Raw genomic sequence first — 56,615 nt, forward strand, 5'->3', positions numbered from 1 at the left:
CTGGTCTAAATATCGATAAAGAAAAAAGGCCGTCTGAAAATTTTCAGACGGCCTTTCATCTAACTTACATTATTTAGCCAGTTCGGCACGCAGTTTGTGGGTTACGTTCATCATCACTTGGAGTTGTTCCAGAGTTTCTTTCCAGCCACGTGTTTTCAGGCCGCAGTCTGGGTTAACCCACAGACGTTCAACCGGTACAACCTCGATGGCTTTGCGCAACAGATGCTCAACTTCAGCTTCTGTCGGTACGCGTGGGCTGTGGATGTCGTAAACGCCCGGGCCGATGTCGTTCGGGTATTTGAATTCGCCGAACGCGGTCAAGAGTTCCATGTCGGAACGTGAAGTCTCGATGGTGATGACGTCGGCGTCCATAGCTGCGATGGCAGGCAGGATGTCGTTGAACTCGGAGTAGCACATATGAGTGTGGATTTGTGTGCTGTCTTCGCAACCGGTAGAGGACAGGCGGAAGGATTCGCCTGCCCAGTTCAGGTAGGCATCCCAATCGGCGCGTTTCAAAGGCAGACCTTCGCGGATGGCAGGTTCGTCGATTTGGATGACTTTGATGCCTGCTTTTTCCAGATCCAATACTTCGTCGTTCAAAGCCAGTGCGATTTGTTTGCACACAGTAGAGCGAGGAATATCGTTGCGGACGAAAGACCATTGCAGAATGGTTACAGGGCCGGTCAACATGCCTTTCATCGGGCGTTTGGTCAGGCTTTGTGCGTAAGTAGACCAAGCCACGGTCATGGCTTCAGGACGGCTTACGTCACCGAAGATGATAGGTGGTTTAACGCAGCGTGAGCCGTAGCTTTGTACCCAGCCGTATTGGGTGAATGCAAAACCGCTCAACAGTTCGCCGAAGTATTCAACCATGTCGTTACGCTCAGCTTCGCCGTGTACCAGTACGTCCAAGTCCAGTTTTTCTTGCTCTTCAACCACCAAGGCGATTTCTTTTTTCATCGCGGCTTCGTAATCGGCGGCAGACAGTTCGCCTTTTTTGAAGGCTGCGCGTGCTTGGCGGATTTCGGTAGTTTGTGGGAAAGAACCGATGTTGGTAGTCGGCAGCAGAGGCAAGTTCAACCATGCTTGTTGCGCTTTGATACGGTCGGCAAATGGAGATTTGCGTTGGTCTGCGTTGGCAGGCAAATCGGCCAGGCGTTTGGCAACGTCTGCACGGTGGATTTCGCTGCTGTTGGCACGGGAGTCGGCAGCAGCTTGGCTGGCAGCCAGTTCTTCGGCAACAGAATCACGACCTTCGTTCAATGCAGCTTTCAGAACGCGCAATTCTTGGGTTTTTTGCAGGGTAAATGCCAACCAAGAGTACAGGTCAGGTTTGTTAGCTTTCAGTTTTTCTTCAACTGACAAGTCAAATGGAGTGTGCAGCAGAGAGCAAGAGCTGGAGATCCACAAACGGTCGCCCAGTTTGGCTTGCAGAGGCTCAACAGTTTCCAAAACTTTGTTCAGGTTAGCGCGCCAAATGTTGCGGCCGTCGATAACGCCGGCAGACAGAACTTTGTCGTAGTCAGCAAATGCGTCCAGCTGTTCAGGAGCGCGTACCAAGTCGATGTGCAGGCCGTCAACAGGCAGGGATTTCAGCAAAGCAGCGTGTTCGGCAACAGAACCGAAGTAAGTGCTCAACAGGATTTTGGCGCTTACTTTGCTCAAAGTAGCGTAAACGTCTTTGTATGCTTCTACCCATTCTTTAGGCAGGTCAACAGCCAATGCAGGCTCGTCGATTTGAATCCACTCGGCACCGGCTTCAACCAAAGCAGTCAGGATTTCAACGTAAACAGGCAACAGTTTAGGCAACAGGCTCAGACGGTCGAATTCAACAGCGCCTTTTTCTTTACCAACCCACAGGAAAGTCAACGGACCCACAACGGTCGGTTTGGCTTTCAGGCCCAAAGCTTGGGCTTCTTGCAGTTGTTGAACGTAGTGTTTGGCGTTGGCTTTGAATTCGGTATCGGCGTGGAATTCAGGCACCAAGTAGTGGTAGTTGGTGTCGAACCATTTGGTCATTTCGATAGCGAATTGGTCTTTGTTACCACGGGCCAGTTGGAAGAATTGTTCCAAAGACAGATTTTGGCTGTCGAAGCCGAAACGGGCAGGGATGGCACCGGTGGCAACTTGCAGGTCGAGGATGTGGTCGTAGAAAGTGAAATCGCCTGCAGCAACGAAATCAGCGTTGGCAGCAGCTTGGTGTTTCCAGTTTTTCTCGCGCAAGTCTTTAGCAACAGCCAGCAATTCTTGCTCGCTGATTTCTTTGCGCCAGTATTTTTCTTGTGCGAATTTCAATTCGCGGAAGGCACCGACGCGCGGGAAGCCTGAAAAATGCAATGTTGTCATGTTAACTCTCCTAGTTGGAATTTTTAATCAGGCCGGTATGGCCTGAATGTTCGATATTGTAAATCAGAATGGGGAGGCCGTCTGTTTTATTAACGGGGACGTACACCCAAAATATGGCAGATGGCGTAAGTCAGTTCGCTGCGGTTGAGGGTGTAGAAGTGGAAGTCTTTGACACCTTCGCGAGAGAGGACTTTGACCATGTCGATGGCGATGCTGGCGGCAACAAGGTTGCGCGTGCCTTGGTCGTCATCCAAACCTTCGTACATTTTAGACAGCCAGCTTGGGATTTTGACGTTGGTCACTTGGGCCATTTTGGCCAATTGTTTGAAATTGGTTACAGGCAGGATACCGGGAACGATTTCAACGTCGATGCCCATCATCACGCAACGGTCGCGGAAGCGCAGATAGCTTTCTACGTCGAAGAAGAATTGGGTGATAACGTGGTTTGCACCCGCATCGATTTTGCGTTTCAGATTGATCAAGTCCGCTTGGGCAGATTTGGCTTCCGGGTGCACCTCAGGATAGGCCGCTACGGAAATATCGAAGTCGGCAACGGAGCGCAACAGTTTGACCAAATCTTCGGCATAGAAAGGTTTTTTCTCGTAGCCGGGCGGCTCGTCGCCACGCAGGGCAACGATGCGGCGGATACCGCTGTCCCAATAGTCTTTGGCAATTTGACGCAACTCGTCAGGGTTGGCATCGATACCGGTCAAGTGAGGGGCGGCTTCAAGGCCGGTTTCTTGTTTGATGCGTTTAACAATGCCGTGTGTGCGGTCGCGTTCGCCTGAGTTTGCACCGTAAGTTACGGAAACAAATTTCGGGTGCAAGGTTTGCAGGCGATGGATGGAATCCCATAACATGGTTTCCATTTGTTCGTTTTTCGGCGGGAAAAATTCGAATGAAACGTTGATGTCGCCTTTCAAATCGGAAAGGCTGTGATTTAATGCGTTAATTTCTCTAGCGTGATTCATGCTTATGCACCTTCTGCATATCTTTTATTTGTTGTCAGACTGCATAATAAATTTGAGGTCAGTATGAGTCAATTTCGAAATTTTCCGAAATTGTATGAATAGATTTAATAAAGACCTCAGGCTGTCTGAAAAAACAGCCTAAGGTCTTGTTTGATAGGAAGGGGAAGAAAGCTTATTCTGCTTCATCTATCCATGCTTGTTGTACGGCTTCGAGAATGCGCTCGCCGCAACGCGCCGGATCATCGTCAAATTCAGGCAAAGCCATAATCAGATCACGCAATTGGGTAAAGCGTACGGTTTTCGGATCGATGCTGTCGCCGTGTAAGTCGTAGAGTTCTTCGGCGATGCGTTGGGTATCTGTCCATTTCATGATGTGTTCCTTTATTTGGTCTTTAGGCTGTTGGTGAACATTTTAATCAAGAAGTAGGCGGACTGCCAGAATGTTTTACTGTAGATGCGGATATAAATAATGCGGGTATTTTTTAACAAAATAGCATATTTGCGTTAAAATACAGCACGGCACTTAAAAACTACGGCACATTCGCTTTGAATTTGCCGTTTTATATATTTTATTCCGTTTTTAATGATGGTTTGCGCATGAATAATTTACATTATCCCAATGCAACCAAATCATCTGGAACGGCTCTTAATACGAAATCCATCACGTAAAAATAAAAGGAAAAATGATGAATAACGCACTCAACGCCAAATTGTCCAAACTGATTTACGCGCTTGCTTCAGATGATTCAGAGTATCTGGCCAAAGCAGACGCATTTGACCGTTTGCTGTTGTTGGTTCGCGAATTTTATCGGATGCTGGACGAAACAGAAGGTTTGAAGCAGCTGGTGTTTCGTCTGTATTACGGCAAGCATTATGGTTTGATTAAACTGGATGCCGCTTCACCCAATGACGATGCAGGCGCGTTGAGGCTGAAACGTTGGATGGTTTATTCGCGTATCGCAGAGCGTATCGAAAATTGCGGCAAGCATTTGTCGGTCGTGCTTGAAGATGCGGTGTTGGAAAATGGCGCGGACAAATCTCATTATATAGATGAAGCCAATGTCATTATCGAGCGTTTCGGTTTGGTAAGAGATGAGGCTGCACTTTCGGCCATCGAGGCAGAGGAAGCGTTGAAAACAGAGCAAGAGTTACAGGCGACAAGCGAGCCTCAAAAATCTGCTCCTAAGCATAACGGCAATCTGCATCAAATCAGAATGCAAGAAAAAATCGAAAATTACTCCGCCACGCAGAAAGTGGCCGCTATGCAGATTTCCCGTATGCGTTTTATTTTTCCTCATATCAAATAATTTGCTGCATAACCAAAAGGCCGTCTGAAAACCATGAATTTGTGGTTTCAGACGGCCTTTTTCATTAAGCCTTGTTCTAGTGGTCTTCACGCGCGTGGTTGATCGTATATTTTGGGATTTCCACCACCAAATCTTCGTCGGCAACGACTGCCTGACAGCTCAAACGTGAATCAGCTTCCAAGCCCCATGCTTGGTCGAGCAGGTCTTCTTCCAATTCGGTCGGTTCTTCCAGGCTGTCAAAACCTTTGCGGATAATCACGTGGCAGGTTGTGCAGGCGCATGATTTTTCGCAGGCATGATCGACTTCGATATCGTGGTCGAGCAGTACGTCAAGGACGGTTTGGCCTTCTGGTGCATCTTCGATAACCGCGCCTTCGGGGCATAATGTCGCGTGCGGGAGTACGGTAATTTTTGGCATTTTTATTGTCTCGGTTGTTTAAGAGTGGTTGTGGTTCAAAGTGGTTTCAGACGGCCTTGGATATTCAATATTCAGGCCGTCTGAAAAATGGGTTTATAACATGATGCCTTTACTTTTTAGGTTTTCCAAGCATTCATCTAAATAAGCATCATCGTGTTCGGGGTAAATCGGAGAATCGGCGGCTTCGGTATCATGTGCGGCATAAGGGGCAACCACTTTGCCGCGATACAGCGGGTCTTTCCATAAAACGTCAGGCTTGTAGCCGCGCTTTTCCATCTCTTTCATAATCAACGTGTGATACAGATAGAGTTTGTAGGGCGAATGGGTAAAAACGTAATTAACCGTCGCATGCGGCTTGCCCCAGCCTGCCCCGCGTAAAGCGGCGCATTCGCGATGCTGCCCCAAAAGCTGGGCGCGGGGGAGTAGGGGGATAAGGGTTTGATGCCAGAGTCTCATAAAAGAAATCGTTTCGGTTTTTGGATATTAGATAGACGACCTTTGTATCTTTCGAGGCCGTCTGAAACTGTTTAGGCATCAAATATTATCAACGCTTTGACCTGTCAGCGCACGTTGGATGTTGCGGTTCATGCGCTTGGCGGCGAAGTTATCGGTGCTGTGGCTGAGTTTGGCGACGGCGGAGCGGATGTCTTCGGCTTTGCCGTTTTTCAGACGACCTTGCAAGTCGGCAATGTCTTGTTGAATCTGTTGCAATTCTTCGGCTTCCAATAAGTCGCTATCCAATTCAAGGGCGGCATTGACGGCGTCGGTCAGGCTTTCGGCTTCGACTACGGCTTCGGCGCGTGCGCGTGCGGCCATGTCTTCTGCGGCGTTGCTCATGCTGTCTTTGAGCATTTGGGTGATGGTGCTGTCGTCCAAGCCGTAGGAAGGTTTGACTTCGATTTGCGCCTGTACGCCGGTGCTTTGTTCTTGTGCTGAAACGGACAGCAATCCGTCGGCATCAACTTGGAAGGTCACGCGGATACGCGCTGCGCCTGCGGCCATGGGCGGAATGCCGCGCAGGGTAAATTTGGCAAGGCTGCGGCAGTCGGAAACGAGTTCGCGCTCGCCTTGTACGACGTGTATCGTCATGGCGGTTTGACCGTCTTTGAAAGTGGTGAAGTCCTGCGCGCGTGCGGTAGGAATGGTGGAGTTGCGCGGGATAATTTTTTCGGCTAGACCACCGTAGGTTTCCAAACCGAGCGACAAAGGGGTAACGTCCAGCAGCAGCCATTCGCCGTCGGTTTTGTTGCCTGCAAGGACGTTTGCCTGTATGGCGGCACCGAGTGCGACCACTTCGTCAGGATTGAGGTTATTCAGCGGAGTTTGACCAAAGAATGTGGCAACTGCTTGTTGAACGTGCAACATACGGGTAGAGCCACCAACCATAATTACGCCTTTGACATCTGCCTTGGTTACGCCGGCATCTTTCAAAGCCTGTTTGACGGGCTCGATGGTTTTTTGTACTAGATTTTGGGTCAGGTTGTGAAACTCTTGGCGGGTAATGACGGTATGAACTTTATGGCCGTCTGAAAGTGTGGTTTCGATGACGGCTTCGGTTTGAGTGGTCAGTTTTTCTTTGGCAGTACGGACAAGGGAAAGCAGAAGTTGGCTGTCTTGTTCATTGAGTTTGGAGAGGTCGTTTTGTTCAAGCAAGTAGCAGAACAAACGATGATCAAAGTCGTCGCCGCCCAATGCGCTGTTGCCGCCGATGGCTTTCACTTCAAACAGGCCTTTGGTCAGTTGCAATACGGATACGTCGAATGTGCCGCCACCCAAGTCATAAACGACAAACGTGCCTTCTGAGGCGTTGTCCAGTCCGTAGGCGATTGCGGCGGCGGTCGGTTCGTTAAGGAGGCGCAAGACATTCAAACCTGCTAAGCGCGCGGCATCTTTGGTGGCTTGACGTTGGGCATCATCAAAATAAGCGGGAACGGTAATGACGGCACCAACCAAATCACCGCCCAATGTTTCTTCAGCACGAGATTTGAGGGCTTTGAGGATTTCTGCCGATACTTCGATAGGCGTTTTCGCACCTTGACGGGTGTTTAACTCGACCACGCGCTCATTGGGCGTGAACCGGTAGGGCAGGTATTGCGCCTCTTGTGCAAGGTCGGTAAGGGTGCGGCCGATCAGGCGTTTGGCGGAGCTGACTGTATTTAGCGGATCGGTTTTTTGGGCAGAAAGGGCGTTTTTGCCGACTTCAACTTCACCATCTAAATAACGGACAACCGAAGGCAGGGTGGCACGGCCGTCTGAATCGGGCAGGCAGACTGCGCTGCCGCTGCGGACTGTGGCAACCAAGCTATTGGTTGTGCCTAAATCAATGCCTACGGCGAGGCGGTGTTGATGGGGGGCGGCGGACATGCCGGGTTCTGAAATCTGCAAAAGAGCCATGATTGTGTGCCTTCTGATGCTGTATTTATTAGGATGGGGCAGATTTTAGCAGATTTTTGGCAGATAGTTGAGTGGTTTGCTAGGAAATAACCATAAGGCCTAATGTTGTTTTTTAATTGAAAAGAAAGTGGATTTTGAATTTAGACTTGTATTTTTTAAGAAATGCGGATAAAATTCAGCCTCTTTGCCTTGCCTTTTACTTCGCATGGTGAAAGGCTGTTTTTAATCATCCATAAGGAGATAACATGCGTCATTACGAGATCGTGTTTATCGTTCATCCTGATCAAAGCGAGCAAGTGCCTGCTATGGTTGAGCGTTACAAAACCATGATTACTGAAGCCAGCGGTAAAATCCACCGTTTGGAAGACTGGGGCCGTCGTCAATTGGCTTACCCAATCAACAAAATCCACAAAGCACACTATGTTTTGATGAATATCGAAACTACTCCTGAAGTGGTTGAAGAGCTGGAAACTGCTTTCCGCTTCAATGATGCCGTACTGCGTCACCTGACCATCAAAACAAAACACGCTGTAACTGAAGCTTCCCCAATGCTGGGCGGCGAAAAAGCAAAAAACTTGCTGAACGGTGCAGCTGAAGAAGTTGCAGCAGCCGAATAAGATTGAACAATCTGATTAAGCTTACCGCCCGTATCTTGCAGGTCCAGCCTTTGAGATATACGCCGGCAGGGGTTCCTGTTTTAGATGTTGTGTTGCAACATGAGTCTTGGCAGGAAGAAAACGGACAGAAATGTCTGGTCAAATTTGAAATCCCTGCGCGGATTTTAGGTAAGCAGGCTGAGGAATGGCAGTATCGGCAAGATGCTATCATCGAATCGGAAGGTTTTTTGGCGCAACGCAGCCAACGCTTCCCCAAGCCGGTACTACGCATACAGAACATTAAAGAATATAAAGGTTAAACGACAATGGCTCGTCAATCATTCAAACGTAGAAAATTCTGCCGCTTTACGGCTGAAAAAATCCAAGAAGTTGATTACAAACAAGTTGATTTGTTGAAAGACTTCATCTCTGAAAACGGCAAAATCATCCCTGCCCGCATTACTGGTACTAAAGCACACTACCAACGTCAGTTGGCTACTGCTGTGAAACGTGCCCGTTTCCTGGCTCTGTTGCCTTACACCGATCAACACAAATAATTTTGGAGTTTAAATCATGCAAATTATTCTGTTAGAAAAAATCGGCGGTCTGGGTAACTTGGGTGACATCGTTACCGTTAAAAACGGTTACGCACGCAACTTCCTGATCCCTGCCGGTAAAGCAAAACGTGCAACCGAAGCTAACATGAAAGAATTCGAAGCACGCCGCGCTGAATTGGAAGCCAAACAAGCTGAAATCTTGGCTGATGCTAAAGCACGTCAAGAAAAACTGGAAGGCCAAACCATTACTGTTGCTCAAAAAGCCGGTGTTGATGGTCGTCTGTTCGGTTCTGTTACCAATGCCGACATCGCTGAAGCGATTGTTGCTGCCGGTATCCAAGCTGCTAAAGCAAACGTACGTCTGCCTAACGGTCCTTTGAAAGCTGTTGGCGAATACGAAGTGGAAGTGGCTCTGCATACTGATGCTGTTGCTAAAATTACCGTTGCTGTTGTTGCAGCCGCTGAGTAATTGATTCATTCAAGGCCGTCTGAAAATCAAGGGTTTCCTTGGATTTCAGACGGCCTTGTCTATGTGCTTGAGCCGAAGCAAATCAGTGCCGAGTTGTTTATATTTTTGGCTGATTAAAAAGTATGGCAGTTGGCATAGAAAGATGATGTGTTGGACGAATATTCTTTTGTATTCGGATTTATCATAGTATTTTAATAAAGAGATTATTTATGAATAAAATCAAAATCTTTGGGATGGGTCTGGCTGCTTTGGCTCTGGCTTCATGTAGTACCCCGCAAAAGCCTGCTGTTGATACGGCAAAACCGGTTGAGCCTGTTTCTTCTGCAAAACGCCCTGTATTTGATGCTGCGGCTGAATCTGTTGCCAGCAGCGGTTTCAATGAGAACGTCAATGTTCAGCAGTTTATCCAATATGAAGTGAAAAACCGCCGTTTCAGTGCGCAAGAATTGCGCAATTTCTTTAATGGCGTGGTGTATAAAGGCAACATTATTACCATTATGTACCGCCCAAGCACTTCGCGTCCTTGGTATGAATTCCGCACCGGTAACTCTGGTGCGGTCAAATTTAATGGTGGTAGACAATTCTATGCGGCAAACCGTGCCGTAATCGATGATGTGGCACGCAAATACGGCGTACCTGCCGAATTGATTGTGGCGATTCTCGGTATCGAAACCAATTACGGCAAAAATACGGGCAGCTTCCGCGTTGCCGATGCCTTGAGTACATTGGCCTTTGATTATCCACGCCGTGCCGAGTTCTTCCAAAACGAGTTGAGCGAACTTTTGCAGATGGCAAAAGAAGAAAAAGAAAATGTCTTTGACTTCAAAGGCAGCTATGCCGGTGCAATGGGTATGCCGCAATTTATGCCTTCAAGCTACCGTAAATGGGCGGTAGACTATGATGGTGATGGTCATCGCGATATTTGGAATAATGTCGGCGATGTGGCAGCTTCTGTCGCCAATTATATGAAACAGCATGGCTGGCAGACAGGCGGCAAGATGGTTGTGCCGGTAAGTCTGACGATTACTCCGCACTTGCAGGCGATTATCGATGAGAAAACAGCTTTGACACGCACTGTCGCAGATTTCAAAGCCTTGGGTGTCGTGCCTCAAGCTGCTGTTGCGGATAATGAAAAGGCTGTATTGTATGCTTTGGAAACCAGCCCGGGCGTATTTGAATACTATTTGGGCCTGAATAACTTCTACACAGTATGGCAATACAACCACAGCCGCATGTATGTAACAGCGGTGCGCGATATTGCAAATGCAATCAATAACAATGGCCTGTAAGCCATAAGAAAACCACCCTTTGGGGTGGTTTTTAAGTATTTATGACTTTGCAGAACATTTTAAGCCATCAGTCTGATTTTCATGGCGTAACGTTTTTTGCTGTGCCCTGAAACAAACTGTCCGCCTCGTGGAGGGGATAAAAATGCATTGCCTTCTGCGGTTGGCTCTGCACAAGTATATTGGCCGTTTCGATCGCTCCAGAGGGCATACACAGGCAGATTGTGGGTGCGGATATCCAGTTTCAAGCCGTCAAATGCAACGTGTGCATCTTGATTGGAGGAAACAAATTCGGTATGGGAGATATAGTCGACATCGTATGGCGCACCGTTGAAATCAAATTGTGTGCCGGCGGCGGTAAAGTAGGGGTGGAATCCTGGGGATGTGCGGACGGGCGATTCGCCGTAATTGCAGACGGTTAGGATGGCGATGGCTTCATTTTCGTGAGGCAGACTGTAATCGAGCAACCATTCGACGTGTTCATAGCCTTTTTCTGTGCTGATTAATTTCAAGCCGATATCCGATTCATTTTGATGGCGGATTTCCCAGTCTGAAGTTCTGCCGAAACCATGTTGGGCCAGATGATTTTTGCTGTCCGGTCCGAATTGGGGCAAGCAGACATGCATGCCGCTGCGTAATTTTGTGTCATTGGCGACTTGAACGATGGTTTTCGGAAACAAGATCTCCCGCCCTTTTAAAATCAGGGAATCAATATATCCGCCCATTGTGTTGACTTGTATGGTGGCTGATTGGTTGCGTAGTATGATTTCAGACATAATGATTTTAGCTTTAACTTGGTTATTATTTGTGTAGCATTCTAACATTGCGATGACATGCTGTCGCTGCCAGCTTGATAGAAAATCCTTAATAAAAATCAAAAAAATGCTAGAATATATGCCATTTTCTGAGGCCGTCTGAAGAGCGGATAATTCTTTTCAGACGGCCTTCCTATTTATTTCCCGTAGAGAAACAACATGGCTTATCAAGTTCTTGCACGAAAATGGCGTCCGAAAACCTTTGCCGATTTGGTCGGTCAGGAACACGTCGTCAAAGCCCTGCGCAACGCGCTGGACGAAGGCCGTCTGCACCATGCCTATCTGCTGACAGGGACGCGCGGTGTGGGCAAGACCACGATTGCCAGGATTTTGGCCAAGAGCTTGAACTGCGAAAATGCCGTGCATGGCGAACCATGCGGTCAGTGTGAAAGCTGTACGCAAATCGACAGCGGCCGTTATGTGGATTTATTGGAAATTGACGCAGCATCGAATACCGGTATCGACAATATCCGTGAAGTGTTGGAAAACGCACAATATGCGCCTACTGCGGGTAAATACAAAGTCTATATCATCGACGAAGTGCATATGCTTTCCAAAAGCGCGTTCAATGCCATGCTGAAGACTTTGGAAGAGCCGCCTGAGCACGTTAAATTTATTTTGGCGACCACCGATCCGCACAAAGTCCCCATTACCGTATTGAGCCGTTGTCTGCAGTTTGTTTTGCGCAACATGACAACCCAGCAGGTTGCCGAGCATTTGGCACATGTCTTGGATCGTGAAAACGTTCCTTATCAGCCGCAGGCTTTGCAGCTTTTAGGACGTGCCGCCGCCGGCTCGATGCGCGATGCGTTGAGCCTTTTGGATCAGGCGATTGCCATGGGGTCGGGTAAAGTGGCCGAACAAGATGTCCGCCAAATGATCGGAGCGGTCGATAAACAATACTTGTTTGAATTGCTTGAAGGAATCATCAATCAAAACGGTGAGGCCTTGCTGGAAAAAGCTCAGGAAATGTCTGCCAGAGCGATTGGTTTTGACAGCGCATTGGCAGAATTGGCCATGCTGTTGCAACGTTTGGCTTTGATTCAAACCATTCCTTCCGCCTTAGCGAATGACGACCCTGAACGTGAAACTTTGCTGCGATTAAGTCAGGCTTTTAGTGGCGAGCAGATTCAGCTTTATTATCAATGTGCTATTCATGGCAAACAGGATTTGCCGCTGGCTCCGGACGAGTATGCCGGTTTTGTTATGACGCTTTTGCGCATGCTTGCATTTGCGCCGTTGGCCGCTTCGGGTTGTGATACGCAAAGTCAGATTGAACACACGGATTTGCATTCCGATCATCAGAAAGCTGAGGCCGAAAAAAAGCCTTTTCAGCTGCCGAAATCTGAGCCGATAGCAGCACCGGCGGTTGAGAAAGAAGCTGTTCTAAGCAAACAGGATACCGTTGAAAGGCCGTCTGAAGAAACTATTCAGTCTGCTCAACAACAGGCGGATGTACCACCTTGGGAGGAAATGCCGAGCCAAGTATCGGACGAAACGCCTCAAACAAAAACGGCGCAGATACAAGAAACTGCGGAGACATTGCCTGTTGCAAAAGTTCAGACGGCCCCTGAGCCGGAAGAATATCCGCACATGAATGAGGAAATTCCACCTCCGTATTTTGATGAAGCATATACATATGAAGATTCACACGGTGCTGATGTGATGGAAGTACCGCAGCCGGTTGAGTCTGCTGAGACTGAAGAAGAGGAGGGGGATGAAGAAGAGCTTCAGTTCGCTCCTTTGCCTGAGTTTAAAACTGAGAATTGGCACAGCATTATCGAACGCTTCGCCCGTAAATTAGGCGCGGCGCAGATGTTGGCACAAAATGCGGCATGGACAAGTTATGATGCGGAAGCAGGTTTAATCATGCTGTCGTTGACGGATGAGGCCAAAGCGACTGCCAATAAAGAGCGACTGGATAAAATCTGCCAGACGTTGAGCGAGGCATACCATCTTGGCAATTTAAGGCTGCAAACCGAGCCTTGGCAGGATGATAAAGGCTGGGAAACGCCGGTTATGCGCCGCAAACGTATTCAAGAAGAAGGGCGGCAGCAGGCGCAAGATTTGCTGGAAGCGGATACAACGGCGCAGAAAATCTTGCAAACCTTTGAAGCACAATGGCTGCCGGATTCTTTAGAGTTGGCAGGACATTCTTAAAATACTGATATACAAGGCCGTCTGAAAGGCAATAGCGTTTTCAGACGGCATGAGTGAAACCCATTTATTCAAACCCATAGGAGTAAAATATGTTCGGAAAAGCCGGATTAGGCGGCCTGATGAAACAGGCTCAACAAATGCAGGAAAACATGAAAAAGGCACAAGCCAAGCTGGCTGAAACCGAAGTTGAAGGCGAAGCAGGCAATGGTTTGGTGAAAGTTGTGATGACGTGTTCGCACGTTGTCCGCAAACTTGAAATCAGCCCTGATTTGATTCAAGAGGCCGCTGACGACAAAGAAATGTTGGAAGATTTGGTATTGGCTGCTATCAATGCCGCTTCTGAAAAAGCCGAAGAAACGACCAATAAAACCATGGGTGCATTCACCCAAGGCTTGCCTGCTGGTATGGGCGACTTCTTCCGCTAAACTCGCGCCGTAAAGCAAACAAAGGTCGTCTGAAACACCAAAAATCAGTTTCAGACGGCCTTCGTATTATCTGTTTTGCAGATTGAAATCAACATATCGGCAGTTATTCCGCCGCAGGCATATTGAGTGTTTATTGTATTCAAATCCGCTCAACCAATATTATAGTGGATTAACTTTAAACCAGTACGGCGTTGCCTCGCCTTGCCGTACTGGTTTAAAGTTAATCCACTATAAAAACCAACCGATACACCAAACAAAATGAAACCGTCCCTTTCTATCCGCTCACTTCTTTTAAGTTGTATATTCGCCGCAACAAGCACAAACAGCTTTGCCGCCGCAACCATCATTACTTCTCCGGACAAGCAGTTCAGCGTTAGAAAAGTCTGCAAACACAAAACCCAGGAATGCTCTTTCTTTGCAGGCAAAAAAGCCATCGAAAAAAATCTTCCCGAAGATAGGACAAGCTATGAATGGCTTGGCAATACCTTCGCATTAAGAACCAGCTTTGGGTCGTATGATTCCTACACTACTTTCGCCGACCGTACACACAAGCCCCATACACTTTCCTCCGTCATCGCCACCGACAGCAAAACGCAATGCGCCGTGACCGCAGATAATAAAGGTGTGTCGTTCTACTCGCTGTTCCGCGACAAACCCGTCAAATTCATTGCTGCAAACGATAAAAAATTCAGCTTCTCTCAAGATGTTGCCTCGTTGGAATCCGTCGTCGAAGCAGAGTTCAAAGGCAAGAAAGTCCACATGACTTATATGAACAAAGCCGAACGCAATGTCTCGGTCGTTTTAGACAATCCGTGTGTGAAATGATGTGTCAAGTTTGATGGACAAGGTCGTCTGAAAAGATATAGTGGATTAACTTTAAACCAGTACGGCGTTGCCTCGCCTTAGCTCAAAGAGAACGATTCTCTAAGGTGCTGAAGCACCAAGTGAATCGGTTCCGTACTATCTGTACTATCTGTACTATCTGTACTATCTGTACTATCTGTACTGTCTGTACTGTCTGTACTGTCTGTACTGTCTGTACTGTCTGTACTGTCTGTACTGTCTGTACTGTCTGTACTGTCTGTACTATCTGTACTGTCTGCGGCTTCGTCGCCTTGTCCTGATTTAAATTTAATCCACTATACCGCTTATTCAAAAGCAAAACAGCCCAAAACCTGATTGACAAAAGGTTTCGGGCTGTTTGCGCCTGTTCGCCAAACGAAGCGGGTAGGGCGCAAGGCGTGCCAGTTTGGCAGATAGAGGCCTTTGCAAAGGTCTCATGAGGATGCAGGGCTTTCTTTGGGAAAGAACAATCGTTCCTTATTGATGTAAAAAAGCCTGAACAGAAGTTCAGGCTTTTTAAATTTGGCTCCCCGACCTGGGCTCGAACCAGGGACCTGCGGATTAACAGTCCGTCGCTCTACCGACTGAGCTATCGGGGAATGGGGCGTATTATAATGGCTGGAAAAAATGTGTCAATCAATATTTTTAAGAAAATGGTGCAAAATATTTCAAATGTTTGAATGTTAAAAACATTTTGTAATCAAGTTTCACATGCTTTCCAGCCGTTTCAGACGGCCTTTAGTATTTGGCGTTAACCAATTTGCCATTTTGGAACACTTGCTGCTGCATTACCGTACCGTTGTAGGCGTAAGTGGTTAATGAGCCGTTGCTTGGCGTGGCGCGGAACTGCATCAGTTGGTTGCGGCTGAGGATGTAGGGGTCTGTGCGTTTTTGGCTGTTGTCGCTGTAAAAGTCTTGGACAACGTATTCATTGTTGCGTTTGCTGATCAGTTGGCGATGGAAGCCGCCTTTGACTGCGCTGTTGCTGGGTGTGCCGTGCGCATCAAAATAGGTCACGATTTGTTCTTCTGTGATGCGGATGCTGTCCGAATCCGTATCTTTGGTGGTTTTGGTTTTGTCCAAGCCGACAGGGATGTTGATGGATGTGCCCAAGCCGACGTGGCGGCCGATGCTGGTGCCGACGCCTAAGCCGACGGAAACGCCGGGCGTGCCGACTGTACATGCGCTGAGTGAAGCAGCCAAAAGGGCAGGTAAGAGAACTTTTTTCATAATGTGTATCCTTGTAATAAGAAATGTTTGTAATGTGGGAAGTATAGTATTTTTGCGGTGTGGCTGGTGTTAGTATTGGTAAAAGGGCGCAATGCCGTCTGAAAAACAAGATAGAAACGAATATATCATTCTGGTGTAGAATGTGCCGAAATAATGATTTAATAAGAATGTGAATGAATAATGAAAACTTTGAAATTTACGAAGATGCACGGCTTGGGCAATGATTTTATGGTGGTCAATGCCATCAATCAGGACTTTGATCCGTTGGCTGCGCCGCTTGCCCAATGGGCGGACCGTTATCGCGGCGTGGGTTTTGATCAGTTTTTGGTAGTGGAGAAGCCTTCTTCTGATGCGGTCGATTTTCGGTACCGCATTTTCAATGCCGATGGTCGGGAAGTAGAGCAGTGCGGCAATGGTGCGCGTTGTTTTGCGCGTTTTGTCGCGGATAAGGGTTTGACGGATAAAACGGAAATCTTGGTCGAAACGGCAAAAGGGATTATTGTGCCGAAGCTGTTGGATAACGGTTTGGTTACCGTCAATATGGGTAAACCGCGTTTCATGCCGTCTGAAATTCCGTTTGTGCCTGCACATGGTGAAAATAAAGATGCCTTGACACATATTGTCTTGGTCGGTTTGGAATCTGTACCGGTAAGCTGCGTGAATATGGGTAATCCGCATGCGGTGATTTTGGTGGATGATGTTGAGACTGCACCGGTAGAGCATTGGGGCGGCGCTATTGAATCGCACGAGCAGTTCCCTGAACGAGTCAATGTCGGTTTTGTGCAGGTTGAAGATGAATTGTCAGTCCGCCTGCGCGTGTTTGAACGGGGAGTGGGGGAAACTCAGGCTTGCGGCACTGGAGCGTGTGCGGCCGTGGTGGCCGGCGTGCGCAATGGCTTGCTGAAAGAGGGTGCGCCTGTGCGTGTTACTCTGCCTGGCGGCGAATTGTTTATCAGTTGGGAAGAAGGTGGCGATGTGCAAATGACCGGCCCTGCTGAAACCGTTTTTGAAGGCGAGTTGCAGTATTCATGATGGTTTCTTTGGATTTTTGGTTTGCCATCGCGTATGCTGTGGTATCGTTGGCATTTATTTTTCGCGCGCAGCGGTTTCAATGGCTTTGGGCTGCGGTGTTGTTGTGGCTGGGGATTTCGGCACTGGGCGCGCGCTTGCTGCCCGGAATGTGGGGCTTTACGCATACAGGCCCTTTGTTCATCCCTCATTTTTATCTGACAATCTCCAGTATTTTCTTCTTTATTGATGACTGCAGTAAAACGGAAGACAAAAAGTTTTGGTCGGCAGGCGAATATGCCGGTTTGACCTTATTTGCGGTTTCCAATGTCGTCATGACTTTGGCTTTTGTTTTCTTGGCAGGCGTGGTTTATTTCATCTTGCCATTGGCAGGTGCGGTTTTTGCATGGGCGGCCTTGTTGAAAATTTATGCCTTGAAACCGATTTATTGGTTTGTTTTGCAGGGCGTGTTGATGCTGGTGTTTTATCTGCACCGCGTGGTCGTGTGCAAGCAGTCGGCGGCTTTGTTTAGTACGACTCAGCTGCAAATGGGTTGGCTGGTTGCGGTTATCATGCAGGCTGTGGTTGCCATGGCTTTGATTTTTGAACGGGGCGGATATTAATTTATCCAAACTAAAAGTTATAATGAAAGAAATTTTCGATATTGGTTTTTCAGACGGCCTGAGTTTAATATGCAGGCTATATCACATCTAAATCTGGAGCAGGAAATGAAAATTGCAAATAATATTACCGAGCTGATCGGCAACACCCCTTTGGTGAAATTGAACCGTCTGACCGAGGGTTTGAAAGCGCAAATCGCCGTTAAACTTGAATTTTTCAATCCGGGCAGCAGCGTGAAAGACCGTATTGCCGAAGCCATGATTGAAGCGGCGGAGCAAGCCGGTAAAATCAATAAAGATACCGTTATCGTTGAGGCGACCAGTGGCAATACCGGTATCGGTTTGGCAATGGTATGTGCGGCCCGCGGTTATAAATTGGCGATTACTATGCCTGAAAGCATGAGTAAAGAACGCAAAATGCTGCTGCGTGCATTCGGTGCAGAGCTGATTTTGACACCGGCTGCCGAAGGTATGGCAGGCGCTATCGCTAAAGCCCAGTCTTTGGTGGACGAACATCCAGATACTTACTTTATGCCGCGCCAATTTGATAACGAGGCTAATCCTGAAGTTCACCGCAAAACTACTGCCGAAGAAATTTGGCGTGATACAGACGGCCAAGTTGATATTTTCGTGGCCGGTGTGGGTACTGGCGGCACGATTACCGGCGTGGGCGAAGTATTGAAAAAACACAAACCCGAAGTTCAAATCGTGGCTGTCGAGCCTGAAGCTTCCCCGGTATTGAGTGGTGGCGAAAAAGGCCCGCATCCGATTCAAGGTTTGGGCGCAGGCTTTATCCCCAGCGTTTTGAATACGACTATTTACGACAGCATTGTCAAAGCACCTAACGAAGCAGCGTTTGAAACTGCGCGCGCTATGGCTGAGAAAGAGGGCATTCTGGTAGGTATTTCTTCCGGTGCCGCAGTATGGAGCGCATTGCAACTGGCTAAAAAACCTGAAAACGAAGGCAAGCTGATTGTTGTCTTGTTGCCGTCGTATGGCGAACGCTATCTTTCTACGCCTCTGTTTGCCGATTTGGCATAATATAGGATTGTTGTTAAAGGGCCGTTTTCAGACGGCCTTTTTTACGTATGGGCTTGAGATATAGTATGAAATCTGTTGTAATTCAGTTAATGAGCTTTGAATACCGTTATTCAAAAGTTGGTTTCTTCAACGAATCATGCTTATAATGCGCATTATGAAAAAATATATTCTTCCTATCCTTGCTGTGGCGGTACTTGCCGGTTGTGAATCGATTTATGTTCCAACATTGAAAGAAGTGCCAGTTCGACCAACCAACGTCAAGAAACCTAAGGCTGATTCACAAGTTTCAGCTACCAGTTATCATTTGGCTCCTTCGCATTGGGCAGATGTTTCCAAGATTCATGATGAAGCACGTCGCTTGAGTACCCAAGTGAGCCAAGGTAGTCTGACCAAAGTTCAGGCTGCCCAATATTTGAACCGCTTCCGTATCCAACAAGTGGGACGCAACTCCGTCGATGACAGTATGTACGAAGTTTATCTGCGTTCTGCCGTTGACAGCCAACGTGGTGAAATTACTACCGAGCAATCCAAACAGTACATTCAAGGTGCTTTGCGTGGTTGGCAGCAACGTTGGAAAAACATGGATACCAAGCCAAGCAATCCTGCGTTTACCAACTTCCTGATGGAAGTTATGGGTATGCAGCCTTTGAAATAAAAAAGTCATAAACCGAGAAGGCCGTCTGAATATTCAGACGGCCTTCTTCTCATATTTATATATGTGTAGTCGAATTGTATCCAATTAAGAACCAAACAGCTTGTCAGCCGCTTGACGGGCTTTTTCTTGAATATCTTTGGTCAGATAGTTTTTCATCTGAGAATAAACCAATGCAATGACGGCAATGTCGTCACTGAAACCAAATGGAATCAGCAGGTCGGGAATGCTGTCGATGGGGCTGAGAAAATAAACCAGTGCACCGACAATAATCATTTTGGCCCGGTTGGGCGTGTGTTCGGATTCCCAAAGGTAATAAAGTGCATAAAGCTGTCGGACGACAGGTTTGCCCAGGCGGCCGGCAAAGCGTCCGAGTTTTTTCATAAAGCCGGATGTGTCCAAGTTTCGACGGCGGAAGGAGGGGATATAGTCTTCCGGATCGGGTGTGTTTTGATGAGGGGAATGTGTCATGATGCAGCTTCCTTATAAGGTATGGAAACATTGTTGGTGTTGTGCTGTATTTTAGTCCATCTAGAGATGGATGAAATGTCTTTGAATGTATAACTATGTAAGAGTAGTGATGATAATGCAATGGTAATAAGTTAAGAATGGCTTATGCCGCAGCAATCAAATCACTACTGCTTACCCACAAAAATAAATCGATTATATGGAGTAATCATGAATAAGAGAATAAAAATATGTCCCGCTTGTCAACAAGGCTATCTCTACCATTCAAAACCTAAATATCTTCATGATGAAATTATTCTGTGTGATGAATGCGATGCAGTATGGCTCAAAGGAGTGAATATATTTTATGGAGAATATGAAAAAGATTTTTATTCTTATGTTCCTTTCATGGAATCCCAAGGTATAACGGATGAATGTATCTGGGAAGGAGAGCTGTTCGATCATCCATATTATGAAGATGAAAACTCAAATGATATGGATTGATAGAAACTTTATATAGTGGATTAAATTTAAATCAGGACAAGGCGACGAAGCCGCAGACAGTACAGATAGTACGGAACCGATTCACTTGGTGCTTCAGAACCTTAGAGAATCGTTCTCTTTGAGCTAAGGCGAGGCAACGCCGTACTGGTTTAAAGTTAATCCACTATATCTTTTCAGACGGCCTTGTCCATCAAATTTGGCACATTATCTCACACACGGATTGTCTAAAACGACCGAGACATTGCGTTCGGCTTTGTTCATATACGTCATATGGACTTTCTTGCCTTTGAACTCTGCTTCAACGACAGATTCCTTTGTAAAGATTAGGTATCAAGAGTGAGAATTTATCTCACAATAGATACAATTCTCAAATAATAATGATGTTATCGTAAGTGCTTTGATGGGGAGATGGCTTAATTGCAGGAAAGTAACAAAAAAGGCTAGCCACGCAAAAAAAAATCTAAGAATGATTGTTTGATTTTATTAGTCTTTTGGTAAAAATCATTAGAGCATTCATAAATTGCACTGTTCAAAATGAGATAAAACAGGTAAATTATGGTTTATGTAGCTTATTGTAGTGCTGAGCTATAGGTTTTGAGTTGATAATAAATCTAGAGGAACTGACCATGTCCGCCAAATCACGCCCGGTATTTTTGGAAATTCCGAATATCCGATTGCCCATACCGGGGATTGTATCTATTCTTCACCGTATCAGCGGCGTCGGCTTGTTTGTGATGCTGCCTGTTCTCTTGTATTTCTTCTCTGGAACGCTGGATCGCGAAGCGTCGTTTGAAGCATATCGTTCTGCTATCTCCAATCCGTTTGTGAAGCTGATCCTTATCGGTCTGTTGTGGGCATATCTGCACCACTTTTTCGCCGGTATCCGCTTTCTGTTTTTGGATGTACACAAAGGCTTGGAATTAAATACTGCCCGTGCTACTGCTAAAGTTGTATTTGCTTCTGCTTTGATTCTGACTGTCGTTTTGGGAGCTTTGTTATGGTAGAACGTAAATTGACAGGTGCGCATTACGGTTTGCGCGATTGGGCAATGCAACGTGCAACTGCGGTCATCATGTTGGTGTATACCGTGGTTCTTTTGGTTGTTTTGTTTACGTTGCCTAAAGAATATTCGGCATGGCAGGCATTTTTTGATCAGACTTGGGTGAAAGTATTTACCCAAGTGAGCTTCTTGGCCGTATTCCTGCATGCATGGGTAGGTATCCGCGATTTGTGGATGGACTACATTAAGCCTTTCGGCCTGCGTTTGTTTTTACAAGTTGCCACCATCGTTTGGTTGGTAGGCTGCTTGGTGTATTCAGTTAAAGTAATTTGGGGGTAAATATGGGTTTTCCTGTTCGCAAGTTTGATGCCGTGATTGTTGGCGGTGGTGGTGCAGGTTTACGCGCAGCCCTCCAATTGTCTAAATCCGGCCTGAATTGTGCTGTTTTGTCTAAAGTGTTTCCAACCCGTTCTCATACTGTAGCAGCTCAAGGCGGTATTTCTGCTTCATTGGGTAATGTGCAGGAAGACCGTTGGGATTGGCACATGTACGATACCGTGAAAGGTTCCGACTGGTTGGGTGATCAAGATGCGATTGAATTTATGTGTCGCGCAGCGCCTGAAGCCGTAATTGAGTTGGAACACATGGGTATGCCTTTCGACCGTGTGGAAAGCGGTAAAATCTACCAACGTCCTTTCGGCGGGCACACTGCCGAACACGGTAAACGTGCGGTAGAGCGTGCATGTGCGGTTGCTGACCGTACCGGTCATGCGATGTTGCATACTTTGTACCAACAAAACGTCCGTGCCAATACACAATTCTTTGTGGAATGGACGGCGCAAGATTTGATTCGTGATGAAAACGGCGACGTAGTCGGTGTAACCGCCATGGAAATGGAAACCGGCGAAGTTTATATTTTCCATGCTAAAGCTGTGATGTTTGCTACCGGTGGCGGTGGTCGTATTTATGCTTCTTCTACCAATGCTTATATGAATACCGGTGACGGTTTGGGTATTTGTGCCCGTGCGGGTATTCCGTTGGAAGACATGGAATTCTGGCAATTCCACCCGACTGGTGTAGCCGGTGCCGGTGTATTGATTACCGAGGGTGTACGCGGTGAGGGCGGTATTCTGCTGAATGCCGACGGCGAACGCTTTATGGAACGTTACGCTCCGACTGTAAAAGACTTGGCTTCCCGTGACGTGGTTTCCCGTGCGATGGCGATGGAAATTTACGAAGGTCGCGGTTGTGGTAAAAACAAAGACCACGTTTTGCTGAAAATCGACCATATCGGCGCAGAAAAAATTATGGAAAAACTGCCGGGTATCCGCGAGATTTCCATTCAGTTTGCCGGTATCGACCCGATTAAAGACCCGATTCCTGTTGTGCCGACTACCCACTACATGATGGGCGGTATTCCGACTAACTACCATGGCGAAGTTGTCGTTCCGCAAGGTGAAGATTACGAAGTACCTGTAAAAGGTCTGTATGCGGCAGGTGAGTGCGCTTGTGCTTCCGTACACGGTGCGAACCGCTTGGGTACTAACTCCCTGTTGGACTTGGTGGTATTCGGTAAAGCTGCCGGCGACAGCATGATTAAATTCATCAAAGAGCAAAGCGACTGGAAACCTCTGCCTGCTAATGCTGGTGAATTGACCCGCCAGCGTATCGAGCGTTTGGACAACCAAACCGATGGTGAAAACGTTGATGCATTGCGTCGCGAACTGCAACGCTCCGTACAACTGCACGCCGGTGTGTTCCGTACTGATGAGATTCTGAGCAAAGGCGTTCGAGAAATCATGGCGATTGCCGAGCGCGTGAAACGTACTGAAATCAAAGACAAGAGCAAAGTGTGGAATACCGCGCGTATCGAAGCTTTGGAATTGGATAATTTGATTGAAGTAGCGAAAGCGACTTTGGTGTCTGCCGAAGCGCGTAAAGAATCGCGCGGTGCACACGCTTCAGACGACCATCCTGAGCGCGATGACGAAAACTGGATGAAACATACCCTGTATCATTCAGATACCAATACTTTGTCTTACAAACCGGTACATACCAAGCCTTTGAGCGTGGAATACATCAAACCGGCTAAGCGCGTTTATTGATGAGTTTTCAGACGGCCTTTACCTTAAAGTCCGTCTGAAACCTAACCATACCCACATTGAACTGCTTGAATTCATAATACAAAATCATTGGGCAGTTTATGAGAAAAGGAACACTTCTCATGGAAAAAATGAGTTTTGAAATTTACCGTTACAACCCGGACGTTGATGCCAAACCTTATATGCAACGTTACGAGTTGGAATTGGAACCAACCGACGTTAAGCTTTTGGATGCTTTGGTGCGCCTGAAAGCGCAAGACGATACATTGTCTTTCCGCCGTTCTTGCCGTGAAGGTATTTGCGGTTCTGACGGTATGAACATCAACGGCAAAAACGGCTTGGCATGTCTGACTGATCTGCGCGGCCTGAAACAGCCGGTTAAAATCCGTCCTCTGCCAGGCCTACCTGTTATCCGCGACCTGATTGTGGATATGACCCAATTCTTCAAACAATATCACTCCATTAAACCTTACGTTGTCAATGATAATCCTATCGATGCGGACAAAGAGCGTCTGCAAACTCAGGAAGAGCGTAAAGAGTTGGACGGTTTGTACGAATGTATTTTGTGCGCCTGCTGTTCGACTGCCTGCCCGTCATTCTGGTGGAACCCTGATAAATTTGTTGGTCCGTCTGGCTTGCTGAATGCTTACCGTTTCATTGCGGATAGCCGTGATACTATTACTAACGAGCGTTTGGATAATCTGAACGACCCATACCGTTTGTTCCGTTGCCACACTATTATGAACTGCGTAGACGTATGTCCTAAACACTTGAATCCGACCCGAGCTATCGGTAAGATTAAAGAGATTATGTTGAAACGAGCCGTTTAAGAAATGATGGTTTTTGACGATATTGCCAAACGGAAAATCCGTTTTCAAACCCGCCGGGGATTGTTGGAATTAGACTTAATCTTCGGCAGGTTTATGGAAAAAGAATTCGAGCACCTGAGTGATCAGGAGTTGTCCGAATTTTCCGAAATCCTCGAATTTCAAGACCAAGAGTTGCTTGCCTTGATTAACGGACATTCGGCGACGGACAAGAAACACCTGATTCCCATGCTTGAAAAAATCAGACAGGCATGACGTATTATAGAGCTTGTTTGCGATGCTAATCCGAACAAGCTCTTTCCATACGGAGGCCGTCTGAAAAAAAGGACCGTGCCGCTTGGGCGGCAACGAAAGCCCCAACTTACAAAGGAGTTTAAGAATGTCTAAATCAGTCAAGCTCACCACCCCGAATCAAGAGACCTTGGAACTGCCAGTATTGGAAGCAAGTATCGGCCATGATGTGGTTGATATCCGTACTTTGACTAAAAATACAGGTCTGTTTTCCTTCGACCCCGGATTCGTGTCAACTGCAAGTTGTGAATCCAAAATCACTTATATTGATGGCGATGAAGGTCTGTTGTATTACCGTGGTTATCCTATCGAGCAGCTGGCAGAAAAATCCGATTATTTGGAAGTTTGCTATCTGTTGATTTACGGCGAACTGCCTACCCCTGAACAGAAAAAAGAATTTGATGCCACAGTCAGTCGCCATACTATGCTGCATGAGCAGTTGACTTGGTTCTTCCGCGGTTTCCGTCGCGATGCGCACCCGATGGCGATGATGGTTGGCGTGGTTGGCGCTTTGTCTGCTTTCTACCAAGACAGCTTGGATATTGCCAATCCAGAGCACCGCAAAATTGCGATTTACCGCTTAATCTCCAAAATTCCGACAATTGCGGCAATGTGTTACCGTTATTCCAACGGTCTGCCGTTCAATTATCCAAAAAATAACCTTTCCTATGCTGAAAACTTCTTGCACATGATGTTTGCGACACCATGTGAAGAATACAAACCTAATCCAGTATTGGCTCGCGCGCTCGACCGCATCTTTATCTTGCATGCCGACCACGAGCAAAACGCTTCTACTTCGACTGTGCGTTTGGCCGGCTCTTCGGGCGCAAACCCATTTGCCTGTATCGCTGCCGGTATCGCCTGTCTGTGGGGTGCTTCACACGGCGGTGCAAACGAAGCTGTGTTGAAGATGCTGGATGAAATCGGCGATGTATCTAATGTTGCCGCATACATGGAAGGTGTGAAACAACGCAAATACCGCCTGATGGGCTTCGGTCACCGCGTATACCGCAATATGGACCCACGAGCCAACATCATGCGTGAAACCTGTTATGAAGTCTTGAAAGAATTAGGCTTGGAAGACAGTCCTAAATTCAAGCTGGCGATGGAATTGGAACAAATTGCACTGAAAGATCCATTCTTTGTTGAACGCAAGCTGTATCCAAACGTCGATTTCTACTCCGGTATCGTCTTGTCCGCATTGGGCATTCCAACTGAAATGTTTACCGTTATCTTCGCATTGTCGCGCAGTGTAGGTTGGATTTCTCATTGGCATGAAATGATTAGCGATCCGGCACTGAAAATCGGTCGCCCACGTCAACTGTATACCGGTGCAGAGCGTCGCGATTACGTTCCGGTAGATAAACGTTAATAGACAATATATTAATATATTGTTGAAAAGTCGTTTGAAAAAATCGAATTGCCGTTTTCAATGAGATTGGTCGTAATTAATTAAGTTGATAGCAGGTAATTTGATTTGAAATAGGGTAGAATAAAGTGTCATTTCAGACGGCCTGAATTCCGTTCGGAGAACACGGGATTCTACCCTTTGTTTATATTTTAAAGAAAAGAGCTCACGCCATGATGGACGAAAAACTCAATTTCTCTTATCTGTTTGGTTCTAATGCGCCATACATCGAGGAGTTGTATGAAAAGTTTCTGGATAATCCGGAATCTGTCGATGAAAAATGGAAACAGTACTTTACCGATTTGAGTAAACAGCCGGGCGCAGTCGCTGTCGATGTTGCCCATACACCGATTCGTGAATCATTTGCCACTTTGGCTAAAAAGAAAATTGCCGCAGCCGTCGCAGGCGGTGTGGATGAGGCAATGATGAAAAAGCAAGTCAGCGTTTTGCGACTGATTTCTGCCTATCGTATCCAAGGCGTGGGTGCAGCCCAACTTGATCCGCTCAAACGTATTCCTCCTCAAAATATCGAAGCTCTCGATCCTAAATTCCACGGTCTGTCAGATGCCGATATGGCGCTTCAGTTCAATATGGGCGAGGGCGATTTTTCCGGTCAGAGCAAACTGCCTCTTTCCCAAATCATCAGCAACCTCAAACAAACCTACTGCGGCCATATCGCGGTAGAGTACATCTACATCCCAAATACCGAAGAGCGTCGCTGGGTTCGCAATTATTTTGAAAGTGTACTGTCTACGCCAAGCTACAACGTTGAACAAAAACGCCGTATCTTGAAAGAAATGACTGCTGCCGAAACTCTGGAACGCTACCTGCATACCAAATATGTCGGCCAAAAACGCTTTGGTGTAGAAGGCGGCGAAAGTGCGATTGCCGGTTTGAACTACCTGATTCAAAATGCCGGTAAAGACGGCGTGGAAGAAGTCATCATCGGTATGGCACACCGTGGCCGTCTGAATGTTTTAGTGAATATTTTGGGCAAAAAACCCAGCGATTTGTTCGCTGAGTTTGAAGGCCGTGCCGAAATCAAATTGCCTAGTGGCGACGTGAAATACCACATGGGCTTCAGCTCCGACATTGCTACGCCACATGGCCCGATGCACGTTTCTTTGGCATTCAACCCGTCACACTTGGAAATCGTTAACCCAGTAGTGGAAGGTTCTGCGCGCGCCAAACAAAAACGTTTGGGCGAAAACGGCCGCGATAAAGTCTTGCCGGTATTGATTCATGGTGACTCTGCATTTATCGGTTTGGGTGTTAACCAAGCAACATTCAACCTGTCTAAAACACGCGGTTATACCACCGGCGGTACTGTTCACATCGTGATCAACAACCAAATCGGCTTTACGACTTCCGATACCCGCGATACCCGTTCAACCGTACACTGTACCGATATCGCGAAAATGGTTTCCGCTCCGGTTATCCATGTGAACGGCGATGATCCTGAACGCGTTTGCTTTGCCATCCAAGCTGCCTTGGATTACCGCAAAAAATTCCATAAAGACATCGTGGTCGACGTTGTCTGCTACCGTAAATGGGGCCACAACGAGGGCGATGATCCGACCTTGACCCAACCGATGATGTACAAAAAAGTATCGCAACACCCAGGTGCGCGTGCTTTGTACACCGAGCAACTGATTGCCGAAGGCGTGGTAACTCAAGCTGAGGCCGATGGTTACATCCAAGCCTATCGTGATGCTTTGGACAAAGGCGAACATGTTGAACAAACAACTTTAAGCAACTTCCAACGCACTCAAATCGACTGGAGCAAATACCAAGGCAAAGATTGGCGCGAACACATCGAAACTGGTTTGCCAGCCGCGGATATTGAGCGCCTTACCGAGAAGTTTACCGCCGTACCGGAAGGCTTTGCCCTGCATCCGACTGCAAAACGTGTGATTGAAGCGCGTAAAGCCATGGCATCTGGCAAACAAGCCATCGACTGGGGTATGGCCGAAACCTTGGCATATGCAAGCCTGCTGACTAAAGGTCATGGCGTGCGTATCTCCGGTGAGGACTCCGGCCGCGGTACATTCTCACACCGTCATGCAGTATTGCACGATCAAAAACGCGAAAAATGGGACGACGGTACTTATGTTCCTCTGCGCCATATGGGCGAAGGCATGGGCGAGTTCCTGGTTATCGACTCCATTTTGAACGAAGAGGCCGTGATGGCGTTCGAGTACGGCTTTGCCTGTTCCGCACCTGACAAACTGACCATTTGGGAAGCTCAATTCGGTGACTTCGCCAACGGCGCGCAAGTAACTATTGACCAATTCCTGTCTTCAGGTGAAACCAAATGGGGTCGTTTGTGCGGCCTGACCACCATCCTGCCGCACGGCTACGACGGTCAAGGCCCTGAGCACTCTTCTGCACGCGTAGAACGTTGGTTGCAACTGTGTTCCGAGAACAATATGCAAGTCATCATGCCGTCTGAAGCGTCGCAAATGTTCCACCTCTTGCAACGTCAAGTCTTGGGTTCATACCGCAAACCGCTGGTGATTTTCATGTCCAAACGCCTGTTGCGCTTCAAAGGTGCAATGAGCCCGCTGGAAAACTTCACCGAAGGTTCGACTTTCCGTCCGGTTATCGGCGATACCGCAGAACGTGCAAGCAATGACAGCGTGAAACGCGTGGTATTGTGTGCCGGTCAGGTTTACTATGACTTGGAAGCAGGCCGTGCCGAGCGTAAACTGGAAGATGATGTCGCTATCGTCCGCGTTGAGCAGCTGTATCCGTTCCCATACGAGGAGGTTAAAGCTGAACTGGTGAAATATCCGAACGCAAAATTTGTGGTTTGGGCACAAGAAGAGCCGAAAAACCAAGGCGCGTTCTACCAAATCCGCCACCGCATCGAAGACGTTATCAGCGAAGAGCAAAAACTGTCTTATGCCGGTCGTCCAAGCAGTGCATCGCCTGCAGTGGGCTACTCAAGCAAACACATTGCTCAATTGAAACAATTGGTTGAAGACGCTTTGGCATTGTAAACCAAGTAGCATTCCGTCTGAGTCTGCTCAGGCGGAATGCCCATATGCAGAATTAAAAACACACAACAGGCCGTCTGAAAGGGCCATTGGAGACACAAAATGATTATTGATGTAAAAGTACCTATGCTGTCTGAAAGCGTATCTGAAGGCACGCTCTTGGAATGGAAGAAAAAAGTTGGCGAAGCAGTTGCCCGTGACGAAATCCTGATCGATATCGAAACTGACAAAGTGGTTTTGGAAGTACCTTCTCCGCAAGCCGGCGTATTGGTTGAAATCGTAGCGCAAGACGGTGAAACCGTTGTTGCCGACCAAGTTTTGGCTCGCATCGATACAGCTGCTACTGCCGCTGCCGAAGCACCTGCAGCCGCTCCTGCCGAAGCAGCCCCAGTCGCCGCTCCTGCTGTTGCACAAAACAACGCCGCTATGCCTGCCGCCGCCAAACTGGCTGCCGAGACCGGTGTTGACGTGAACACATTGCAAGGTTCTGGCCGTGACGGTCGCGTATTGAAAGAAGACGTACAAAATGCCGCTGCCCAACCTGCCGCAGCCGCTGCTCCTGCTGTTGCACTTCCTGCCGGCGCGCGTCCTGAAGAACGCGTACCAATGAGCCGCCTGCGTGCCCGTGTTGCCGAACGCCTCTTGGCTTCTCAACAAGAAAACGCCATTCTGACTACATTCAACGAAGTCAACATGAAACCAATCATGGACTTGCGTGCGAAGTACAAAGATAAATTCGAGAAAGAACACGGCGTAAAACTGGGCTTTATGTCCTTCTTCGTTAAAGCCGCTGTTGCCGCCCTGAAAAAATATCCGGTTGTGAATGCTTCTGTTGACGGCAAAGACATCGTGTACCATGGCTACTTCGACATCGGTATCGCGATTGGCAGCCCACGCGGTTTGGTTGTGCCAATCCTGCGCGATGCCGACCAAATGAGCATTGCCGACATCGAACAAGCAATTGTTGATTACGCGAAAAAAGCCAAAGACGGCAAAATCGCTATCGAAGATCTGACCGGCGGTACATTCAGTATTACCAACGGCGGTACTTTCGGTTCTATGATGTCTACCCCGATCATCAACCCGCCTCAATCTGCGATTTTGGGTATGCACGCCACTAAAGAGCGCGCCGTGGTTGAAAACGGCCAAGTTGTTGTCCGTCCGATGATGTATCTGGCTCTGTCTTACGACCACCGTATCATTGACGGCCGCGAAGCTGTATTGACCTTGGTAGCCATTAGAGACGCGTTGGAAGACCCAGCTCGCCTGTTGTTGGATCTGTAATCGTTTCAGACGGCCTTTTATTTATTAATGAAAAGGCCGTCTGAATTTTTATTTAGATGTAGCGTAATGTAGTATCGTGCTACAATAGGCTCAACAAACGATTGAGGCCGTCTGAAACATTTGATTCGAATGAATCGGCAGATATGGACTTTCAGACGGCCTTTTCTTAAAACCATCAAAACGCAGTCATTCAAAATAAAAAAGAAACAAAAAGTATCGTTTTTATTTTGAGATACTGCTAAAAGCAAAGGATGACACGATGTCTCAATATGATGTAGTAGTGATTGGTGCAGGCCCGGGCGGATACGTTGCCGCCATCCGTGCCGCGCAACTGGGTTTCAAAACCGCTTGCGTTGACGCAGGCGTTAACAAAGCAGGCAATGCCCCTGCATTGGGCGGTACTTGCTTGAACGTAGGCTGTATCCCTTCCAAAGCCCTGCTGCAATCCAGCGAACATTTCCACGCTGCGCAACACGATTTTGCCGAACACGGCATCACTGTCGGCAACGTAAAATTCGACGCGGCCAAAATGATTGAGCGCAAAGATGCCATCGTGACCAAGCTGACCGGCGGCGTGAAATTCCTGTTCCAAAAAAACAAAGTAACCAGCCTGTTCGGTACTGCTTCCTTTGCCGGTAAAAATGGCGATGCTTACCAAATCGAAGTCGATAACAAAGGCGAGAAAACCGTTATTGAAGCCAAACACGTCATCGTAGCAACAGGTTCCGTACCGCGTCCGCTGCCACAAGTCGCTATCGACAATGTGAACGTATTGGACAACGAAGGTGCATTGAACCTGACCGAAGTGCCTGCCAAACTCGGCGTGATCGGTTCCGGCGTGATTGGTTTGGAAATGGGTTCCGTATGGAACCGCGTGGGTGCAGAAGTTACCATTCTTGAAGCTGCGCCGACCTTCCTGGCCGCCGCCGACCAACAAATCGCCAAAGAAGCCTTCAAATACTTCACCAAAGAGCAAGGCTTGAGCATTGAATTGGGCGTGAAAATCGGCGACATCAAATCTGAAGGCAAAGGCGTTTCCGTTGCTTACGAAACTGCTGCCGGCGAAGCCAAAACCGAAGTATTCGACAAACTGATCGTTGCCATCGGCCGTATTCCAAACACCAAAGGCCTGAACGCCGAAGCCGTAGGCTTGGAAAAAGACGAGCGCGGTTTCATCAAAGTAGATGGCGAATGCCGTACTAACCTGCCTAACGTATGGGCAATCGGCGACGTGGTTCGCGGCCCGATGTTGGCACACAAAGCCAGCGATGAAGGCGTTGCCGTTGCCGAGCGCATTGCCGGTCAAAAACCGCATATCGACTTCAACAACGTACCGTTTGTTATTTACACCGACCCTGAAATCGCTTGGGTGGGTAAAACCGAAGAGCAGCTCAAAGCCGAAGGCGTGGAGTACAAGAAAGGTACTTCAGGTTTCGGTGCAAACGGTCGCGCATTGGCAATGGGCAAAGCCAAAGGTACGGTTAAAGTGTTGGCAGATGCCAAAACCGACCGTATCTTGGGCGTACACATGATCGGTCCGGTTGTCAGCGAATTGGTTACCGAAGGCGTGACTGCGCTCGAATTCTTCGCCAGCAGCGAAGACATCGCCCGCATTATCCATGCCCACCCAACCTTGTCCGAAGTGGTTCACGAAGCTGCATTGGCGGCCGACAAACGCGCTTTGCACGGTTGATAGACATTAAGGCCGTCTGAAACTTTTCAGACGGCCTTAAGGCCTTCGACAAATTGAATGTTCCGAGAGCTTCGTTTTCTGATTTATAATTCCGTCAGACAAACACACAGCATTTACATTCATTATGAACAAAGAAATAGTCGGTATTTTCTTTATACCGGCGGGCATCATCAGCATGTGTATGGCCGCATTGTGGCAGATGTATGTGATGATGACCGAAACTTATACGCTCAACCGTTTCAAAGATAAAGAATTGGTTTGGCGCGTGGCATTGTTGTTTATCAGTTTCAGCCTTGCCGTTTATCTGCTCTGTCCGAATTCGCGTAAAAAAGGCATTGTCTTTTTTATTCTCGGGGGAGGCGGTGCAACCATGTATCTGCTGGCGCGGATGTGGTTGCCCTTCAGTAAATAGTAGGGCCGTCTGAAAATATGGGATTGGCCGCAGGGCGATTCCTAAAACCCACTCACCTTAAGGAGAAATCCATGAATTTACACGAGTATCAGGCTAAAGAACTGCTGGCTAGCTACGGTTTGCCCGTACAAGGCGGTATTTTGGCACACAACGGCGAAGAAGCCGCTGCAGCTTACGACAAATTGGGCGGCAAATTCGCTGTTGTCAAAGCACAAGTACACGCCGGCGGCCGCGGTAAAGCGGGCGGCGTAAAAGTCGTTAAAAGCCGCGAAGAAGCTAAAGAAGTGGCTGAAAGCCTGATTGGCACCAACTTGGTAACTTATCAAACCGATGCCAACGGCCAACCTGTCAACAGCGTTTTGGTTTGCGAAGACATGTATCCGGTTCAAACCGAGCTGTACTTGGGCGCAGTGGTTGACCGTTCTACCCGCCGCGTTACATTCATGGCTTCTACCGAAGGCGGCGTGGAAATCGAAAAAGTTGCTGCCGAAACTCCAGAAAAAATCTTCAAAGTAACCGTTGATCCGCTGGTCGGCCTGCAACCTTGCCAAGCTCGCGAAGTTGCCTTCCAACTGGGCTTGAAAGACAAACAAATCAACGAGTTCGTCAAACTGATGACCGGCGCGTACAAAGCGTTTGTCGAAAACGACTTCGCCCTGTTTGAAGTAAATCCATTGGCAGTCCGTGAAAACGGCGACTTGGCCTGTGTGGACGGCAAAATCGGTATCGACAGCAACGCGCTCTACCGCCTGCCGAAAATTGCCGCTTTGCGCGACAAATCTCAAGAAAACGAACGTGAGCTGAAAGCTTCCGAATTCGACCTGAACTATGTTGCCCTGGAAGGCAACATCGGCTGTATGGTTAACGGTGCCGGTTTGGCGATGGCCACTATGGACATCATCAAACTCAAAGGCGGCCAACCTGCCAACTTCTTGGACGTTGGCGGCGGCGCAACCAAAGACCGCGTGGTTGAAGCGTTCAAACTGATTCTGGAAGACAAATCCGTTAAAGGCGTATTGATCAACATCTTCGGCGGTATCGTACGTTGCGACATGATTGCGGAAGCCATCGTGGCAGCCGTTAAAGAAATCAACGTCAACGTTCCTGTCGTTGTTCGTTTGGAAGGTAACAACGCCGAACTCGGCGCGAAAATCCTGAACGAATCAGGTCTGAAACTGACTTCTGCAGACGGCCTGAATGACGCAGCCGAAAAAATTGTTGCAGCCGTAAACGCCTAAGGAGAAAAGAATGAGCGTATTGATTAATAAAGACACCAAAGTATTGGTTCAAGGTTTCACCGGTAAAAACGGTACTTTCCACTCCGAACAAGCTCTGGCTTACGGCACTAAAGTTGTCGGCGGCGTTACTCCGGGCAAAGGCGGTCAAACCCACCTGAACCTGCCTGTGTTCAACACCATGAAAGAAGCGGTTAAAGAAACCGGCGCGGACGCATCCGTAATTTACGTTCCCGCTCCGTTTGTGTTGGACTCTATCGTTGAAGCCGTTGATTCCGGCGTAGGCTTGGTGGTTGTGATTACCGAAGGCGTACCGACTCTGGACATGCTCAAAGCCAAACGCTATCTGGAAACCAACGGCAACGGTACCCGCTTGGTCGGTCCTAACTGCCCGGGCGTGATTACTCCGGGCGAGTGCAAAATCGGCATTATGCCGGGCCACATCCATACTCCCGGCCGTATCGGCATCATTTCCCGTTCCGGTACATTGACTTACGAAGCCGTGGCACAAACCACCAAACTGGGCTTGGGTCAATCAACCTGTATCGGTATCGGCGGCGACCCGATTCCGGGTATGAACCAAATCGACGCGCTGAAACTCTTCCAAGAAGACCCAGATACCGACGCCATCATCATGATCGGTGAAATCGGCGGTACTGCGGAAGAAGAAGCAGCCGAATACATCCAATCCAACGTAACCAAACCTGTTGTAGGTTACATTGCTGGTGTTACCGCTCCTAAAGGCAAACGTATGGGCCACGCCGGTGCGATTATCTCTGGTGGTAAAGGTACTGCGGAAGAAAAATTCGCCGCTTTTGAAAAAGCTGGCATCGCCTACACCCGCAGCCCTGCCGAGTTGGGCACTACCATGCTGGAAGTGTTGAAAGCAAAAGGTTTGGCATAAGACTTAAGTCTTTAAGCTGAATTGAAAAGGCCGTCTGAAGTTTTCAGACGGCCTTTTTTAAATTCCATTTAGTCATTTTCAGAATAAGCACTTAATTTAATTTAAATTAACGTTTATTTCGAAATAAACGGTTATAATTTATTAACAGATAAACAGTCTGTAACCATATCAACCTATATCAAGGAGAAAAGCATGAAAAAACACGATTTTGAAGCACGTCGCGAGGCTTTGCTGAAAGACATCCGAGAAGTGATGGATGATGTGGAAGAATTGTACCGCAATGGTGTTGAAGCCGGTTCGGAAGAGGGCAGCAAAGCCCGAGCCAAATTGGAAGAAAAATTGGCTGTGGCCAAAGAGCGTTTGAGCCGTTTTGAAGAAGAGGCCGGCGAGCGTTTGCGCCATCATGCCGAGCGTGCGCGTGAAAAATACGAGCAGTTTGAAGAGGCGGCTCAGGAGCGTTTGAAAGAAGGCAAAGAGCGTTTTGCCGAATTTGAAGCCGATGCTGGTGCGCGTTTGAAACGCGGTGCCAAACACGCTGATGAAGTGGTGCATGAAAAACCATACTATGCGATGGGTTTTGCCGCATTGGCCGGTTTGGTTGTCGGTGTGTTGTTGAACCGCCGTTAATGCGAATATGTTAAGGCCGTCTGAACAGGCGTGCACATGAAATCATGGATTTCATTGCGCTGTGCAGACGGCCTTAGCCTTATGTTTTCCTGAAAAAAGGATAGTTAAGATGGGAATTCGCCAGCGTTTTGAACATGGCAAGGCTTTGTTGAATCAGGGCGTGGATTTGCTGCTGCTGCGTTTGCAGGTATTGAGCTTGGATTTGACGCGTCAGGCGGAGAATGTGTTCCGGTTGGCGATTTGGCTGGTGTTGTCCGGCGCGCTGTTGATGGTGGGCTTGGTCGGTTTACTGTTCGGTTTGAACCGCGTGCTGTCGGATGTGGCGGCGTTGTGGGTATTTTTCGGCATTTTCTTCGTGAGCCTGCTGATTATTGCCGTATTGTTCCGTAAAGTATCGGCAGATTATCGGGAGCAGGGCAGTCGTGTGGCTGAAACTTTGCAGGATATTCGATCGGACATTGCGTATTTGCGCGGTGAGATAGACAAGGATGCGGACGATGAAGCAACAGGAGTATGAAGAAGCGCGCGAGTTACTGCTTTTGGAAGCCAAGCTGGTGCGGCTGCGGATTGAAGCGGAAAATTTGAAACTGCGTAAAGCGGAAGAAAGTAATGCTCGGCAGACTAATCGTTTGGTGATGTTGGCCGATGTGGCATATCAGTTGAGCCAAACGCGTTTATTGTCTCAACGTGCTTTGTTTTCTACATCGCGCCGTCGGCATTGGATTTGGCTGGTATTGGCTGTCATACTGGGCTTGTCGAGATAACCGAGGGCAGAGGTTTGGTCAAAATGATATTTGCGGCGGGTTGTTGGCTCGTGTGAGCCGCTTGTTGAGGACGCTGCGTCATTGTGTTGTCGAAGCTGAAACTTTATCTATGTTGAGTATTTTTTACAAAAGACACCGGCCGTCTGAACATTTCAGACGGCCTCAATGTTTGGAGTTTCAGATATAATGGCGGCAATTTTGAAATTATTAAATGAAGGATAAGTGATGAACCGTTTGTATCCCCACCCGATTATCGCCCGTGAGGGCTGGCCGATTATCGGCGGCGGTTTGGCTTTGAGCCTGCTGGTGTCGATGTGTTGCGGCTGGTGGTCTTTGCCGTTTTGGGTGTTTACCGTATTTGCCCTGCAGTTTTTCCGCGATCCTGCGCGTGAAATTCCGCTAAATCCTGAAGCGGTGTTGAGCCCGGTTGACGGCCGTATCGTGGTGGTTGAGCGCGCACGCGATCCGTATCGTGATGTCGATGCTTTGAAAATCAGTATTTTTATGAACGTGTTCAATGTGCATTCGCAAAAATCGCCTGCCGATTGTACGGTAACGAAAGTGGTCTATAACAAAGGTAAATTCGTGAATGCGGATTTGGACAAAGCCAGCACGGAAAATGAACGCAATGCGGTTTTGGCGACTACGGCTTCTGGTCGTGAAATTACCTTTGTTCAAGTGGCCGGCTTGGTGGCGCGCCGTATTTTGTGCTACACCCAAGCAGGTGCGAAACTGTCTCGCGGTGAACGCTATGGCTTTATCCGATTCGGTTCGCGCGTGGATATGTATCTGCCTGTCGATGCTCAGGCGCAAGTGGCGATTGGTGATAAAGTTACCGGCGTCAGCACTGTATTGGCGCGTTTGCCGCTGACTGCGCCGCAAACTGAATCTGAGCCTAAAGCCGCAGCTCCACAAGCTGCACCAGCTTCACAAGCGGCTCCGGCTGAAACAGTGGCAAACCTATCTACCGAACAACAGCAAATCGAAGCAGCGGCGGCTAAGATTCAAGCGGCTGTGCAAGATGTGTTGAAAGATTAATTGCCGGTTTTGAATGATTGGTTAAAACAAGAAAAAGGTTTTCAGACGGCCGTCTGAAAACCTTTTTTGTTTGCCTATCCAATTTTAAAACTTCACATTTACGCCGCCGGTAAAGCTGCGGCCCATTTGCGGCGTATCAGAGAGGAAGCTGCTATGGGCGTAAACGGATTGGTTGAGCAGATTGTCGGCTTTGACATACCAATTCCACTCGCCATAGCGCGTATTGCGGCGGTAGTTTGCGCCGAGGTTGAGCATATGGTGTCCGGGCGTGCGTGTTTCGTAGCGGGCGAGTTTGTTTTGGGCGAACACGCGGTAGTAGTCCAAATTGGCATCGATACGGTCGGTCAGCGAGGCTTTCAGGTGGAAGCCGAGGCGCGCAGCCGGAACGCGAGGCGCGTTTTGGTCGTCCTGTGCGATGAAAGGACGGTTACCGTAAGCATCTTCCCTGCCGGGTAGGGAAGGCAGGTTTTTCAGACGGCCTCGTACATAGTCGCCGGAAACGCCGATGCGGTAGCGCGGTGTCGGTTTGAAGTAGATTTCGCCTTCCGCGCCGTAGAAGTCGGCGCCGGATTGGTTGTAGCGCACGAGCTTCATTTCGCTGTCGTCTTCGATGGATTTGGGGCCACGTCCGTCGTTTAAGGTTTGGGCGTAAATGTAGTTGCCGAAACGGTTGCGGTAGAGTGCCAGATTGTATTGCCAGCGGTCGCCTTCGTAGCCCAGCGCGAGTTCGATATTGTTGGAACGCTCTTTGTTGAGGTGGTTGTTGCCGACTTCAAAGGTGTTGGTGGCAACGTGTTTGCCGTGTGCGTACAGTTCTTGCGTTGACGGCAGGCGTTCCTGATGGGAGGCGGTCAGGCTGAGTTTGTGGTGTGGCGTGAAATACCAGTTGCCCGAAAGTGCGAACGAGCGGGCGGTTTGGCGGTGCGCACCGAGGTCAGGCAGGGGTTGGTTGTAGTAGTTTTCTCGATCAATCAATGCTTTGTCGTACTGGATGGAGGCTTTTTGTTTTTCCACGCGTACGCCGCCTTCAAGCGTGAAGTTGTCCCAGTTTGCCTGTTCTACACCGAAAAAGCTGTAATGGCGCACATTGTTGTCAATCAACATCGGTTGTTGGACGGTTTCGGGAATGGCGGAAAGCGCGCTGGATTTTTGTCCCAAATATTGTACGCCCCAGCTGCCTTTCAGACGGCCTATGGGTTGGTGGCGTAACTCGATACGGGCGTTGTGTGTTTTATTGTTGAAGAAGTTTTCTACTGCATCGCCTGCTTTTTCGTCGTGGTGGTAGTCATTGCGGTTCAGGTGTACGCGCAGGGCTTCAAAACCGGGGAACGGTTGCTTCCATTCGGCGCGGAGTTCGTAGCGTTTGTTGCGCAGGTCTATCCACGGTTTGCCGTTGTGGACATGGGTGTGTGCATTATCATCGTCGTGGAAACCGCAGCTCAAACCCGGATTGTCGTAATCGACGTCTTCTTCGGTCAAGAGGTGCGGATAAAGCTGCAAATAGCGTTTGTTAATCAAACTTTTCTGCCAGATGATGTCGGCGTGGCAGTCGTCGTAGAGATGGCTGTGGGCAGGCAGGCCGTAGCGGTCGCGACGGTCGCTGTACGCCACGCCGAGGAAACCTTTATCCCCAACCCAAGACAGGCCGATGCTGCCTGTTTTTGAATCGGCATGGCTGTCGGGCAGTCGTTTCAGACGGCCTTCTTCTTTTTGATAGCGCGGTACAGCGTAATCGCCTGATTTGCGGTACAAGCCTTCAGTATGCAGCACGAAGTTGTTGCCCAAGCCGATATTGATGCCTGCGGATGTCAGTTTTTCCAAATTGCCGCTGCTCAAACGTAATCCGGCTTCGCCCGATACGCCGTTTTCAGGCATTTTTTCGGGGATTTTCCCATCGGCAACATCGACCAAACCGGCTACATTGCCCGAGCTGTACAAGAGCGTAACCGGACCGCGCAGGATTTCGACTTGTTGCGACAAGGCGCTGTCCACCATCAAGGCATGGTCGGGCGAGAAGTCCGCCATGTCGCCCGTTTCGCCATGATGGTTTAACACTTTAATTCGTCTGCCTGTTTGACCGCGAATAACGGGAGCGGACGCGCCGCCGCCGTATTGCGAGGCATGAATGCCCGGTACGCCGTCTAAAGCATCGCCTAAGTTGACGGCTTTTTGGCGCAAGGTATCGCCGGAGATGATTTTGTCGGAGGCGGTCGAAGTGTGCAAAAGCCCCGATGTGGCGCGCGGACGGCTTTTGCTGACGACGGTAACCTCGTCCAAGTCAACCGACTGCTCAGTTTCATGCGCTTGGGAGAGGATAGGGGTGCTGATTAAAAGAATAGATAAAACAATGGGCTTGAGTGTGGTTTGTGTCATTTTAGTTTCTCATCATATTTTGAAAGGCTGTTATTATATAACATTACATCATTTATATGATAAGATTTTTGAGAAAAAAAGGCCGTCTGAAAACGAAGCGTGGTTTTCAGACGGCCTTTAGCTTGTATGTGGGTTTAAATGAAAACGGAACAATCTCTCTGCTGCCGGGTTTGGGTAAGGCAGAAAGTCATGGCAGATTGTTTGCTTTCATTGAAAGCATTACTTGGTTTCGGCGGCTTTAGCGCCAGCGGTCTCTGCAATCAAATCTAAGAATACCAACGGCTTTTTGCCGATATTTTTGAGCGCGTGGGACTGGCCGGGGCGGGCGATAGTGATGTCGCCGGCGCCGACTTCGGTTTGTTTGCCTTCGCTATCGGTAAACAGGCCTTTGCCGGATACGATGATGTAAACGTCTTCATTGCCGGTATGTTTGTGTTGGCCGATGGAAGCGCCAGGCGGTAATGTGAGCCAGCCGATTTCTTTGAATGCGTCTTGGTCGGCGGTTTGATGGCGCGTGAAGGCAAAGTTGCCAAGCAACGGGCCTTGACCTCCGGCTGCGTTTTCGCGGTTCCATTCTGCTAAGTCGGTTTTTTTGTACACTTGGATGCTGCGGTCGGTGGGGGTGGTTTGTTCGGCAGCTTGAGCGCTTATGGATGTGCCGAGCAGAAGGGCGACGGATAATGCGGCAAATAGTGGTTTCATGGTGGTTCTCCGTTTGTCAGGTTGAGTCAGATAATGCGGATTCCGTTTTCAGACGGCCTGCGGGGTTGAAATGTGTAACCCCGCAGGCTTCCTCCCAAGATTTATTTCACATTGCGCAGATAGTTCAACAATAAAGGAACAGGGCGGCCGGTCGCGCCTTTTTCACCGCCGGATTTCCATGCGGTACCTGCGATGTCGAGGTGTGCCCATGGATAGTCTTCGGTAAAGTAGGACAGGAATGTTGCGGCGGTAATCGTGCCTGCACCCGGCGTGCCGATGTTGGGGATGTCGGCGAAATTGGATTTGAGTTGGTCTTTGTAGGTCTCAAAGAGCGGCAGTTGCCATGCTTTGTCGTCCACGTTGTGAGAGGCGGCGAGCAGGCTGTCAACCAAATCCTGATTGTTGCCCATCACGCCGCTGACGTCATGACCCAAGGCGATGATGCACGCGCCGGTCAGGGTGGCGACGTCGATAACGGCTTTGGGTTTGAATTGTTCGGCGTAAGTGAGCGCATCACATAAAATCAGACGGCCTTCGGCATCGGTGTTCAACACTTCGATGGTCAAGCCTTTCATGCTTTTCACGACGTCGCCCGGTTTGTTAGCCGCGCCGGAAGGCATGTTTTCACAAGTGGCGACGATGGCAATCAGGTTGATCGGCAGTTGCAGTTTGACGGCGGCGCAGAAGGTACTGATGACGGTTGCCGCGCCGCACATATCGAACTTCATTTCGTCCATGTTCAGGCCGGGTTTGAGGGAAATGCCGCCGGTGTCGAAGGTAATGCCTTTGCCGACCAATACCACAGGCGCGGCTTCTTTGTCGGACGCACCGAAATAGCTCAGTTCGACCAAATATGGGTCTTCGACGCTGCCTTTGGCGACAGACCAGAACGAACCCATGTTTTCTTTGATGTAGTCTTTTTCAATAATTTTGGCGTGTGCGCCCAATTTTTCGGCTTCGGCTTTGGCGGTACGCGCGAGGAATTCAGGCGTGCATTCGTTGGGCGCGGCATTGCCCAAGTCGCGGCAGAGGCTTTGCCCGTAAACTTGCGCTTCGGCAACGCGCAGGGCTTCTTTGACGGCGGCTTCGTGTGCGCTGTGGAACACGGCTTCTGCAAATTTGGCCGGTTTGGCTTCTTTTTTGTAGCGGTCGAAACGGTAGGTGGCATTGCCGAACGCAATCGCAAACGCTCCGGCAACGTCTGCGGCTTGCGCTTCATCGAAAGCATGAACGTCCACATTGACCGTTTCTTGATTTTGCGCCCATTTGGCGGCTTCGGCGGCGGCTTTGTTCAACGCGGCGCGGTCGGTTTTAGCGAGGCGGGCGACGGCAATGGCTTGCAAACCGTTGTCCGTCGGGATTTTGGTGTCGGCGAAATTTTGACCTTCTTCAAGGGAAGCGAAGAGGGCGAGGGCAGTCGGGTTGCTCAGTTGCGATGCTTCGGCGCAGACAAATAATTGCGCACCTGCCTGTTGAGCCTGCAAAGTTTCGGCTTTTGTGCTAAATTTCACGTTTATTCTCCTGATTGGAACGGTTGTCGGTTGTTCAGACGGCCTGTTGACCAACCGTCCGAACAGATGAAAATCATTGTACTCCATTTGTGTCATGCCGTCTGAAGCCTTATTAATAAATATAGGTTTCCCATAAACCGTATACCACGCTCAATCTTATGATTTACCAAAGAAACTTTATTAAAGAACTTTCCTTTACCGCTGTCGGCATCTTTGTCGTCCTCTTGGCGGTATTGGTGTCCACGCAGGCCATCAACCTGCTTGGCCGCGCAGCCGACGGGCGTGTCGCCATTGATGCCGTGTTGGCCTTAGTCGGCTTCTGGGTAATCGGCATGACCCCGCTTTTGCTGGTGTTGACCGCATTTATCAGTACGTTGACCGTATTGACCCGCTACTGGCGTGACAGCGAAATGTCGGTCTGGCTCTCCTGCGGATTGGCATTGAAACAATGGATACGCCCGGTCATGCAGTTTGCCGTGCCGTTTGCCATTTTGATTGCCGTCATGCAGCTTTGGGTGATGCCGTGGGCAGAGTTGCGCAGCCGCGAATATGCCGAAATCTTGAAGCAGAAGCAGGAATTGTCTTTGGTGGAAGCCGGCGAGTTCAATAGCTTGGGCAAGCGCAACGGCAGGGTTTATTTTGTCGAAACCTTCGATACCGAGTCCGGCATCATGAAAAACCTCTTCCTGCGTGAGCAGGACAAAAACGGCAACGACAACATCGTTTTTGCCAAAGAGGGCAATTTTTCGCTGACCGACAACAAACGCACGCTTGAATTGCGCGACGGCTACCGTTACAGCGGTACGCCCGGCAAAGCCGATTACAACCGCGTTTCTTTCCAACACCTCAGCCTGATTATCAGCACCACGCCCAAACTCATCGACCCTGTTTCACACCGCCGCACCATTCCGACTGCCCAACTGATTGGCAGCAGCAATCCCCAACACCAGGCGGAATTGATGTGGCGTATTTCCTTGACCGTCAGCGTTTTGTTGCTGTGCCTGCTTGCCGTGCCGCTTTCCTATTTCAATCCGCGTAGCGGCCATACCTACAATATCCTGATTGCCATCGGTCTATTTTTGGTTTACCAAAACGGACTGACCTTCCTGCGCAATGCTGTGGAAGACGGCAAAATCCATTTTTGGCTCGGACTGCTGCCTATGCACATCATCATGTTTGTGATTGCCGTCGTCCTGCTGCGCGTGCGCAGTATGCCTAGCCAACCCTTCTGGCAGGCAGTTGCCAAAAGTCTGACATTGAAAGGCGGAAAATGAACCTGATTTCACGTTACATCATCCGTCAAATGGCGGTTATGGCGGTTTACGCCCTCCTTGCCTTCCTCGCTTTGTACAGCTTTTTTGAAATCATCAACGAAGTCGGCGATCTTGGAAAAGGCAGCTATAACGGCACAAAATTGGGGCAGTATGTTTTCATGCAGATGCCTGCGCGCGCATATGAACTGATGCCGCTAGCTGTTTTGATCGGCGGCCTGATTTCCCTCAGCCAACTGGCTTCCGGCAGCGAGCTGACCGTTATCAAAGCCAGCGGCATGAGCACCAAAAAGCTGCTGTTGATTCTGTCGCAGTTCGGTTTGATTTTTGCCATTGCCACTGTCGCGCTTGGCGAATGGGTTGCCCCCACGCTGAGCCAAAAAGCCGAAAACATCAAAGCCGCCGCCATCAACGGCAAAATCAGTACCGGCAATACCGGCCTTTGGCTGAAAGAAAAAAACAGTATTATCAACGTGCGCGAAATGTTGCCCGACCATACGCTTTTGGGCATCAAAATTTGGCAGCGCAACGATAAAAACGAATTGACCCAAGCGGCAGAAGCAGAATCAGCCGTTTTGAATCCCGACGGCAGCTGGCAGCTGAAAAATATCCGCCGCAGCATATTGGGCGAAGATAAAGTCGAGGTTTCTACTACCGCCGAAGAAAACTGGCCGATTTCCGTCAAACGCAACCTGATGGATGTATTGCTCGTCAAGCCCGATCAAATGTCTGTCGGCGAATTGACCACCTACATCGACCATCTGGAAAAAAACAACCAAAATACCCAAGTCTATGCCATCGCATGGTGGCGCAAGCTGGTGTATCCCGTTGCCGCATGGGTGATGGCGCTTGTTGCCTTTGCCTTTACCCCGCAAACCACGCGCCACGGCAATATGGGCTTGAAACTTTTCGGTGGTATCTGCCTCGGTTTGCTGTTCCACTTTGCCGGACGGCTCTTTGGCTTTACCAGCCAATTGTACGGCGTGCCGCCGTTTTTGGCGGGCGCATTGCCGACGGTTTTGTTTGCACTGTTGGCGGTGTATCTGATACGTCGTCAGGAGAAAAGATAAGGCAAAATAAACTTCAGGCCGTCTGAAAGGCAATCTTCAGACGGCCTGAGTATTTTGTGTGCAAAAAACAAAATGCTAAAGTAAAATAATACCTTTCCAAACAAATGCGGCTATTGAAAATGTCCCAAACCATCTGCTTGAATATGATTGTCAAAAACGAAGCGGCAATCATCGAAGAAACACTGGCCAACATCACCGACCATATCAAACTTGACTACTATGTCATCAGCGACACCGGCTCGACCGATGATACCGTCGGCGTGATCCGCCACTTTTTCGATGCAAAGGGCATCGCAGGCGAGATTCATCATGATGGTTGGCAAAATTTTGCATACAACCGCAATCAGGCGTTGAAACACGCAAAAGACAAAACCGATTACGTGTTGATTTTTGATGCGGACGACCGCTTTGAAGGCAAATTGGAATTGCCCGAGCTGACCGCCGACCGTTACCGCCTCCGCATGAGAAATGCCATGGGCAGCGTGGTTTATTACCGTCCGCTGTTGTTGCGCAATGACGGCACATTCTACTGGCGCGGCGTGTTGCACGAGTTTATCGAAACCGACAAACAAGATACCAGCGAAGCCACGCTTCATGGCGACTATACGGTTCTCAGCGGCCGTTTTGGCGCGCGCAGCAATATGGCGAACAAATACCTGCTTGACGCTGTTTCTTTGGAAAAAGCGTTTTACAGCCCTGAAGATGAAGACCTGAAACCGCGTTACGCCTTTTATGCGGCACGTTCTTATTGGGACTCTGATATGCCCGAGCGTGCGAGCGAATGGTTTAAAAAACGCATCGAGTTGGGCGGTTGGATCGAGGAAGTGACGGTTTCTTACCAACAGCTGGGCGAGTGCTACAAATTAATGGGCAAACGCGATGAAGCCTTGGCGACTTGGCTGGCAGGCTACGATTACAACCCGCGCCGTGCCGAGTGCCTCTACCTTGCGCAAACCATGCTGCGTCAGGAAGGGAAATACCGCATTTCCCATGCAATCGGCCTGATGGCGAAACGTATCCCGTTCCCAACAGACGATATTCTTTTTGTCCAAAGCAATGTTTATCAGTTGGACATCGACTATGAATTGTCGGTTACCGCCTATGCGGCCGGCGATTTGCGTCAAGGCTACGAGTCTTGCCGCCACTTGCTCTTGCTTAATGTACGCGAGGCATTGACCACGGTAACCATGCAAAATATGTGGCTCTACCGCGAACACGCGCAAACCGAAACGCGTGAAGTGTTGGAGCAGCTGGTGGCCGTAATGCAGCCTTATGCCGCGCAGGGCGGACGTTTGGCAGAAGTGACCGAATATTTCGCCGATATTTTGAAAAACCGTTAATCGGCACTTTGACTCAGCCGTCAGGCCGTCTGAAAGGAAATTTTTTGAGCAAGCGCAATCTGTTTTCCGTCGATAAATCTTTGGAGCAGCCCGAACGCGTCCTCTTGGTCGGCGTAATGCTGACGGCGGACTATTCCAGCGCAAACGAAACGCGCGAGCGCGGCTTTCAGACGGCCTTGACCGAAGCGGCAGAATTGGTGAGTGCGGCCGGCGGCGATTTGGTTTCTATCGAAACTTCACGCCGTGACAAACCGCATCCGGCTTTGTTTGTCGGTACGGGCAAGGCGGAAGAGTTGGCGGCAGTGGTCAAGCAGCATGATGTCGGACTGGTCGTGTTCAACCACGAACTCACGCCGACACAAGAGCGTAATCTGGAAAAAGAGCTTCAATGCCGCGTCCTCGACAGAGTGGGTTTGATTTTGGCGATTTTCGCCAAACGCGCCCAGTCACAGGAAGGTAAGTTGCAGGTGGAGTTGGCCCAGTTGAACCATTTGAGCGGACGGCTGGTACGCGGTTATGGACACCTGCAAAGTCAGAAGGGCGGTATCGGCTTGAAAGGGCCGGGCGAAACCCAGTTGGAAACCGACCGCCGCTTAATCGGACAAAAAATCACGATATTGAAAAAACAGCTTGCCGATGTCCGCAAACAACGCGCCACGCGCCGCAAATCGCGTATGAGCGGCCGTCTGAAAACCTTTGCCATTGTCGGCTATACCAACGCCGGAAAATCCAGCCTGTTCAACCGTTTGACCAAAGCGGACGTATTGGCGAAAGACCAATTGTTCGCCACTTTGGATACCACTGCGCGTCGGCTTTTCCTGTCGCACGAGGCGAGCGTGATTTTGACCGATACCGTCGGCTTCGTCCGCGATTTGCCGCACAAGCTGGTGTCGGCGTTTTCCGCTACCTTGGAAGAGACGGCGATGGCGGATGTATTACTGCACGTCGTCGATGCGTCTAATCCCGATTTTGAACGGCAGATGGACGATGTCAACGAAGTCTTGGAAGAAATTGGCGCGCATGAAATTCCGCAATTGGTGGTGTACAACAAAATTGATTTGCTGCCGTCGGGTATACGTGAAGCAGGCATTTTGCGCGACAACTCTGGGCATGCCGTCGGCGTGAATGTTTCCGTTGCCGAAAGTTTGGGCTTGGACGGTTTGCGCGAAGCGATGATTGAATTGGCCGTACAGCCAAGTGCTTGATAGTATGGAATGAAACAAGGCCGTCTGAATGTTCAGACGGCCTTACCGTAAAATTTTAAATCCGAGGATTATGCCGACAGAGGGCTTTTCTTTTTGAACACGCTTTCGTAAAGCATCCAAGCGGCGAGGCTCAGGTATACGGTGCTGGACAAAATGCCGATAACGGCGAAGATAGGCATAAGGCGATCAATCATGGTGAGGTTTCCCAATAAGTTAGTTTTATAAGTAAATGTGTGTTTTTTTATTTCCGTCTTCGCGGAATGCTTAAAGTATGCTGCTTAAATGGATTGAGGTCAATAAAAAATGTATTGGATTTTTTAAAAAAGTTCCATTTTTACATTAAAATAATTGGAAGTTTTTAAAGATAAACGGTATTTATATGTTACCGTTCATCATTTGATAAACGGTCAATACTTTGTTTTCCATATTTTTTATAAAATTCGACAGTCTATTAATTCAAAAGTAAATGAAATGAGGCGGAAAAACGCTTTTTGCTAAAATGTAACATCCTGAAACGATTGTTTCAGGCCGTCTGAAAAATAAATCGAACATATTATGACATCTTCCACACATCCCCAAAAAAACTGCTTCCATTGCGGACTTGAAGTCCCGGAGCATCTGCATCTGACGGTTCATTTTGAAGACGAAGAACACGAAACCTGCTGCGCCGGTTGCCAAGCGGTGGCGCAGAGTATCATCGATGCAGGTTTGGGCAATTATTACAAACAGCGTACCGCAGATGCGGAAAAATCCGAATTGCCGCCGCCGGAAGTATTGTCGCAATTAAAGCTATACGATTTGCCTGAAGTGCAGGCAGATTTTGTCGAGGTCGGCACAGGGGATGAGCGCGAGGCGGTGTTGATGCTGGGCGGCATTACCTGCGCCGCGTGTGTGTGGCTGATTGAGCAGCAGTTGTTGCGCATGAAGGGCGTGGTGCGCGTGGATTTGAATTACAGCACCCACCGTTGCCGCGTGGTGTGGGACGGCGCCCACATCGAATTGTCGGACATTTTGCTGAAAATCCGCCAAACCGGTTATACCGCCGCGCCTTATGATGCGCAAAAAATCGAAGCGCAGGCGCAGAAGGAACGCAAACAGTTTATCGTCAGATTGGCCGTGGCCGGTCTGGGCATGATGCAAACGATGATGTTTGCCCTGCCGACTTATTTTTACGGCGGCGACATCGAGCCGCTTTATTTGGAAATCCTGCATTGGGGCGGCTTTTTGATGGTGTTGCCCGTTGTGTTTTACAGCGCGTTGCCGTTTTACCGCGGCGCCTGGCGCGACTGGAAAAACCGCCGTGTCGGCATGGATACGCCGATTGCCATTGCCATTGTGATGACCTTTATCGCCGGTATTTACAGCTTGGCCACCAACGCAGGGCAGGGCATGTATTTTGAATCCATCGCTATGTTGCTGTTTTTTCTGTTGGGCGGGCGTTTTATGGAACAGATTGCCCGACGCAAAGCAGGCGATGCGGCGGAGCGGTTGGTTAAATTGGTTCCGGCATTCTGCCACCGTTTGCCGTCTTATCCTGAAAGCGAAGCCATCGAGGAAGCCGCGGTCGTCCGCCTCAATATCGGCGATACGATTGTTGTGAAACCCGGCGAAGTCATTCCGGTGGACGGTACGGTTTTGTCCGGTGAGAGCGAAGTTAACGAAGCCATGTTGACCGGCGAAAGCCTGCCCATCGTGAAAAGGCCGTCTGAAAAAGTAACCGCCGGTACACTCAACACCAGCAGCCCTTTAATCATCCGCACCGATCATACCGGCGGCAACACGCGTTTGTCCCATATCGTTAAACTGCTCGACCGTGCGCTGGCGCAAAAACCGCGTGCCGCCGAGTTGGCCGAAAAATACGCGTCCAGTTTTGTGTTTGGCGAACTTTTGCTTGCGATTCCTGTTTTTATCGGCTGGGTATGGTATGCAGACGCACACACCGCCTTGTGGATTACCGTTGCCCTGCTAGTCATTACCTGCCCGTGTGCCTTATCGCTCGCTACCCCTACCGCGCTGGCCGCTTCGACCGGCGCACTTGCCAAAGACGGTATTCTCATCAGCGGCAAACAAAGCCTGGAAACGCTTGCCCAAATTGACGACGTCGTGTTTGATAAAACCGGTACGCTGACCAAAGGGCAGCTCTCTGTCAGCTGTATGTTGTCCGCAGGCCGTCTGAACGAAGCCCAAGCCCTTGCTATCGCCCAAGCATTGGAGCAGCAATCCGAACACCCCATCGCCCGTGCCATTTTGAACCATACGCTTTCAGACGGCCCTGTATCCGCGCTTGATGTGAAAGTGCAACAACGGGTCAACCGTATCGGACACGGTGTCAGCGCGCAAATTGAATTTGATGGCGAAACCCAAGTTTGGGCTTTGGGCAAAGCGGCGTTTGTTTCGGAAATTGCCGGTAATCTGCCTGAAACCTTTGCCCATATCGACCACACAGGCGGCATTATTTTCTTGGGCAATCAAAGCGGTTTTCAGACGGCCTTTTTACTGGAAGACCAAATCAAAGACAGTGCCGCTGAAATGTTGCAAAAACTGAAACAACACGGCATCCGTCTGCACCTTTTAAGCGGCGACCGTCAGGCTGCCGTAGCCCAAGTCGCGCAAGAGCTGGGTTTGGACGCCTATCGTGCCGAAGCCACGCCTGAAGACAAGCTGGCTTATGTAGAAAATTTGCAAAAACAAGGACGTAAAGTCATGATGATCGGCGACGGTATCAACGATGCCCCCGTCCTTGCCCAAGCCGATGTATCGGCTGCCGTGGCTACAAGTGCCGATGTGGCGCGAGACGGTGCGGATGTGGTTTTGCTCAATGATGATTTGAACGTTTTGCCCGTGATGATGGAACAGGCACGCCGCACTCATCAAATCATCCGCCAAAACCTGACTTGGGCGAGCGCATACAATCTGGTTGCCGTTCCGCTGGCCGTGTTTGGTTACGTTACCCCGTGGATCGCCGCGCTCGGCATGAGTTTCAGCTCGCTGCTGGTGTTGGGCAATGCCTTGAGATTGTTGAAAACCAAAAAGGCCGTCTGAAAACGGCAAATCCATTGCTTAAACGAAAGAATACGCCATGCCTAAAGCCACTTTTTATACACACGTCGCCCAGCCGGCCGCCTTTGCCTGCCGCCTGATTGCGCGCGCCATACGCGATGGCGGGCAGATTTTGGTGTGGTCGGATTCTTCTGCGGCAGTGCAGCAACTAGACGTTGATTTATGGCAGCAGATTCCCGAAAGCTTTATTCCGCATGAAGTCTGGCTGCCTACCGACCCCATGCCGTCTGAAACGCCGGTATTGCTTGCGTTTGGAAACGCATTGCCGAATATTCCGCAAGATTGCACGGTTTTGAACCTGTCTGCCGATTTTTGGAGCCAAGCCCCGGCCATTCCAAACCGTATCCTTGAAATTGTAGGCAACAGCTTGGAAGATTTAGCTGAAGCCCGAGACCGTTTCCGAGCTTATCGTCAGAGCGGATTTGAGATTGAGCATTTTTCGAGAGAAGGGAAGGATTGAGTATTGAAACAGCAAAGTTTTAATATAAAAGGCCGTCTGAAACAATAAAGTTTCAGACGGCCTTTTTAATAGGCTGGAATTAGTTACCTAAGTCGAATGCTTTATGCAGAACGCGGGTAGCCAGTTCCATGTATTTTTCGTCAATCAGGACGGATACTTTGATTTCGGAAGTTGAAATCATTTGGATGTTGATGCCTTCTTCTGCGAGGGTGCGGAAGATTTTGGCTGCTACGCCGACGTGTGAACGCATGCCCAAGCCGACTGCGGAGACTTTGCATACGGTGTCGTCGCCGTCAATGCAGGCGGCGCCGATGCTGTCTTGGCGTTGTTGCAGCAGTTCGATGGTTTGTTTGTAGTCACCGCGTGGAACGGTGAAGGAGAAGTCGGTTGTGCCTTCGCTGCCGACATTTTGGATGATCATGTCGACTTCGATGTTGGCATCGGCCACTGCGCCGAGGATTTGGTAGGCAACGCCGGGTTTGTCAGGTACGCCGCGTACGTTGATGCGTGCTTGGTTTTTGTCGAATGCGATACCGGTTACGGCTGCTCTTTCCATGTTGTCGTCCTCTTCAAAGGTAATCAGGGTGCCGTTGCCGCCATCTTGCAGGCTGCTGAGTACGCGCAGGCGCACTTTGTATTTTCCGGCGAATTCTACGGAGCGGATTTGTAAAACTTTTGAACCGAGGCTGGCCAGTTCGATCATTTCTTCAAAAGTGATCGTGTCCATGCGGCGCGCTTCGGGTACGACGCGTGGGTCGGTGGTGTAAACGCCGTCCACGTCGGTGTAAATTTGGCATTCGTCGGCTTTGAGGGCTGCGGCGATGGCAACGGCGGAGGTGTCCGAACCGCCGCGGCCAAGGGTTGAGATATTACCTTCGCTGCTGATGCCTTGGAAACCGGCTACGATAACGACTTTTCCAGCGGCCAAATCGGCACGCATTTTTTCGTCGTCGATGTTTTCGATGCGGGCTTTGGTGTGGGAAGTGTCGGTTTGGAGGGCGACTTGCCAGCCGGTGTAGCTCTTGGCGTCAACGCCGATGTCTTTCAGGGCCATGGCCAGCAGGCCGATGGTCACTTGTTCGCCGGTAGCGAGAACGACGTCCAGCTCACGCGGATCGGGATGCTCTTGCATTTCGTGCGCCAGTGCGACCAGTCGGTTGGTTTCGCCGCTCATGGCGGATACGACGACTACGATGTCGTGTCCTTCGGCGCGGGCTTTGGCGACACGTTTGGCTACGTTTTTGATGCGTTCGGGCGAGCCTACTGATGTGCCGCCGTATTTATGTACGATTAACGCCATGTTTCGTGCTTTCTTGTGGGGGTTGTCGGGCAGCTTGGTTTGCTGGAAAAAGGGTTATTATTACTATTTTTTACATGGAATTCAAGGATAGAACGCGCTTTTTTGAGTAAATACGCATAAAGGGGTTGGGTTAAAAAAGGCCGTCTGAAAGTTTTCAGACGGCCTTGTTGATTATCGGGCCAAAAGGGCGGCCTGCTGGTGTTGGACTAATTCGGCAATGCCTTTGTGCGCGAGGGCAATGAGTTTGCCCAATTCTTCGATGCTGAACGGTGCGCCTTCGGCTGTGCCTTGGATTTCGATGATTTTGCCAGATGCGGTCATGATGATGTTAACGTCGCTGTCGCAGCCTGAATCTTCGGGATAGTCCAAGTCCAAAAGCAGTACACCGCCCACCACGCCGGCGGAAACGGCGGCAACGGCTTCACGGATGGGGTTTTCGCTGATAAGGCCGTCTGAAAGGAGTTTGTCTACGGCGATTTGCAGGGCAACGTAGGCACCGGTAATGGAAGCGGTACGCGTGCCGCCGTCGGCTTGGATGACGTCGCAGTCAATCAGGATTTGGCGTTCGCCTAGTTTTTCCATATCGACGACGGCGCGCAGCGAGCGGCCGATCAGGCGTTGGATTTCTTGTGTGCGGCCGGACTGTTTGCCTGCGGCGGCTTCACGGCGCATACGGGAGGCAGTGGAAGCCGGCAACATGCCGTATTCGGCCGTTACCCAGCCTTGTTCTTTACCGCGCAGAAAAGGGGGAACGTTTTCGTCGATGGAGGCCGTGCAAATCACTTTGGTGTTGCCGCACTCGATAAGGCAGGAACCATCGGCATGTGGCAGGAAATTGGGGGTGATTTTAATGTTGCGCAGGCTGTCGGCGGCGCGGCCGGTGCGGGTGTAGTCGCTCATGATGGTCCTTTGGGGAGAATAAAAAACAGGTTGCCTTGAATTATAGAGGAATTTGGCACCAAAGGCCGTCTGAAAATCGTCGGTCGGGTGTGTTATAGTGTCCATACTTTCACTCGTATTTGGAAACGGAGTAAAACCATGGCTACAAGACGAACTATTCAAATCCACAGCATGACCGGCTTTGCCAATGCCGCAGGCGAATGCGGCGGCAAGCGGATTAATTTGGAAATCCGCGCGGTCAACCATCGTTATTTGGATGTCCAATTCCGTATGCCGGAAGAGTTGCGCTATTTGGAAGGCGCGTTGCGCGAGCAGATTGCCGCGGCCGTGGCGCGCGGTAAATTGGAATGCCGTGTTCAGCTGCAAGATGCGGCTTCGGGCGGTCAGACTTTGGAAGTCAATCAGGATTTAGTCGCACAACTGGCGCATTTGAACAAAGAATGGCGTAAGGAACACAATTTCGGCAAGCTGAGCGTGGCCGACGTTTTGCGTTTCCCCGGCGTTTTGGCAGGGCAGGGCGAAGACTCCGAAGCCTTGGCGAAAGGTGTTAAAGATTTATTGACCGGCGCGTTGAAAGAGTTTACCGCCGCCCGCAAACGCGAAGGCAAAAAACTGGGCGAACATTTGCTGCAACGTCTGGACGGCATGGAAGAGATTGTGGACGCTTTGAACGAACTGTTCCCAAGCCTTTTGCAGGCGCATATGGACAAAGTCAAAACCCGTTTGGCAGAAGCCGTCGGCAACATCGACAACGACCGCTTGCAACAGGAATTTGCTTTGTTTATTCAAAAATCCGATGTGGATGAGGAATTCAGCCGTTTGCGTACCCATATCGCCGAAGTGCGCCGCATTGTTACCGAAGGTAAGGGCAGCGCAGGTAAACGTTTGGACTTCTTGATGCAAGAGTTGAATCGTGAAGCCAATACCTTGGGCAGCAAAGCCATCGCCGCCGAATGTACGCAAGCGTCGGTAGAACTGAAAGTCTTGATCGAGCAAATGCGCGAACAGGTTCAAAATATCGAATAAATCGATGATTAACGGATAGGATAAGGCCGTCTGAAAAGGTTTCAGACGGCCTTTGTGTTGATATTAGGTGGAATTAGTGCGGTTTATCTTTAAACATTATTGGATGGCGGATTTCCTGTTGCGTTACTGTAATTGCGCATAAGAGTTAATATGTGTTAAATTATGGCAATTATTGTCATGATAAAAACATACAAAGGAGTAAAAACATGAACTTTCTGACCACAGTCAGCCGACAAATGACCCGCTTCACCGCCCTGATCATCGTCCTTGCCTCCATCATCGCCTTTATCGAACCTGCCACTTTTTCGTGGGTAAAAGGCGATACGCAAGTCGTCGTACTCGGCATCATCATGCTGGGTATGGGTATGACTTTGGGCAAAGAAGATTATCAAATTTTGGCGCAACGTCCGCTCGATATTTTTATCGGCGCAATCGCCCAATACACGATTATGCCCCTGCTCGCTATCGGTATTGCCAAAGCCTTTGACCTTTCGCCCGGATTGACGCTAGGTTTGGTTTTGGTCGGTACTTGTCCGGGCGGCGTTTCGTCCAATATCATGAGTTTTTTGGCTAAAGGCGATGTTGCCTTTTCGGTTGGCATGACCACTGTTTCCACCGTCCTCGCTCCTGTGATGACGCCATTGTGGATGACTTATTTGGTCGGACAAACCGTCGAAATGGACGGCTGGAGTATGTTCAAATTTATGCTGCTCGTTACCCTGTTGCCTGTCGTTATCGGCTCTGCCGCCAATATCTTGCTGCATAAAAAACATTGGTTTGAAGACGTGCGCGCGATTATGCCTGCCGTTGCCGTTGTTGCATTTGCCTGTATTGTCGGCGGCGTTGCTGCCGTTCACGGCCATCGTTTCGCCGAATCCGCCTTCGTGATGGTACTCGCCATCGCTGCCCACAACATCGGCGGCTATATTCTTGGCTATTACAGCGGCGCGCTGACTGGCATGAATACCGCCAAAAAACGCACCCTTGCCATCGAAGTCGGTGTACAAAATGCCGGACTTGCCACCGGTTTGAGCGCTAAATTCTTTCCCGGTAATGCCGAGTCTGCCGTTGCCGCCGCCGTTGCCTGCGTTTGGCACTCTGTATCGGGAACGGTTTTGGGCAACTTGTTTGCATGGTGGGACAAGCGTAAGCAATAAGCTGTAAACATTGCCAAATAACAAAAGGCCGTCTGAACGTATGGTTTTCAGACGGCCTTGTAGGTTGTCAGGACAGGCAAACACGCGCAAAATCGCTTTGCTTTTTTGAGATGGGCATTATGCTTGCAGATTCGTTTTTTTATTATCTGGTGTTGGTCGGCTTTGCCGCCGGGCTGATGGATGCGGCCGTTGGCGGCGGAGGGCTGTTGCAGATTCCCGGATTGTTCAACCTATTGCCAAACGCTACGCCTGTGGCTTCAGTGATGGGTGTCAATAAATTTGCTTCCTGTTGCGGCACGTTAACCGCGACGGGGCAATATCTGCGCCGAATCCCAGTGCCGTGGAAAATGCTGTTGCCTGCGGCGGCGTTGGCATTTGCCGCTTCATATTTGGGCGCGAAAACGGTGGTGTATTTCCCCGTGCAATACATGAAACCGACGATGTTGGTCATTATGATTGCCATGTGTCTGTACACTTTTTTGAAAAAAGACTTGGGGCAGACGGTGCGCACTGAAAAGCTGACGCGCCGTGAAACCTTATGGGGCTTGTTTTTCAGCGCGTTAATCGGGTTTTACGACGGTGTGTTCGGGCCGGGAACGGGCAGCCTGCTGGCTTTTGTGTTCGTCCGCTTTTACGGCTATGATTTTTTAGCGGCCAACGCTTCGGCAAAGGTCATCAATTGGACGATTAAAAATGGAATGTTATTACGGTAAATGATTTGAGACGTTCTAACAACTGGAAAAAACGATTCATGAGTACATTCATTATTACAACCATGAGCGCATTCAAGGGAAACTAAAAGGACTGAGCTCTGTGAATTACAGAACTCAGTCCTTGAACTAAATCAGTCTAACTTTTGGGGTCAGATCATTTTACGGAGCTTTTTTTGTTGTGTGCTTTAAGCCATTTTTGCATTTGTTCAATTTCCGCTTGTTGTGCGTTAATAATATCCTCAGCAAGCTTACGCATCTCAGGATCCTTTCCGTATTTTAATTCAACTTCCGCCATTTTTACTGCGCCAATATGGTGTGGCAACATACCTGCTGCAAAAGCAACATCAGGATCTTTATATTGCGCAGCAGCCATCATGTCTTGATTCATTTGATTCATACCTTGCATTAATTCTTGTTGCATTGCAGAATCTGTCGACATTGGCATATTCATGTGTGCTTGATGCGGTTGTTCATTAGCTTGGGCATAATTTGAAATTGCAACAGCGCTAAGTGTGATAAAAGTCATAAGTTTTTTCATGTTTTTCGCCTATGTGATAACTGAAGGAGCACAAATCATAAACTTTGACCTAAGGTTAAAGTCAACATTTATTCCGAAAATGTTTGGTGAGGTGCTAAAAGCTAAAATAAGACAATATTTGAGCTGCGTTACGGATTTATGTTGCTGCTGTGCCTGACCATTGGAAAGTTTGCTTGGGATTTATTGGGTTGATATCGAATGAAAAAAAGGCCGTCTGGAAGTTTCAGACGGCCTTTTTGTTTTACAGTTTAACCGAATGCTCGCGTGTTTCGTGGAACACGATGTCCGGCCAGCGTTCTTGCGTCAGATTTAAGTTTACGCGGTTAGGCGCGAGGTAGGCGAGGTTGCCGCCAGCGTCTATCGAAAGGTTGCCTGCATTGGCTTTTTCAAATTCCGCCAGCTTTTTCTTGTCTTCGCACGATACCCAGCGCGCCGACCAGATGGATGCGTTGTCAAACACGGCCTCTACGCCGTATTCATTGGCGAGGCGCGAGGTAACGACTTCAAACTGCAACACGCCGACCGCACCTAAAATCAAATCTGCGCCGCTCATCGGTTTGAAGACCTGTACCGCGCCTTCTTCGCCAAGCTGTTGCAAACCTTTTTGCAGTTGTTTGATTTTCAGCGGGTTTTTGATACGTACGCTGCGGAACAGTTCGGGCGCGAAGAATGGGATGCCGGTAAACGCCAGTTGTTCACCTTCGGAGAAGCTGTCGCCGATTTGGATGTTGCCGTGGTTCGGGATACCGATAATATCGCCGGCGTAGGCTTCTTCCACCAGCTCGCGGTCGTGCGACATGAAGGTTACTACGCTGGAAGCGGCGATTTCGCGGTTGATGCGCAGGTGTTTCATCTTCATGCCGCGCTCGAATTTACCGGAGCAGACGCGTAAGAAGGCGATACGGTCGCGGTGTTTCGGGTCCATATTGGCTTGGATTTTGAAGATAAATCCGGAGAACTTAGGTTCGTCAGGCTCAACCATGCGTACGGTCGCGTCGCGCGGTTTCGGCGCGGGAGCCCAGTCGATCAATGAATTGAGGATTTCCTGAATACCGAAGTTGTTAATCGCCGAGCCGAAGAACACGGGCGTGAGTTCGCCGGCGAGAAATTCGTCAAGATTGAACTCGTTGGAAGCCGCCTGCACCAATTCGATTTCGTCGCGCAGCTGCTGGATTTCCAGCGGAAAGCGTTGTTCCAGTTCGGGATTGTCGATGCCTTTGATGATGTCGAATTCGTGCGGCAGACGTTCGCCGCCTGCGTCGAAGAGATAGATTTCATCGTTCAGGATGTGGTACACGCCCTTGAAGTTTTTGCCA

At 49.2% G+C, this 56,615-nt stretch carries 55 protein-coding genes, 1 tRNA gene and 2 pseudogenes (1 of these 58 running past the window's edge); 40 read left to right on the forward strand and 18 right to left on the reverse strand.

Annotated features, from left to right (window positions below):
• Positions 1-69: 69 nt before the first annotated feature.
• The 3 genes from metE to iscX form a co-directional block, all read right to left on the reverse strand.
• On the reverse strand, positions 70-2,346 hold the full coding sequence (gene metE, locus O3660_RS08490) for a 5-methyltetrahydropteroyltriglutamate--homocysteine S-methyltransferase (protein ID WP_314052196.1): 2,277 nt from the start codon (positions 2,344-2,346) through the stop codon (positions 70-72).
• Positions 2,347-2,435: 89 nt separating this feature from the next.
• A complete protein-coding gene (gene metF / locus O3660_RS08495) occupies positions 2,436-3,317 on the reverse strand; it encodes a methylenetetrahydrofolate reductase (protein ID WP_049351591.1) in 882 nt (293 codons plus the stop codon).
• 172 nt (positions 3,318-3,489) lie between these two features.
• Positions 3,490-3,687 carry a Fe-S cluster assembly protein IscX gene (gene iscX, locus O3660_RS08500; protein ID WP_003682097.1) on the reverse strand — a complete coding sequence of 66 codons (198 nt, stop codon included), beginning with the start codon at positions 3,685-3,687 and terminating at the stop codon, positions 3,490-3,492.
• Between the two features lie 316 nt (positions 3,688-4,003).
• Between iscX and O3660_RS08505 the strand changes: the two genes are divergently transcribed.
• Positions 4,004-4,624: a hypothetical protein gene (locus O3660_RS08505; protein ID WP_049351592.1), complete on the forward strand. Its 621-nt coding sequence runs from the start codon at positions 4,004-4,006 to the stop codon at positions 4,622-4,624.
• A gap of 76 nt (positions 4,625-4,700) precedes the next feature.
• On the opposite strand, the gene fdx is transcribed toward O3660_RS08505, so the two are convergent.
• From fdx to hscA, 3 genes are all read right to left on the reverse strand, one after another.
• Positions 4,701-5,042, reverse strand: a complete 342-nt coding sequence (fdx, locus tag O3660_RS08510; protein WP_003686005.1) for an ISC system 2Fe-2S type ferredoxin — start codon at positions 5,040-5,042, stop codon at positions 4,701-4,703.
• Positions 5,043-5,135: 93 nt separating this feature from the next.
• Positions 5,136-5,498 (reverse strand): TIGR02328 family protein, encoded by a 363-nt coding sequence (locus O3660_RS08515; RefSeq protein ID WP_049351593.1) that lies wholly within the window; start codon positions 5,496-5,498, stop codon positions 5,136-5,138.
• A gap of 78 nt (positions 5,499-5,576) precedes the next feature.
• A complete protein-coding gene (hscA, locus tag O3660_RS08520; RefSeq protein ID WP_371464837.1) occupies positions 5,577-7,436 on the reverse strand; it encodes a Fe-S protein assembly chaperone HscA in 1,860 nt (619 codons plus the stop codon).
• Between the two features lie 245 nt (positions 7,437-7,681).
• Between hscA and rpsF the strand changes: the two genes are divergently transcribed.
• From rpsF to mltB, 5 genes are all read left to right on the forward strand, one after another.
• Complete coding sequence (gene rpsF / locus O3660_RS08525) at positions 7,682-8,053, forward strand: 30S ribosomal protein S6 (RefSeq protein WP_003686150.1); 372 nt, start codon at positions 7,682-7,684, stop codon at positions 8,051-8,053.
• Complete coding sequence (gene priB / locus O3660_RS08530; protein WP_193699280.1) at positions 8,050-8,352, forward strand: primosomal replication protein N; 303 nt, start codon at positions 8,050-8,052, stop codon at positions 8,350-8,352. Before rpsF ends, priB begins: the two co-directional genes overlap by 4 nt.
• A 6-nt stretch (positions 8,353-8,358) precedes the next feature.
• Entirely contained in the window at positions 8,359-8,589 is a 231-nt protein-coding gene (gene rpsR, locus O3660_RS08535) for a 30S ribosomal protein S18 (protein ID WP_003678863.1), read from the forward strand.
• A gap of 16 nt (positions 8,590-8,605) precedes the next feature.
• A complete protein-coding gene (rplI, locus tag O3660_RS08540) occupies positions 8,606-9,058 on the forward strand; it encodes a 50S ribosomal protein L9 (RefSeq protein WP_003678862.1) in 453 nt (150 codons plus the stop codon).
• Positions 9,059-9,267: 209 nt separating this feature from the next.
• Positions 9,268-10,347, forward strand: a complete 1,080-nt coding sequence (mltB, locus tag O3660_RS08545) for a lytic murein transglycosylase B (RefSeq protein ID WP_371464838.1) — start codon at positions 9,268-9,270, stop codon at positions 10,345-10,347.
• 59 nt (positions 10,348-10,406) lie between these two features.
• On the opposite strand, the gene O3660_RS08550 is transcribed toward mltB, so the two are convergent.
• On the reverse strand, positions 10,407-11,120 hold the full coding sequence (locus O3660_RS08550; RefSeq protein ID WP_049351596.1) for an aldose epimerase: 714 nt from the start codon (positions 11,118-11,120) through the stop codon (positions 10,407-10,409).
• Positions 11,121-11,318: 198 nt separating this feature from the next.
• On the opposite strand from O3660_RS08550, the gene dnaX reads away from it, so the two are divergent.
• The 3 genes from dnaX (at position 11,319) to O3660_RS08565 (ending at position 14,569) form a co-directional block, all read left to right on the forward strand.
• On the forward strand, positions 11,319-13,319 hold the full coding sequence (gene dnaX / locus O3660_RS08555; RefSeq protein WP_049351597.1) for a DNA polymerase III subunit gamma/tau: 2,001 nt from the start codon (positions 11,319-11,321) through the stop codon (positions 13,317-13,319).
• Between the two features lie 89 nt (positions 13,320-13,408).
• Positions 13,409-13,744: a YbaB/EbfC family nucleoid-associated protein gene (locus O3660_RS08560; protein ID WP_003678854.1), complete on the forward strand. Its 336-nt coding sequence runs from the start codon at positions 13,409-13,411 to the stop codon at positions 13,742-13,744.
• Positions 13,745-14,002: 258 nt separating this feature from the next.
• Positions 14,003-14,569 (forward strand): hypothetical protein, encoded by a 567-nt coding sequence (locus tag O3660_RS08565; RefSeq protein WP_049351598.1) that lies wholly within the window; start codon positions 14,003-14,005, stop codon positions 14,567-14,569.
• A 541-nt stretch (positions 14,570-15,110) separates the two neighbouring features.
• On the opposite strand, the gene O3660_RS08570 is transcribed toward O3660_RS08565, so the two are convergent.
• A tRNA-Asn gene (locus O3660_RS08570) sits at positions 15,111-15,186 on the reverse strand.
• A gap of 139 nt (positions 15,187-15,325) precedes the next feature.
• Positions 15,326-15,817, reverse strand: a complete 492-nt coding sequence (locus tag O3660_RS08575) for a hypothetical protein (protein WP_049351599.1) — start codon at positions 15,815-15,817, stop codon at positions 15,326-15,328.
• A 180-nt stretch (positions 15,818-15,997) separates the two neighbouring features.
• Between O3660_RS08575 and dapF the strand changes: the two genes are divergently transcribed.
• The 4 genes from dapF to O3660_RS08595 all read left to right on the forward strand — a co-directional run bounded on the left by dapF (position 15,998) and on the right by O3660_RS08595 (position 19,141).
• Positions 15,998-16,849 (forward strand): diaminopimelate epimerase, encoded by an 852-nt coding sequence (gene dapF / locus O3660_RS08580; protein ID WP_049351600.1) that lies wholly within the window; start codon positions 15,998-16,000, stop codon positions 16,847-16,849.
• The gene (locus O3660_RS08585; protein ID WP_049351601.1) at positions 16,846-17,448 is read left to right on the forward strand and encodes a hypothetical protein; all 603 of its coding nucleotides are present in this window, start codon (positions 16,846-16,848) and stop codon (positions 17,446-17,448) included. Before dapF ends, O3660_RS08585 begins: the two co-directional genes overlap by 4 nt.
• A 105-nt stretch (positions 17,449-17,553) precedes the next feature.
• On the forward strand, positions 17,554-18,486 hold the full coding sequence (gene cysK / locus O3660_RS08590; protein WP_152333334.1) for a cysteine synthase A: 933 nt from the start codon (positions 17,554-17,556) through the stop codon (positions 18,484-18,486).
• Positions 18,487-18,640: 154 nt separating this feature from the next.
• Positions 18,641-19,141, forward strand: coding sequence for a membrane lipoprotein lipid attachment site-containing protein (locus tag O3660_RS08595; protein ID WP_371464839.1), 501 nt, complete (start codon positions 18,641-18,643; stop codon positions 19,139-19,141).
• 84 nt (positions 19,142-19,225) lie between these two features.
• Here O3660_RS08595 and O3660_RS08600 read toward each other — a convergent pair whose 3' ends face one another.
• Complete coding sequence (locus tag O3660_RS08600) at positions 19,226-19,609, reverse strand: YkvA family protein (protein WP_049351603.1); 384 nt, start codon at positions 19,607-19,609, stop codon at positions 19,226-19,228.
• Positions 19,610-19,816: 207 nt separating this feature from the next.
• On the opposite strand from O3660_RS08600, the gene O3660_RS08605 reads away from it, so the two are divergent.
• From O3660_RS08605 to O3660_RS08685, 17 genes are all read left to right on the forward strand, one after another.
• Positions 19,817-20,089 (forward strand): hypothetical protein, encoded by a 273-nt coding sequence (locus tag O3660_RS08605; RefSeq protein ID WP_003686206.1) that lies wholly within the window; start codon positions 19,817-19,819, stop codon positions 20,087-20,089.
• Between the two features lie 626 nt (positions 20,090-20,715).
• Positions 20,716-21,093, forward strand: a complete 378-nt coding sequence (gene sdhC / locus O3660_RS08610; protein ID WP_003686156.1) for a succinate dehydrogenase, cytochrome b556 subunit — start codon at positions 20,716-20,718, stop codon at positions 21,091-21,093.
• The gene (sdhD, locus tag O3660_RS08615) at positions 21,087-21,428 is read left to right on the forward strand and encodes a succinate dehydrogenase, hydrophobic membrane anchor protein (protein ID WP_003678837.1); all 342 of its coding nucleotides are present in this window, start codon (positions 21,087-21,089) and stop codon (positions 21,426-21,428) included. Before sdhC ends, sdhD begins: the two co-directional genes overlap by 7 nt.
• Positions 21,429-21,430: 2 nt before the next feature.
• Complete coding sequence (gene sdhA / locus O3660_RS08620) at positions 21,431-23,194, forward strand: succinate dehydrogenase flavoprotein subunit (protein WP_003686011.1); 1,764 nt, start codon at positions 21,431-21,433, stop codon at positions 23,192-23,194.
• 119 nt (positions 23,195-23,313) lie between these two features.
• Complete coding sequence (locus O3660_RS08625) at positions 23,314-24,021, forward strand: succinate dehydrogenase iron-sulfur subunit (RefSeq protein WP_002241462.1); 708 nt, start codon at positions 23,314-23,316, stop codon at positions 24,019-24,021.
• Positions 24,022-24,024: 3 nt separating this feature from the next.
• Positions 24,025-24,273 carry a succinate dehydrogenase assembly factor 2 gene (locus O3660_RS08630; protein WP_003678830.1) on the forward strand — a complete coding sequence of 83 codons (249 nt, stop codon included), beginning with the start codon at positions 24,025-24,027 and terminating at the stop codon, positions 24,271-24,273.
• 124 nt (positions 24,274-24,397) lie between these two features.
• On the forward strand, positions 24,398-25,681 hold the full coding sequence (gltA, locus tag O3660_RS08635) for a citrate synthase (protein WP_003686103.1): 1,284 nt from the start codon (positions 24,398-24,400) through the stop codon (positions 25,679-25,681).
• Positions 25,682-25,890: 209 nt separating this feature from the next.
• Entirely contained in the window at positions 25,891-28,719 is a 2,829-nt protein-coding gene (locus O3660_RS08640; protein ID WP_371464840.1) for a 2-oxoglutarate dehydrogenase E1 component, read from the forward strand.
• 99 nt (positions 28,720-28,818) lie between these two features.
• Positions 28,819-30,000 carry a 2-oxoglutarate dehydrogenase complex dihydrolipoyllysine-residue succinyltransferase gene (odhB, locus tag O3660_RS08645; protein WP_371464841.1) on the forward strand — a complete coding sequence of 394 codons (1,182 nt, stop codon included), beginning with the start codon at positions 28,819-28,821 and terminating at the stop codon, positions 29,998-30,000.
• Positions 30,001-30,259: 259 nt separating this feature from the next.
• Complete coding sequence (gene lpdA, locus O3660_RS08650) at positions 30,260-31,693, forward strand: dihydrolipoyl dehydrogenase (protein WP_371464842.1); 1,434 nt, start codon at positions 30,260-30,262, stop codon at positions 31,691-31,693.
• A 124-nt stretch (positions 31,694-31,817) separates the two neighbouring features.
• The gene (locus tag O3660_RS08655) at positions 31,818-32,105 is read left to right on the forward strand and encodes a hypothetical protein (protein WP_002242554.1); all 288 of its coding nucleotides are present in this window, start codon (positions 31,818-31,820) and stop codon (positions 32,103-32,105) included.
• Between the two features lie 17 nt (positions 32,106-32,122).
• Positions 32,123-33,343, forward strand: a complete 1,221-nt coding sequence (gene sucC / locus O3660_RS08660) for an ADP-forming succinate--CoA ligase subunit beta (RefSeq protein ID WP_307818390.1) — start codon at positions 32,123-32,125, stop codon at positions 33,341-33,343.
• A 10-nt stretch (positions 33,344-33,353) separates the two neighbouring features.
• Positions 33,354-34,244: a succinate--CoA ligase subunit alpha gene (sucD, locus tag O3660_RS08665; protein ID WP_002221113.1), complete on the forward strand. Its 891-nt coding sequence runs from the start codon at positions 33,354-33,356 to the stop codon at positions 34,242-34,244.
• Positions 34,245-34,436: 192 nt separating this feature from the next.
• Positions 34,437-34,871 carry a YqjD family protein gene (locus O3660_RS08670; protein WP_003686098.1) on the forward strand — a complete coding sequence of 145 codons (435 nt, stop codon included), beginning with the start codon at positions 34,437-34,439 and terminating at the stop codon, positions 34,869-34,871.
• A 109-nt stretch (positions 34,872-34,980) separates the two neighbouring features.
• The gene (locus O3660_RS08675; RefSeq protein ID WP_003686138.1) at positions 34,981-35,388 is read left to right on the forward strand and encodes a phage holin family protein; all 408 of its coding nucleotides are present in this window, start codon (positions 34,981-34,983) and stop codon (positions 35,386-35,388) included.
• Positions 35,369-35,635, forward strand: coding sequence for a hypothetical protein (locus O3660_RS08680; protein ID WP_003686076.1), 267 nt, complete (start codon positions 35,369-35,371; stop codon positions 35,633-35,635). Before O3660_RS08675 ends, O3660_RS08680 begins: the two co-directional genes overlap by 20 nt.
• 225 nt (positions 35,636-35,860) lie before the next feature.
• Positions 35,861-36,673: a phosphatidylserine decarboxylase gene (locus tag O3660_RS08685; RefSeq protein ID WP_049352724.1), complete on the forward strand. Its 813-nt coding sequence runs from the start codon at positions 35,861-35,863 to the stop codon at positions 36,671-36,673.
• An 84-nt stretch (positions 36,674-36,757) separates the two neighbouring features.
• Here the strand turns inward: O3660_RS08685 and znuD are convergent, their stop codons facing one another.
• The 3 genes from znuD to O3660_RS08700 all read right to left on the reverse strand — a co-directional run bounded on the left by znuD (position 36,758) and on the right by O3660_RS08700 (position 41,259).
• Positions 36,758-39,046 carry a TonB-dependent zinc receptor ZnuD gene (gene znuD / locus O3660_RS08690; RefSeq protein WP_371464843.1) on the reverse strand — a complete coding sequence of 763 codons (2,289 nt, stop codon included), beginning with the start codon at positions 39,044-39,046 and terminating at the stop codon, positions 36,758-36,760.
• A 219-nt stretch (positions 39,047-39,265) separates the two neighbouring features.
• Entirely contained in the window at positions 39,266-39,748 is a 483-nt protein-coding gene (locus O3660_RS08695; RefSeq protein WP_049352720.1) for a cupin domain-containing protein, read from the reverse strand.
• 101 nt (positions 39,749-39,849) lie between these two features.
• Entirely contained in the window at positions 39,850-41,259 is a 1,410-nt protein-coding gene (locus O3660_RS08700) for a leucyl aminopeptidase (RefSeq protein ID WP_049352718.1), read from the reverse strand.
• Between the two features lie 158 nt (positions 41,260-41,417).
• On the opposite strand from O3660_RS08700, the gene lptF reads away from it, so the two are divergent.
• From lptF to hflX, 4 genes are all read left to right on the forward strand, one after another.
• The gene (gene lptF / locus O3660_RS08705) at positions 41,418-42,533 is read left to right on the forward strand and encodes an LPS export ABC transporter permease LptF (RefSeq protein WP_004519285.1); all 1,116 of its coding nucleotides are present in this window, start codon (positions 41,418-41,420) and stop codon (positions 42,531-42,533) included.
• Positions 42,530-43,600, forward strand: a complete 1,071-nt coding sequence (gene lptG / locus O3660_RS08710; protein WP_371464845.1) for an LPS export ABC transporter permease LptG — start codon at positions 42,530-42,532, stop codon at positions 43,598-43,600. The genes lptF and lptG overlap by 4 nt, the downstream gene beginning before the upstream one ends.
• Positions 43,601-43,719: 119 nt before the next feature.
• Entirely contained in the window at positions 43,720-44,940 is a 1,221-nt protein-coding gene (locus O3660_RS08715; RefSeq protein ID WP_318250611.1) for a glycosyltransferase, read from the forward strand.
• Positions 44,941-44,984: 44 nt separating this feature from the next.
• Positions 44,985-46,145 carry a GTPase HflX gene (gene hflX, locus O3660_RS08720; protein ID WP_049352714.1) on the forward strand — a complete coding sequence of 387 codons (1,161 nt, stop codon included), beginning with the start codon at positions 44,985-44,987 and terminating at the stop codon, positions 46,143-46,145.
• 68 nt (positions 46,146-46,213) lie between these two features.
• Here the strand turns inward: hflX and O3660_RS08725 are convergent, their stop codons facing one another.
• Positions 46,214-46,339 (reverse strand): hypothetical protein, encoded by a 126-nt coding sequence (locus O3660_RS08725; protein ID WP_003678791.1) that lies wholly within the window; start codon positions 46,337-46,339, stop codon positions 46,214-46,216.
• Positions 46,340-46,700: 361 nt separating this feature from the next.
• Between O3660_RS08725 and O3660_RS08730 the strand changes: the two genes are divergently transcribed.
• Positions 46,701-49,187: a heavy metal translocating P-type ATPase gene (locus O3660_RS08730; RefSeq protein ID WP_049352712.1), complete on the forward strand. Its 2,487-nt coding sequence runs from the start codon at positions 46,701-46,703 to the stop codon at positions 49,185-49,187.
• A 37-nt stretch (positions 49,188-49,224) separates the two neighbouring features.
• A complete protein-coding gene (locus tag O3660_RS08735; RefSeq protein ID WP_049352710.1) occupies positions 49,225-49,665 on the forward strand; it encodes a DNA polymerase III subunit chi in 441 nt (146 codons plus the stop codon).
• A gap of 79 nt (positions 49,666-49,744) precedes the next feature.
• Here O3660_RS08735 and O3660_RS08740 read toward each other — a convergent pair whose 3' ends face one another.
• Positions 49,745-50,965 carry an aspartate kinase gene (locus O3660_RS08740; RefSeq protein WP_049352709.1) on the reverse strand — a complete coding sequence of 407 codons (1,221 nt, stop codon included), beginning with the start codon at positions 50,963-50,965 and terminating at the stop codon, positions 49,745-49,747.
• Between the two features lie 171 nt (positions 50,966-51,136).
• On the reverse strand, positions 51,137-51,865 hold the full coding sequence (gene rph, locus O3660_RS08745) for a ribonuclease PH (RefSeq protein ID WP_371464846.1): 729 nt from the start codon (positions 51,863-51,865) through the stop codon (positions 51,137-51,139).
• A 138-nt stretch (positions 51,866-52,003) separates the two neighbouring features.
• Here rph and O3660_RS08750 point away from each other — a divergent pair, with 138 nt between their 5' ends.
• From O3660_RS08750 to O3660_RS08765, 4 genes and pseudogenes are all read left to right on the forward strand, one after another.
• The gene (locus tag O3660_RS08750; RefSeq protein ID WP_318250613.1) at positions 52,004-52,891 is read left to right on the forward strand and encodes a YicC/YloC family endoribonuclease; all 888 of its coding nucleotides are present in this window, start codon (positions 52,004-52,006) and stop codon (positions 52,889-52,891) included.
• 206 nt (positions 52,892-53,097) lie between these two features.
• Positions 53,098-54,048, forward strand: coding sequence for a bile acid:sodium symporter family protein (locus O3660_RS08755; RefSeq protein WP_049352707.1), 951 nt, complete (start codon positions 53,098-53,100; stop codon positions 54,046-54,048).
• A gap of 119 nt (positions 54,049-54,167) precedes the next feature.
• Positions 54,168-54,734: pseudogene (locus tag O3660_RS08760) on the forward strand (sulfite exporter TauE/SafE family protein); the annotation flags it as partial.
• Positions 54,721-54,891, forward strand: a pseudogene (locus tag O3660_RS08765) (IS3 family transposase); the annotation flags it as partial. The pseudogenes O3660_RS08760 and O3660_RS08765, both read left to right, overlap by 14 nt.
• Before the next feature lie 24 nt (positions 54,892-54,915).
• Here the strand turns inward: O3660_RS08765 and O3660_RS08770 are convergent.
• Both O3660_RS08770 and O3660_RS08775 read right to left on the reverse strand, forming a co-directional pair.
• On the reverse strand, positions 54,916-55,299 hold the full coding sequence (locus O3660_RS08770; protein WP_036491551.1) for a DUF305 domain-containing protein: 384 nt from the start codon (positions 55,297-55,299) through the stop codon (positions 54,916-54,918).
• A 241-nt stretch (positions 55,300-55,540) separates the two neighbouring features.
• Positions 55,541-56,615, reverse strand: the 3' portion of a protein-coding gene (locus O3660_RS08775; protein ID WP_371464847.1) for a peptide chain release factor 3. 521 nt of this gene lie beyond the right edge of the window; 1,075 of the gene's 1,596 nt are visible here — the last part of the coding sequence; the start codon falls outside the window, past its right edge; its stop codon occupies positions 55,541-55,543.

The organism is Neisseria sp. 27098_8_139 (assembly GCF_041433195.1).
GTDB lineage: Bacteria > Pseudomonadota > Gammaproteobacteria > Burkholderiales > Neisseriaceae > Neisseria > Neisseria subflava.

What these genes read in the sequence shown, in the direction of transcription:
- sdhD (WP_003678837.1), top strand. Translation starts at nt 21,087, where the DNA reads ATGGTAGAACGTAAATTGACAGGTGCGCATTACGGTTTGCGCGATTGG.
- O3660_RS08515 (WP_049351593.1), bottom strand. Translation starts at nt 5,498, where the DNA reads ATGAGACTCTGGCATCAAACCCTTATCCCCCTACTCCCCCGCGCCCAG.
- rplI (WP_003678862.1), top strand. Translation starts at nt 8,606, where the DNA reads ATGCAAATTATTCTGTTAGAAAAAATCGGCGGTCTGGGTAACTTGGGT.
- O3660_RS08550 (WP_049351596.1), bottom strand. Translation starts at nt 11,120, where the DNA reads ATGTCTGAAATCATACTACGCAACCAATCAGCCACCATACAAGTCAAC.
- sucD (WP_002221113.1), top strand. Translation starts at nt 33,354, where the DNA reads ATGAGCGTATTGATTAATAAAGACACCAAAGTATTGGTTCAAGGTTTC.
- O3660_RS08680 (WP_003686076.1), top strand. Translation starts at nt 35,369, where the DNA reads ATGAAGCAACAGGAGTATGAAGAAGCGCGCGAGTTACTGCTTTTGGAA.
- O3660_RS08685 (WP_049352724.1), top strand. Translation starts at nt 35,861, where the DNA reads ATGAACCGTTTGTATCCCCACCCGATTATCGCCCGTGAGGGCTGGCCG.
- O3660_RS08695 (WP_049352720.1), bottom strand. Translation starts at nt 39,748, where the DNA reads ATGAAACCACTATTTGCCGCATTATCCGTCGCCCTTCTGCTCGGCACA.
- O3660_RS08755 (WP_049352707.1), top strand. Translation starts at nt 53,098, where the DNA reads ATGAACTTTCTGACCACAGTCAGCCGACAAATGACCCGCTTCACCGCC.
- O3660_RS08725 (WP_003678791.1), bottom strand. Translation starts at nt 46,339, where the DNA reads ATGATTGATCGCCTTATGCCTATCTTCGCCGTTATCGGCATTTTGTCC.
- rph (WP_371464846.1), bottom strand. Translation starts at nt 51,865, where the DNA reads ATGAGCGACTACACCCGCACCGGCCGCGCCGCCGACAGCCTGCGCAAC.
- hscA (WP_371464837.1), bottom strand. Translation starts at nt 7,436, where the DNA reads ATGGCTCTTTTGCAGATTTCAGAACCCGGCATGTCCGCCGCCCCCCAT.
- O3660_RS08750 (WP_318250613.1), top strand. Translation starts at nt 52,004, where the DNA reads ATGGCTACAAGACGAACTATTCAAATCCACAGCATGACCGGCTTTGCC.
- gltA (WP_003686103.1), top strand. Translation starts at nt 24,398, where the DNA reads ATGTCTAAATCAGTCAAGCTCACCACCCCGAATCAAGAGACCTTGGAA.
- lptG (WP_371464845.1), top strand. Translation starts at nt 42,530, where the DNA reads ATGAACCTGATTTCACGTTACATCATCCGTCAAATGGCGGTTATGGCG.
- sucC (WP_307818390.1), top strand. Translation starts at nt 32,123, where the DNA reads ATGGGATTGGCCGCAGGGCGATTCCTAAAACCCACTCACCTTAAGGAG.
- O3660_RS08565 (WP_049351598.1), top strand. Translation starts at nt 14,003, where the DNA reads ATGAAACCGTCCCTTTCTATCCGCTCACTTCTTTTAAGTTGTATATTC.
- sdhC (WP_003686156.1), top strand. Translation starts at nt 20,716, where the DNA reads ATGTCCGCCAAATCACGCCCGGTATTTTTGGAAATTCCGAATATCCGA.
- O3660_RS08670 (WP_003686098.1), top strand. Translation starts at nt 34,437, where the DNA reads ATGAAAAAACACGATTTTGAAGCACGTCGCGAGGCTTTGCTGAAAGAC.
- O3660_RS08600 (WP_049351603.1), bottom strand. Translation starts at nt 19,609, where the DNA reads ATGACACATTCCCCTCATCAAAACACACCCGATCCGGAAGACTATATC.
- O3660_RS08630 (WP_003678830.1), top strand. Translation starts at nt 24,025, where the DNA reads ATGATGGTTTTTGACGATATTGCCAAACGGAAAATCCGTTTTCAAACC.
- lptF (WP_004519285.1), top strand. Translation starts at nt 41,418, where the DNA reads ATGATTTACCAAAGAAACTTTATTAAAGAACTTTCCTTTACCGCTGTC.
- O3660_RS08715 (WP_318250611.1), top strand. Translation starts at nt 43,720, where the DNA reads ATGTCCCAAACCATCTGCTTGAATATGATTGTCAAAAACGAAGCGGCA.
- O3660_RS08605 (WP_003686206.1), top strand. Translation starts at nt 19,817, where the DNA reads ATGAATAAGAGAATAAAAATATGTCCCGCTTGTCAACAAGGCTATCTC.
- O3660_RS08735 (WP_049352710.1), top strand. Translation starts at nt 49,225, where the DNA reads ATGCCTAAAGCCACTTTTTATACACACGTCGCCCAGCCGGCCGCCTTT.
- O3660_RS08505 (WP_049351592.1), top strand. Translation starts at nt 4,004, where the DNA reads ATGAATAACGCACTCAACGCCAAATTGTCCAAACTGATTTACGCGCTT.
- fdx (WP_003686005.1), bottom strand. Translation starts at nt 5,042, where the DNA reads ATGCCAAAAATTACCGTACTCCCGCACGCGACATTATGCCCCGAAGGC.
- lpdA (WP_371464842.1), top strand. Translation starts at nt 30,260, where the DNA reads ATGTCTCAATATGATGTAGTAGTGATTGGTGCAGGCCCGGGCGGATAC.
- sdhA (WP_003686011.1), top strand. Translation starts at nt 21,431, where the DNA reads ATGGGTTTTCCTGTTCGCAAGTTTGATGCCGTGATTGTTGGCGGTGGT.
- O3660_RS08595 (WP_371464839.1), top strand. Translation starts at nt 18,641, where the DNA reads ATGAAAAAATATATTCTTCCTATCCTTGCTGTGGCGGTACTTGCCGGT.
- O3660_RS08640 (WP_371464840.1), top strand. Translation starts at nt 25,891, where the DNA reads ATGATGGACGAAAAACTCAATTTCTCTTATCTGTTTGGTTCTAATGCG.
- O3660_RS08655 (WP_002242554.1), top strand. Translation starts at nt 31,818, where the DNA reads ATGAACAAAGAAATAGTCGGTATTTTCTTTATACCGGCGGGCATCATC.
- metF (WP_049351591.1), bottom strand. Translation starts at nt 3,317, where the DNA reads ATGAATCACGCTAGAGAAATTAACGCATTAAATCACAGCCTTTCCGAT.
- rpsF (WP_003686150.1), top strand. Translation starts at nt 7,682, where the DNA reads ATGCGTCATTACGAGATCGTGTTTATCGTTCATCCTGATCAAAGCGAG.
- dnaX (WP_049351597.1), top strand. Translation starts at nt 11,319, where the DNA reads ATGGCTTATCAAGTTCTTGCACGAAAATGGCGTCCGAAAACCTTTGCC.
- O3660_RS08675 (WP_003686138.1), top strand. Translation starts at nt 34,981, where the DNA reads ATGGGAATTCGCCAGCGTTTTGAACATGGCAAGGCTTTGTTGAATCAG.
- cysK (WP_152333334.1), top strand. Translation starts at nt 17,554, where the DNA reads ATGAAAATTGCAAATAATATTACCGAGCTGATCGGCAACACCCCTTTG.
- znuD (WP_371464843.1), bottom strand. Translation starts at nt 39,046, where the DNA reads ATGACACAAACCACACTCAAGCCCATTGTTTTATCTATTCTTTTAATC.
- O3660_RS08575 (WP_049351599.1), bottom strand. Translation starts at nt 15,817, where the DNA reads ATGAAAAAAGTTCTCTTACCTGCCCTTTTGGCTGCTTCACTCAGCGCA.
- odhB (WP_371464841.1), top strand. Translation starts at nt 28,819, where the DNA reads ATGATTATTGATGTAAAAGTACCTATGCTGTCTGAAAGCGTATCTGAA.
- O3660_RS08585 (WP_049351601.1), top strand. Translation starts at nt 16,846, where the DNA reads ATGATGGTTTCTTTGGATTTTTGGTTTGCCATCGCGTATGCTGTGGTA.
- metE (WP_314052196.1), bottom strand. Translation starts at nt 2,346, where the DNA reads ATGACAACATTGCATTTTTCAGGCTTCCCGCGCGTCGGTGCCTTCCGC.
- O3660_RS08560 (WP_003678854.1), top strand. Translation starts at nt 13,409, where the DNA reads ATGTTCGGAAAAGCCGGATTAGGCGGCCTGATGAAACAGGCTCAACAA.
- rpsR (WP_003678863.1), top strand. Translation starts at nt 8,359, where the DNA reads ATGGCTCGTCAATCATTCAAACGTAGAAAATTCTGCCGCTTTACGGCT.
- iscX (WP_003682097.1), bottom strand. Translation starts at nt 3,687, where the DNA reads ATGAAATGGACAGATACCCAACGCATCGCCGAAGAACTCTACGACTTA.
- O3660_RS08625 (WP_002241462.1), top strand. Translation starts at nt 23,314, where the DNA reads ATGGAAAAAATGAGTTTTGAAATTTACCGTTACAACCCGGACGTTGAT.
- O3660_RS08770 (WP_036491551.1), bottom strand. Translation starts at nt 55,299, where the DNA reads ATGAAAAAACTTATGACTTTTATCACACTTAGCGCTGTTGCAATTTCA.
- mltB (WP_371464838.1), top strand. Translation starts at nt 9,268, where the DNA reads ATGAATAAAATCAAAATCTTTGGGATGGGTCTGGCTGCTTTGGCTCTG.
- O3660_RS08740 (WP_049352709.1), bottom strand. Translation starts at nt 50,965, where the DNA reads ATGGCGTTAATCGTACATAAATACGGCGGCACATCAGTAGGCTCGCCC.
- O3660_RS08730 (WP_049352712.1), top strand. Translation starts at nt 46,701, where the DNA reads ATGACATCTTCCACACATCCCCAAAAAAACTGCTTCCATTGCGGACTT.
- dapF (WP_049351600.1), top strand. Translation starts at nt 15,998, where the DNA reads ATGAAAACTTTGAAATTTACGAAGATGCACGGCTTGGGCAATGATTTT.